This is a genomic window from Streptomyces sp. L500, assembly GCF_054551825.1.
The window spans coordinates 1-57,671 of record NZ_JBTOLC010000022.1; the positions used below are offsets into that span (position 1 = coordinate 1).

Genomic DNA, 57,671 nt, shown 5'->3' on the forward strand with positions numbered 1-57,671 from the left:
TCTTAAGATCTTCCGGCCGCTGGGCCAGAGGGCTGATCGCCCTCACCGTGACCGCCGCATCGACGCTTGCCGCCACAGCTGCCGTGGCCGGCCCCGCCGCCGCCCAGGGCGCCACCCCCGCCGCCGACGCCAGCGCCGTTCAGGCCGGGCAGTCCTGCACGGCATCCGACCTGGGCAAGCGCCACCCGTTCATCAAGTCAACCGAAGTCGCCCCGACAATCACCCACTTCAAGGGCTGGTACGTCACCGCGGGCTCGACCGGCTACCAGAACGTCACCACCAACACCCAGACCACCATCTCGGTCTCCGTCGGCCTCAACGGCCAGATCAAGGGCGATTTCGCCGTCCAAACCCTCGGCACCGTCGGCGCGATGCTGGGCCTGAACGTACAGGTGAACTACTCCTCCACCAGCAGCGAGTCGACCTCGGTCAGCTGGAACTTCAACGACCCCGGCTACTACGGCGTCTACAAGGGCACCAAGAAGGTCACCGGCACCTACGGAAGCCTCAACTGCAACCGCGTCCAACAGGGCGACGGCAGCTGGGCGCTGAAGTGGATCGAAGGGGCCGACACCGGCAGCTACACCACCTACACCACCCTCGAAGAGGGCGCGGTGCGCTGCGAGGACAAGGTGCCCGCCAACAGCATCATGCGCAAGGCGCAGGGTCTGCTGGACTGCGGCTCCGCCACTGCCACCGCGAAGCACCCGGCAGGTCCCGTCCCCTCGGCCAAGGCCGACCAGGCCAAGCGCGACGCCGACAACGCCGCAACAGCCGCCAAGGCCGCCCAGAGCATGAAGGCCACCCGGGCCGCCAGGCCCGCCACGCGCGCCGCCCTGGACTGCCAGCCCGGTGCCTACAAGATCGACGTTCCCGGCAAGGTCCTGAACTGGAGCGCACCGCTCCTGGCCAACGACGGCATCCGCCTGCGCGAATCCAACTGGACCAGCGCCCACCTGGACAACTGGCGGCTGTGCAACGTGACAGAGAACAACGGGGTCATCGAGGCGTCCCTGTGGAACTGGGGCAACGGGGGATGCGCGACCATCCCGGCGGACATCGCCAACCTGGAGCAGGCCTACCTGACCACGGCCAACTGCGGGGAGGACGACCTCCAGCGCTTCTACATCTACCGCGACGTGCCCGGCAGCTCGAAGATCGGTCTGCAGAACAAGTACACCGGCTCCATGCTGGGCCACGACCGGTACGCGGACGGGGAGCTGATCCGCCAGTTCTCCAGCGGCAGGCAGGACGGTACGGGTACGTACACCCTGACCGGCGTCTGACAGCCCCTTCCCTGTGAGCGCGGCCCCGCACGTGAATCCCCGGCCTGCCGGTTCCGTGCGGGGCCTTCCGTGTCTCTACCCCGAGACCAGCCTTGGGGGACCGGTGCCCGTGGCCGAACGTCCCCGGTTGCATGCCGGCGACACCCTTCCAGGGCGGTTCGCGCTTCAACCCGAGTGCAGAAAAGTCGGGGACCGTCCGGCCTTGCCGCGCGGCGCCCCGGCTACTTGAGCTTGAGCTTGGTGAGGGCCGTGGTCCAGTCCGTGGCGATGGCCTGCTGGGCGTCGCGGAGCTGTACCTGGCCGGAGCAGATCGCGGTGTGGAGCTTCGACTCGACCTGGTCCTTGGGGTTGTTCGGACCGCCGCCGGGCGTGTGCCCGGGGGAGGGCGGCTCGACCCAGAGGTTGCGGGGGTCGTTGGGGTCGCCGCCGAGCTCGAGGCTGATGAGGTGGTCGTACTCGGAGTCGTGCAGGGAGTCCTTGTCGCCGTAGGAGGCCGCGTTCGCGATCTTCTCCGGGCCGGTGACCGAGACCGGCGGGCGTATGCCCTTGGTGTACCCGGACGGGTTGCAGATCGTCTGCGTGAGGTTCGACTGCGTGACGGCCGGGCTCAGAGCGCCCGGCGTGCACGCCGGGTCCGGCAGAGGCTCCTGGGCCTGGGTGTAGCGGAAGTGGCACGTGCCCGGGGCGGGCTGCTTCTGCACGGTGTACCGCGCTTGCGGTCCGGGGCCCGTCGGTATGTTCCCGTCGCTTGCCGCCGCAGTGTGGCCGGCGGGCTGCAGATTCGTTTCTGCGGATACGGCGGCGCTGGGCGACGGGCTGCTGGAGCAGCCGGCCAAGGCGAGTACGGCGAATGTGGCTGCCGGAATGTGACGACGAAGCATGGGTCCCCCCGTGAAGTGACTGATGCTGACGAAGCTATCTGTCCCACCTCGCCGAACTCGTGTCCGTGCGTGGAACTTGCACTGGGTTTGGCTCGAACTTTTATCCGGCTTGGTGCGTGCCGAGCACCGAAGGGGGCCGTTGCGCTCGGCACGCACCAAGAGAGGAAGCCGTCAGCAGCGGGCCAGGTCAACGCCGCATGGGAACGCTGCATCCACCTCGGGCTCCCCGCCGACGGTTGGGGGAGCGGAGTTGACAGTGTTGGCTGATCCTCAGTAGTCGAACGTCTCGAAGGTGACGACTGCGGTGTCCTGGCTTTCCCAGCGGACGTCAACCCTCACCTCGTCGGCCTGAAGACTGCCCGGCGGCCTGAGGATGCCGAGGGCGAGCCCCTCCTTCCGTTCCACCACGCTGTCGGATCCCACCCCGCCCGGCCTGTTCCGCTCTCCGGGGAGCGAAGCGAGCCAGGGGCGGGCATCGGCGCGCGCCATGCGGAAGGTGCCCGACTGCGTGTGGCCCGCAAGGCCGCCGATGAACTCGGTGCACCGTTGATCGCTCGCCTGGTCGGGGAGCACCCAGCCCATGGCGTACATGGCTTCCGAGTGGAGTGCTCGACGGGATCACACCGCCGTTGACGGCCCCCCGCGCGCTGGACTTCGGCGACGTCGCCGAAATCCTCAGTCGTGTCACCGGACGGACCGTCACCCGAGTCGTCATGGACGACGACGAGTGGACATCCACAGCGGTCGCCGGCGGGATGCCGCGGTCGGCCGCGGAGTTCGCGCTGACGATGTTCGCCGCGTCGCGCAACGGTGAGTTCAACGTCACCGACCCGACGCTGGAAGCCACTATTGGCCACCCTGCGAAGACCGTCCAGGAGGTCTTGGAGGCCGCCGTACGCTCCCGGTGACTGGCCGTCGGCATCTGCGGATGGCCGATCCGAGGACGTCGCTTTCGCGTCGCGAGGGACGCGGCGTCGCCGGGGCGCGCCGACGGAGTCCCGCGCCACCCACGGACACCGTGCTGCCGCTTGTCGTCGGCTTCTGCCTCGTGCGCCGGACGTGCCTCGGGCCGGAGCGAAAGGATGCTGCCGTCGGTACGCGGTGGCTTTGCGGGAGGGGTGGGCGGACATGGGCGGACGGTTCTCGTGGGGGCGGAGGCTCGGGTGTTTGGTTGCGGCGGCGCTGGCCGTGCTGGTGCACATGGCGCCCGACGCGTCGGCGCACACTTCGCACGCTGCCCATGCCGAGGCCGCTGCCGTGAGTTGCGCGGGGAGCAACACCATCTCGTTCTCGCCCGGTCTGTCGCTGCCGGCGCGGCGGACCCGGATCGGCGGCGACGGCGCGTACACGTGTCTTTCCACGGACCCGGCGCTGAGTTCCGGGGTGTCCTCGATCAGCGGTGGCGGGTGGAACGGCTACTTCTTCTCCGACGCGACCACCGCCGAGCGGATCACCTGGAACACCGGGGAGCAGACGACGGTCGTGTATCACCTGGGGAACGTGCAGCAGGTGGTCGGACAGGCGGTCGTCCTTGTTGTGGGCCGGGTGGTGAAGGGGAAGTTCAAGGGACACACGGTGGCCTCGCCAGGGCTTCAGCTCACACTCGATCCGCTGAAGTGCCTGTCGAAGCGCGGGGTGGAGCGGATCACCGGGCCGTCGACGTTGGTGATCGTCTGACCGGGCGGCGGTCGTTCTATCGCTTCACATTCGCGTCGGATGTCGTGTCAGGCGTCTTGCCATGTCTCGCGGCCGTAGCGGGTGACCAGGTCCAGCACGTACGCGGCGTCAGCACGTGTGCTGGCGGGATTGATGGTGCACATGCGAAGCACGGTGGCTCCGCGCACCGTGGTGGTGAGGAGGACGGCTTCGCCGTCGGCGCACACCCTCCGGCTGATGTGTGCCTGCGCCGCGTCGGCGTCCCAGGTCGCGGACGCGTTCCGGGGCCGGTAGCGGAAGGTGAGGATGGCGAGGCTCGGCGGCGTGACCAGCTCCAGTTCGGGGTGGGCCTCGACGAGCCCGGCGGCGTACTCGGCGAGTTCCGCGCCCTGCTCGATGGCCCGGCGGAAGGCTCCGGCGCCGAACGTCTTCAGGGAGAGCCAGAGCTTCAGGGCGCGCAGACCCCGGCTCTGCTGAGGGCCGTAATCGGAGAGGTTGATCTCCTCGCCTGGCGGGGCGGCCGGATGGGCCGGCCGGAGATACCCCTGGTCCAGGGCGTGGCGCGCCAGGCCGAAGGTCTCCGGGAGCAGTTCGGGACGCCGTAGCAGGACACAGCCGATCTCGTAGGGCTGGAACAGCCATTTGTGCGGGTCGACGGTGAGGGAGTCGGCCCGGCCGAGGGCGTTCCGCAGATGGTGACCGCGTGGGGTGCCGGCGACGGCTGCGCCGTGGGCACCGTCGACATGCAGCCACAGGCCCTCCTCCCGGCACACATCGGCTACGCGGTCGAGCGGGTCGACGGTCCCGGTGCCGGTCGTGCCGAGCGTGGCGACGACGGCGAAGGGGCGCAGCCCCGCGCGACGGTCACGGCCGACGCGCTCCGCCAGGGCGTCGGCGTCCAGGCGCAGGTCGTCGTCCGGAGGCAGGACGGTGAGCTGTTCGCGGGTGAGGCCCAGTAGGTGCGCCGCCTGTGCGACGGAAGGGTGGGCCTGGGAGGAACAGTACAGCCGGGCGTGCGGCTGCGGCCGGCCGTCGAGCCGGTGGTCACGGGCGACGGCCAGACAGGTCAGGTTGGCCGTTGAGCCGCCGCTGACGAACAGGCCGCCGTGGCCGTCCGGGAGGCCCAGGAACGCCTTGAGCCAGCGCAGGGTGGTCAGTTCGATCCGGGTGGGGCCCGCTCCGACGAGCCAGGCGCCGGGGACCGAGAGGTACGCGGAGGCCAGCGCGTCGGCGAGCACGGCCGGGAAGTTGCCGGTGGAGGGCACGAAGGCGAAGCAACGCGGGTGGTCCAGCCGGGTCGCCTCGGCGAGTGCCCGCTCGGTGACGTGGTCGAGGAGGCCGGGCAGGTCGCGCGTGCCGTGCTCGGGGAGGGGCTCGTCGAGGGCGGCCCGGAGAGCGCCGGGGGAGGGGGCATGGCAGGGTGGGCGGGAGCCGGGGGTCGTCAACCGGCCGATGACGAGGTCGATGGCGTGGCGTCCGGCCTCGCGCATCCGCCGCTCGTCCAGCCGCAGGGGCGGCAGGTCGTCCAGGTCGTCCCCGGTGCGCCGACCGTCGTTCTGCCGGGCGTTCTGGTCGTCCTTCTGGGCGTTCCGGTGGTCCTTCCGGGCGCGCCGGCCCTCCTGCTCGGCGTTCCGGCCCTCCTGCTCGGTGTGCCCGTCCTCCTCCTCGGCGTTCCGGGCGTCCTTCTCGGCGTGCCCGTCCTCCTCCGCGTCCGGGGCGAGGGCCGCGATCCAGGCCGAGGCGTCGGGCCGTAGCGGCGGGCGGGGCAGCAGTTCCGCGACCGGCCCCGGGAACTGGACGAGCGCCAGCTCCTGGCCCGCGGTGACCGGCCCGGAGCGGGCGACCGCCCACCACAGGGCCTCGTCGTCGGCCAGCCGGGACACCACAGGCGGCCCGCCGAGCGGTCCCGTCACCTTGCCACCGTCCCTGCGGTAGCGCCCCGTCAGGGGCGGGCGGCGCACCACGGCGGCTGTACGGGCGTGCACCACGAGCTGACTGTGGCGCAGGCCGGCCGGCAACCGTCCGGCTGCCGGAGGGGGCAGGACGGGGAGGAGGAAGGACAGGACGTGCAGGCCCAGGGACGGCAGCAGGCCCGTCGCGCCCTCGGCGGCCTGGACCAGCGACACCACCGTCTGGAAGCGCGGATTGACCTCGACGGCCCGCAGCCGGCCGCCGTCCTCCACCAGGTCCAGGCCGAAGGCGCCGCGGAAACCGCGTCCCCGCAGGACTTCGCCCACGCGGTACGCGGCCGCCCGGGCCTGCCCGTACAGCCCCTCGGGCAGGTCGTCCGGGCCGACGAGCTGGTTGCCGCAGTGCGCGCCCCAGGAGGCGGCCAGTTCGGGCAGCCCGACGAGCTGGTGGGAGACGGCCGAGACGACGGTCCGGTCCGGCCCGGCGCACGCGGTGACGGTCAGAGAGATCCCGGGGCAGAAGCGGCTGAGTTTGACGGGTTCGTCCGGCCAGGCTTCCAGGCGGGCCCGCAGGGCCGACGGTCCGTCGACGAGGACGGTCCCGCGGCCGAGGAGGTTGTTCTCCGCCCGCTGGACGACGGCAAGCGGCCACCGGCCGTTCCAGTACGCCTCCGCCGGCTCGCGGCCCGTCGCGGGGATCACCACGAAGGGCGGGACGGGGACGTCGGCCTCGGCGAACAGTCGCGTGGCGCTGATCTTGTCGGCGGCCCACGCCGTGACGCCGGCGTCCGGGGCCAGCAGCCGGTAGCCGTGGGTACGGGCCCAGGTACGGGCGTTGTCCCCGTGCTCGGGAGCGAAGGACACGCAGACGCGGCGTGGATCGGGCGGCGGGCACGGCTGTCGGCCGGGCGGGGGATCCGGCAACGGCTGCCACGCCGAGACCGGCTCGTGCCGGAGCCAGGGGGGCGCCGGCTGGAAGGACGCGCTCACGGCGGGGCAGTGGTCGAGCCACACGACCTCGTCGACCAGGCCGGTCAGCAGCCGCAGACCGGTCCCGGCGTCCACGCCCTCGATGTCCCCTACGCCCTCGATGTCCCCGGCGGTCCGGTGCCCGCCGGCCCGCGACGCGCCGCTCGTCCACTCACTCGCATCACTCGTATGTCGCACGGCTGCTCCTTCGCCGGGTGGTGTGCTGACGCAGGAGCGAGGCGCCGTCCGGCACGCAGCGCTCACAGATCTCGGCGTGCGCCTTCCGGTTCCGCCGCTGTGCCGACCGCAGCAGAGCCGCCTCGTGGTGGATCACGGCGAGGGAAGGCGTCAGCGGCGACAGGTTCCCCAGCGCGGCCGTCAGGGCGCGCGCCCGCTCGGTCATGACCCGGTGCTCCTGATTGAGCGTTCCGGAGAAGCCCGGTGGGGCGAACGGCGGCTCCATCGTGGGCCGTACGTCGTTCGCGTAGACGGAGGCGGGGAAGTCCGAGGCGTAGGCCATGGCGGCGGTGGCCGCGTCGTACAGCGTCCGCAACCGCTCCAGGCCGTGGCGGACGGAAGCCCACCGTGCCGCGCCCACGGCGGCCAGGGTGTCGTCGAGGGTGCTGTTCATGGTGGTCAGCAGGAGGTGGAAGAGCTGATGGCCGAGTTTCCAGCGGCGCAGTGCGTCGTGGGCCGGGCCGTCGGCGGGCTCGCCGTCGCTCGGTGCCGGGTGCCCGGTATTCGGCCCCTCCGGCGTGGATCCCGGTTCGGATCCCGGCGCGGACGTCAGCCACGCGGCCAGTGTGGTGTGGGAGGCGTGCAGCAGGCCGGTCAGGGCCGCCGCACGTTGGGAGTCGTCCAGACCGGTGTGCGGAAGGTCGGCGAGGACGGCTGCCTGGAGCCGTAGCACGCCGCGCGTCCAGGACGTCAGGTCCGGCGCGTGGCGCGCGATGTGGAAGTAGCGGTCGTAATCGGCGGTCGTGGCCGCCGGCTCCCGGGCGGGGACGCGCGAGTCGGTGGTCAGCGGCAAGGGCAGCGGGAGCGGCGGCATATCGCTGTTCATCGGCCGCGCCTCCGAGGAGCGGGCCAGGACGCCTTGGCCAGCTGCTCCACCCGCTGGTGGAGGCGTTCCAGATGCAGCTCGCTCTCCGGTTTCATCAGCACGCTGCGCAGCACGTGGGTGTCGTCGGCGTCCGCGACGGCGTCGGCGTGGCGGGCGGTGAACGCGTCGGCGGTGACACGGGCGACGCTGAGGAAGACGGGGTCCTCCTTGGCGTTCATGCCCCGGTGCATCACCTCCTCGCTCGCCAGGCCGACACGGGACAGGCGGGGTGGTGAACTCCCCGGAGAGGCCGGGTAGTACGTCACGATGTCGAGTTCGGGAGGCTGGTACGGCTCCAGGTACGGAGAGGCGCCGATCAGCTCGGACCAGCGGACGGCGGCCCGCCGCCCGGCGGCGAGCACCGCCCCGAGTCCGTCGGGGGTGAGGGGCAGCAGCTTCAACGTCAGCCACAGAGCGGCGGCGGCCGCGCCGGAGCGGGAGCATTCGAGGCTGATCTCCCCCAGGTGGGGCCGGCGGGACGTGAAGTAGGTGTAGGGCGAGTCGTGCCGGAAGAACCGGGCGACGTCCGGGTCCCCGAACAGCACCGCTCCACAACCGTACGGCTGCAGCCCGTGCTTGTGCGGATCGATCGCCACCGAATCGCACTGCGCGATCGCCCGCAGAGCGGCGGCGGTCTCCGGCGCGAGGGGTGCCCGCTGCCCGTCGGCCCTCCCGTCGGCTCTTCCTCCGGTTTCTCCGCCGGTTTCTCCGTCGGCCAGCAGCCGGAAGAAGCCGCCGTAGGCGGCGTCGGCATGGACGCGCACCCCGTAGCGGCGCGCCAGCGGGACGACGCGGTGCAGTGGATCGACGGCACCCAGAGCCGTCGTGCCCGTGGTGACGACGACCGTCCCCACGACCCCGGTGGACAGCAGCCGGTCCAGCTCGCCCAGGTCCATGCGCCCGCGGGCGTCCACCGGCACCGTGTGGACGGGGACGCCCAGCAGGTGGCACATCCGGGCGTGGGTGTAGTGCGCCTCGGCGCTGACGGCGACCGCCGTGCCGGGACGGCTCTCACGGGCGACGAACAGGGCTTCGAGGTTCGCCTGGGTGCCGCTGCTGGTCAGGTGCCCCAGATGGGCCGTGAACCCGGCCATCTCCGCGAGCCGCTCCACCACCTCCTCCTCCATGGCGGAGGTCGCCGGACCGCCGTCCAGCGCGTGGTTGTTGGAGTTGACCAGCATGGCGGCCGCATAGCCGGCGACCGCCACCGGGTGCGGCGGCTTGAGCATCTGCCCCGCGTAGCAGGGGTGGAAGAAGGGGTAGCTGCCGCGCAGCCGGGCGGTCAGCTCCTCGAACGCCACCGCGCAGGCCGCATCGTCGACCGCCATCGAGGTGTGCGTCGCGAACTCGCCGTACGTGCTCGCCCATTCCCGGAAAGCGTCGACTCCCCGCCCGAGCCAGTACCCCAGCTCCATGCCCACCCCCGGCACCGGCCCCCACTGACCCGATCACCGTAGCGGCGGAAAATCACCCCATCACGACAATCGGTGGTTATCACCTGAAAGGAGTGTGCGGGGCCGGGCCGGTGAAACGCGGTCAGAACCAGTGGAGGCAGTGCGGGGAGCGGTCGGAGCGGAAGAGAGCGTCGGCGAGGGTGGCCGCGTCCGGGTGGTGGGCGTGGATGTGCCCGGCGCGTACGAGCGTACTCGGGGCGGTGCCGCCGAGGTAGACGGAGCCCAGGTCCCGCACGTCCAGGGACAGGTCGGGCTCCCGGTCCGTCGGGACGCAGTCGGCCTTGCCGTCCCGGACGGTCAGCAGGTAGCGGCCGTGTTCTCCGGAGGAGGGGCCGCCGAGGAACGGGTCGTCGACGTCGAGGACGAGCTCGCCGTCCGTGAACCAGCCGCGCGCGGTCAGCGCGCGCGGGACGTCCAGCAGCCGCACCCAGAGCCAGTCGGTGTCGTCGCCGACCTGCCCGGCGCGGAAGTCGGCGAGCTGCCAGCGCAGCGGGTGCTCGGGCGGGAAGTGCTGGAACTCGACCTGGGTGACCAGGTCGTGGCCGAGGACGAACCGGGCGAGGTCCGTGATGACGGCGTCGTCGGTGGCGATGGTCTCGTCGACCTTCAGGATGCCGGACTCGACCCGATAGCTGGCGTAACCGTCCGGGACGCCCTCGGCGTCCCGGTGGACGGCGATGTAGCGCGGCGCCGGCGAGATCGGCGGCCGCCCCGCGCGCGAGGCCCACCAGCGGTGCGGCCGGGACAGCGCGCCGGGCTGGGCGCGGCGGTACCGGTCGTAGACCTCTTCCAGGATCTCGCCGCACTCGGCACGCCGCAGCACCTCGACCGAGCCGGTGCCCGAGCCGGCGGTCCCGCACGCCCGGGGGAGGGCGAAGGCGGCCCGCGAGCGTGACACCGTCAGCTGCCGCGTGTACGTCGCCGGTCCGTAGCCGAACCTGCCGTAGATCGGGAACTCGGAGGCCAGTAGCACGGAGAGGAACTCCCCGCGCGCCCGGAGCCCGGCGAGCTGATGCCGCATCATCGCGCTGAGGACGCCCCGGCGTCGGTGCGAGGGCAGGACGCCGACGAAGCTCACCCCGGCGGCCGGGGCGAGGACCTCGCCGGGCAGGGTGAGCTCGAAGGAGTACGCGCCGGCGGTGCCGACGGGCCGCCCGTCCGCCGTCAGGGCGAGCAGGCAGCGGTCCGTTTCGAGCGCCGACCACCAGAGCCCGCCGTCCTCGGCCGGGGTTTCCGGGAAGTTCCCGAACGCGGCGTGCAGGGTGTCGACGAAGACGTCGAGATCCTTGTCGGTCGCGGGACGGATCTCCATCGGTGCCGCTGCCTCCCCGTGATACCGGCACCACGACACGTGGTGCCCCGCTCACAGTGCAGCGTCGGACTGTCGCCCGGTCAATCGGATTACGGCCGGGCCCGCGACCGACCTCGACCGAGGTCCTCGGAAGTGGCTGGTTATGATCGGCACCCACTCCGCAATGACCGGCCGTGTTTGACGAGGACTGATGACCCCCACAGGATCCGAGGACCCGGGCGAGCCGGTACCGAGAAGCCGACGACGACGGCCCGTGCGCCTGCGCACCCTGCTCGTCTGGCTCGCGGTGGTGCCCACCGTGGCGATGGGCGTCCAGGTCGTCATCAGCTCCGACCGGTCGGTGCAGGAGTCCCGGCACCTGCGCAAGGACGTGGTGGCCGGCCGGCAGACCGGCGTGCCCCTGTACCGGCTCATGACCACTCTGCAGGCCGAGCGCGCGGTCACCGCCGCCTGGTGGTCGGGCATGCCCGTCACCGGGACCGAGCTGCGCGGCCGCCGGGACGACACCGACCGGGCCGTGGCCGGGTTCCTGAAGTCCTCGGACCCCGACCAGCTCCACACCGACCGGGCGAAGGACCGTCTCCGCGACGTCACGCGGCGACTGGCCGACCTGGGCGCCCAGCGCGAACGCGCCGACGCGCGCCACGGCAGCCCGGACGACGCCGTCGACTTCTACACCGACGTGATCAGCGGAACGATTCGCTGCTACGGGGATTTCAGCCACGTCGACGACGGCGGGCTCACCCAGGAGACGACGTCGCTCGTGGCCCTGTTCTCGGCGGCGGAGGTGGTGGCCCGCGAGGACGCCATCCTCGCGCTGGCGGGCCCCTCCGGAAAGCTGACGTCCGCCAGGTTCGGCGAATTCGTCGAAGCCGTCGGTGCGAGCGACTACTTGTACGACACGATCGCCCAGGATCTGCCCCTCGACGACCAGGACGCCCTCCAGCGGATCCTCACCTCGAACGCCTGGCAGATCAAGTCCCGCATCGAGAAGGCGGTCGTCTCCGACCACCGGGACGTCTCCTCCGGCGTCGTCCTGCCGCCGGACGTCGGCGACTGGCGGGCGGCCTACAGCACCTTCTCCGCCCAGCTGAACACCCTCGACGAGAGCGAGCTGCACGAGCTGCTGGCCCACGCCGACGACCGGGCGGCACAGCTGGAGGACCAGGTCGTCCTGCTGGTGGCCGCCGGCGGTGTCGCGCTCCTGCTGGTCGTCGCCGTCGTGGTCCTCACCACGCGTTCGGTCCTGCGCCGCCTGCGCTCGCTCCACGACCGCACGGTGGCGGTCGCCGAGAAGACCCTGCCGGACGTCGTGGACCGCCTCCAGCGCGGGGAGGACGTCGGCACCGACGCGCTGCCGCGCCCGAGGGGCGAACAGGACGAGGTCGGGCGGATCAGCGACGCCTTCGCCCGCGTCGTCGCCGTGTCCGTCGAGGGCCACCGGAAGCTCGCCGACGAGCGGCACGGCTTCAGCGTGTTCGCCTCCGGCATCGCCGCGCGGACCGGGAACCTGGTCAGCCGGCAGCTCGCCCTCACCGAGCACATCCAGGACGCCTTCGGCCAGGACGAGGCGCTCCTCGCCGACCTCATGAGGTCCGATCAGCTCACGGTGGGCATGCGGCGGCAGATCGAGAACCTGCTCATCCTGGCGGGCGGCGAGATCCCCGACCCCCACATGGAGCCCATGCGCGTAGCCGACCTGCTGCGGGAGGCGGCCGCCGAGGTCGAGGACTTCCGGCGCATCGACCGGCACGCCATGGACGAGACCAGTGTCGAGGCCGAGGTGATCAGCCAGCTCAGCCACCTCCTGGCGGAGCTGCTGGACAACGCCACGCGCTTCTCCCCGCCGACGTCCAGGGTCACCATCCGGTCCGAACTGGTCGGCGACGGCCTCTGCGTCGAGATCGAGGACCGCGGCCCGCGCGTGACCGCCGAGAGGTACGAGGAGATGAACGGCCGGCTGCACTCGGCGCCGCCGTACTCCGTACTGGCCCGCAACGCCCACCGGCTCGGCCTCTTCGTGGTCGGCCACCTCGCCGACCAGCTCGGGGCGACGGTCACGCTGCGCCGGTCGGCGTTCGGCGGAACGTCCGCCGTGGTGATCGTCCCGGGTGAGCACCTCGTGCCGACCCGGGAGGGCACCCCGGTGCCCGGGCCGGTCGAGGTGCCCGAGCCGGTCGGGGATCCCGCGCCGCGACCCGCCGACGAGCGGCGGCCGAGGCTCGTCGCGCCGCGCGGGACCGATGACCCGGATCCGGCGGACGGGCCCGCGCCCGGCACCCCGGGACTGCCGCGCCGCGTACGCAAGGAGCAGGTGCGGCAGTCGGGGAACACCGCGCCGGAGGCCCCGGCCCGCTCCGGCGCCGAGGGCGCAACCGGCGCCGGCCGGCCCGCCCTCCCCGAACGCGTCCCGCAGACCCACCTGGCCCGGCGGCTCCGCGAGCCGCGTACGGCCGAACCGGTGGGCCAGGACGCCGCCACGCCCGAAGAGGTGGCCGACGCCTGGGCGGACTACGAAGACGGCACCAGGCAAGTGGAACACGAGCTCCGACAGGAAAAGCCATGACGACGACACAGAACGATGCGATCTACAGCATCCTGGACAACAACCTGAGCAGGATCGCGGGGATACAGGGAGCCGTGCTCCTCTCCAACGACGGTCTCAAGCTCAGCGCCTACATGCTGGAGCGGGACCAGGCCGAACGGGTCGCCGCGGCGGCCTCCGGCATCGCCTCCACCATGAAGGCCATCTCGCGGGAGATCGACGGCGGGGGAGTGATCCGCCAGCTCGTCGAGATGGACGACCGGTACCTGTGCATCGTCGGCTGCGGATCGGGCAGCACGCTGATCGTCGTGGCCTCCCGCAAGGCGCGGCTCGGGGAACTGGGCGGCGAGACGGTCCGCGCCGCGCAGGCGCTCGGCGAGTGGCTGGGCACCCCCGAGCGCGCACAGACGCCCACGGCCTGATGGCGGCCGACCCCCGGCCCGGACGGCGCCGCCGGACGCGGCTGTACGCCCTCACCGACGGGCGTACGGCCGCGTCCCGGCACGGCCTGACGATGGACACCGTGATCACGGCGGCCGCCGACGCCGGCGACGGTCACGGCAGCCTGCCCACGGAGTGGCAGGAGATCCTCACCATGTGCCCGTCGCCGAACGGGCGGGCGGTCGCCGAGATCGCCGCCCGGATGGGGATGCGGCTGACCCCCATGGTGGTCCTGCTCGGCGAGTTGCTGGAGCGCGGCCTGATCCGCCACCGGCCGCCGCTGGACGCCTCCGAGACCTCCAACGTTCACCTGCTCATGAAAATCAGGGACAACCTTGCCCGGCTTTGACACCGACGACGACACCACCGCCGCACCGGAAGCCTCCCCCGTCAAGATCCTCGTGGCCGGGGGCTTCGGGGTCGGCAAGACGACCCTGGTCGAAGCGATATCCGAGATCGATCCGCTGCGCACCGAGGAGCGGCTGACGTCCGCGGGCGTCGGCGTCGACGACCTCGACGGCATCGAGAACAAGACGGCGACCACGGTCGCCATGGACTTCGGCCGGATCACCCTCACCGACGCCGGAGTGGCCCTGTACCTCTTCGGCACACCGGGCCAGGAACGCTTCTGGTTCATGTGGGACGACCTGCTGCGCGGGGCGCTCGGGGCGATCGTCCTCGTCGACACCCGGAGGCTGGACCGCGGCTTCCCCGCCATCGACTTCTTCGAGAACCGCGGGCTGCCGTTCGTCGTCGGCGCGAACTGCTTCGACGGCGAACAGCCGTACACCGCCGAGGAGATCAAGTCGGCCCTCCACCTGACGGATCCCGACACCCCCGTCCTCCTGCTCGACGCCCGCTCCCGGGAAGACGTCCGGGGCTGCCTGCTCTCGCTGCTGGAACGGCTCATCACCCAGGCGCGCGTCCCCGCGCCCGTCTGATCGCGTACCTCCGACGCCGACGGCGAGGTGTCATCGTGGCCCTGTTGACCCCTCGTCGGACCGCCCCCTAGCCTTGCTCGGGTGTGTCGAAACCGAATTCGGCCAACACTCGTGCCCGGCGCAGCAGTTCGACTGCGTTCGAGACCCCGGCACTGAACGCGCGCGACGTTCCACTCCCGGTGACTGTCCCAGGCCGTGGCCCGCGGCGGCCCCTCGCGACAGCGCCGCCCCCACCGCCGAAGGAGAATCGGCATGGACGCTGAGCCCATCGCTCTAGTAGGGATCGGTTGCACGCTGCCCGGGAACGTCCACGGGCTGGAGGACATCCACACCGTTCTGCGCGAAGGACGGGACTGCATCGAGGAGATCCCGCCCAGCCGGTGGGACGTCGACGAACTCTACGACTCCGACCCCCTGACCCCGGGGAAGACCTATGTCCGCCACGGCGGGTTCGTCGACGACCCCGACCGTTTCGACGCGGCGTTCTTCGGGATCTCGGACGCCGAGGCGGTCCGGATGGACCCGCAGCAGCGGCTCCTCCTGCAGACCGTGTGGCACGCCCTGGAGCACGCCGGGCAGAACCCCGAGGACATCCGGGGAAGCGACACCGGCGTCTTCGTCGCGATGATGAACAGCAACAACTACGGAGTGCTCAAGCACGACATCGGCGGCCTCGCCGGGGTCACGGCCTATGACTCGATGGCCGACGAGATCAGCATCAGCGCCGGCCGCATCGCCCACTTCCTCGATCTGAAGGGGCCGTGCCTCACGGTCGACACCGCCTGCTCCGGGTCGCTGACCGCCCTGCACCTGGCCCGGCAGTCCATCCTCACCGGCGAGTGCGACTCCGCCGTCGTCGCCGGCATCAATCTGATCCTCACGCCCGAAGTGCACATCTCCTTCTGCAAGCTGGGCCTGTTCTCCCGCAGCGGCGAGTGCCGGGCGTTCGACGCGAAGGCGGACGGCTACGTCCGCAGCGAGGGCTGTGTGGCCGCGCTGGTGCGCCGCCAGTCGCTCGCCGAGGAGCGCGGCGACCCCATCCTGGCCAGTGTCGTCGGCACGGCGATCAACCATGACGGACGCACCCCCGCGCTGACCGCGCCCAACGGCCGGACCCAGGAGCAGGTGATCCGCACGGTGCTCTCCCGCACCGGCGTCGACCCCGCCCAGGTCGACTACGTCGAGGCGCACGGCACCGGGACGCCCGTCGGCGACCCCATCGAGATGAACGCCATCGCCGGCGCCTACGGCCACGCCCACACCCCGGACCGACCGCTCTACGTCGGGTCGGTGAAGACCAACTTCGGGCACACCGAGGCCGCCGCGGGGCTCCTCGGCGTCGTCAAGGCCGCCCTCTCCCTCCACCACGAGACCATCTACCCCAGCATCCACCTCGACCGGCTCAACCCCAAGATCGCCCTGAACGGCGCCGCGGTGGAGGTCCCCGGGGAGCCCGTGCCCTGGCCCCGGGGGAGCACCCCGCGCCTGGCCGCCGTCAACTCCTTCGGCTACAGCGGCACCAACGCCCACGCGATCCTGCGCGAGGCGCCGCGCCCCACGTCGCGTACCGAGGAGGCCGGGCCGCGCCCCGCCGAGCTGCTGGTCCTGTCGGCCAAGTCCCCCGAGAGCCTGGACGGTCTCGCGGAGCGCTGGGCCGAGCACCTCTCCCGCAGCGACCAGAACGCCCTGCCGGCGGCCGTGTTCACCGCCGCCGCCGGGCGCGCCACGCTCCGCCACCGCCTCGCGGTCACCGGGCGGGGCCCCGTCGGCATCGCCAACGACCTGCGGCTGTGGCGCACCCGCCGCACGCCCCCGTCGGTCACCAGCGGCCATCCGGCCAAGCCCGCCAGGACGGCCTTCGTCTTCACCGGCCAGGGCGTGCAGTACCCCGGCATGGCCAAGGAACTGTACGCGCACGAACCGGAGTTCGCCGCCGCGATCGACCGCTGCGCCGAAGTGCTCGACGAGGAACTTCCCGTGCCGCTGCGGCGGCTCCTCTTCGAGGACCGGGCCCCGGAGGCCCTCGACGACACCCGCCTGGCCCAGCCGGCGCTCTTCGCCGTCGAGTACGCGCTCGCCACGCTGCTGCGCTCCTGGGGAATCGTCCCGGACGCGGTCGTCGGGCACAGCATCGGCGAGATCGTCGCCGCGTGCGTCGCCGGCATGCTCCCGCTGGAGGACGCGGCCCGGTTCAGCGCGCTGCGCGGACGCCTCATGGGCGAACTGCCGCGCGACGGCCTGATGCTGGCCGTCGCCGCCGACCCGGAGACCGTCCTGGGCTGGCTGTCGGGGCGGGAGGACGACGTCTCCGTCGCCGCGGTCAACGGCCCGCGCGCCGTGGTCGTCTCCGGCGGCGCGGAGGCCGTGGACGAGGTGGCGCGGCTCGCCGGGGCCCAGGGCGTCCGGACGACCCGGCTGCGCACGTCGCACGCCTTCCACTCGCCGCTGATGGACCCGGTCCTGCCCGAGCTGGGGAAGGCCGCCACCGCCCTCCGCACGGCCGCCCCCACCGTGCCGGTGATCTCCAATGTGACGGGAGAGGCGCTGACCGGGGCCGAGGGACCCGAGTACTGGAGCCAGCAGGTCCGGCGCCCGGTCCGGTTCCACGACGCCATGCGCGCGGTGGCCGCGCTCGGCTGCACCGCGGTCGTCGAGATCGGCCCGCACCCCGCCCTGGCGGCGTACGTCCCGGAGGCGTTCGGCACCACCGACGTGACGGTGATCCCGACCCTGCGGCGGGACGGGCGGGACGTGCGCAACGTTCTCGCCGCCGCGGGCTCCCTGTTCACGGCGGGTGCCGCCGTCGACCTGCCCGCGCTGTACCGCGGCCCGGGCCACCGGCGTACCTCCTCCGCCCCGCAGTACCCCTTCCGCAAGGACCGGTACTGGGTGACGCCCGCGCCGGACGCCGGCCGCGACGAGCCGAGGGCACCGGAACGGAGCCGACGGACACCGGCCCCGGCCGAGCCACGGCCCGCCACCCGGACCGTCCACCGGCACGAGGTACGACCGGGCACGCCATGGGTGGACCACCGCATCCTCGGCTCGACCGTCTTCCCCGCCACCGGCTACCTGGAACTGGCCGTCGACGCCTACGCCGCCGACGGCCACGGCTCCGCGCCCGTCGAGCTGACCGGCGTCGACTTCGTCCGGCCGCTCCTCCTGGCCCCGGCCCGGCCCACCGGCGTCCAGGTGGAACTGGAGGACGACGGGCCCGCCACCGGCGGCCGATTCCGGTTCACCGTCGCCGGAAGCGACGGCGACGGCCCGCCCCGGTACTGCCGGGGGAACATCGGCCCGGCTCCCGGGCAGGCCCGGCCGGGAACGCCCCCGGAGGAGCTGCGCGCGGCCATGCCCACGACCCTCGCGCCCGGCCGGCTCTACGGGCTGCTGCGGGAGGACGGCATGGAGTACGGCGCGAGCTTCTCCACCGTCCGCGAGGTGTGGCTCGACGAGGCGGGCGGTCAGGCACTCGGCCGGATCACCGCCACGCCCGACGTCACGTCCCGCGTCGGCCACGGGCACAGCTTCGCCACCATGCTCGACGGCTGCCTCCACCTGACCGCCGCCGCGGCCCGCGAGGGCGCGCCCAGGGGCACCTACATCCCGGTCGGCATCGGCCGGATGGTGCTGCGCGGGCCCCTGCCCGAGCAGATCTGGGGCCACGTCCGCCTGCGCCCCAACGACACCGGGACGGCCTTCACGGCCCACCTGAGCGTCCTCGACGACACCGGCGCCGTCCTCGCGGACCTGGAGGACGTGGAGTTCCGGCGGATCGCCTCGCTCACCGACACCTCGGCGGTCCCGGCCCCGTCGGCCGACCGCTCCCGGGAGGACGGCGACTCGCGGCAGGAACTGCGCGAGCGCGTGGAGGCCCTGCCCGCCGAGGAGCGCCGGCAGGCGGTCATCGGCTGGCTCACCGACGAGATCACCGACACTCTCGGGCGGATGTCGGTCGAGCTGGAGATCGACATCGACAGTCTCGACCCCTCCCTGGCCCTGCTGGAGGTCGGCCTGGACTCGTTGAGCATCACCGAACTCCAGCGGCGGATCCAGGAGAAGCTCGACTTCCGCTTCAAGGCGATGGAGGCACTGGAGTACCAGAGCATCGAGGAACTGGCGGACTACCTGCTCCACCAGGTGATCCTCGCGGACCCCACGGGCTCCTGACGCAGATCCCACCCAGAGGGGAAGTGCAAGCGATCGTGTTATCCCCCGACTACGTCAACAACTACATCGACACCCACTTGGGCGAACGACAGGTCAACAAGATCCAGCACAGCTTCCCGTCGCCGCGGTTCTGGAACGAGACGGACGTGCCGCTCGACGAGATCGGCGAGGACCGCCGCCGGCTGCGCGAAACGGCCGGCACGGCACCGGTGTTCCTGTACATCGGCGTCCCGTACTGCATCAAGACCGACCCCGGGAAGTGCGGGTACTGCCTGTTCCCCGTCGAGGAGTTCCAGGGCAACGCCGCCCTCGAGAACTACTACGGCTACGTGGAACGCGAAGCCGAGATGTACCGGGAACAGATGGAGGGCAGCCTCCTCGTCGGCGCGTACTTCGGCGGGGGCACCTCGAACCTCTACAAGGCCCCCGTCTACCACCGCATCATGGACACCGTGCGCCGCCTCTTCCCCGAGATCTCGAAGGAGGCGGACCTCACCCTGGAGGGCATCCCCCAGCTCTTCACCCGGGAGAAGATGCAGGCCATCCGCGACTCCGGGATGAACCGCATCAGCATGGGCGTCCAGCAGATCAACGAACGCCTCAACAGCTTCAGCGGACGCAAGCAGACCACCAAGCACGTCATCCAGAGCCTGGAGTGGGCCCGCGAGCTCGGCCTGTCCGCCAACGTCGACCTCATCTTCGGCTGGCCCCAGCAGACCGTCGACACCCTGCTGGAGGACCTGGAGACCCTGGTCTCCTGGGACGTGTACGACATCACCCACTACGAGCTGAACGTCGGCGGCCCGACCGACTTCGCGCTCAACCGCTACCACGAGCTGCCCAGCACCCTGGCCAACCTGGAGCTGTACCGCGCGGGGCGGGACTTCCTCCTCGACCACGGCTACGAGCAGCTCTCGACGTACAACTTCCGCCGCCCCGGCGACCCCACCGCCCGGGACTTCCGCGAGGGATACACCACCCGCTTCGACCACGTGGACTCCCTCGGCCTCGGCTACGCCGCGATCACCTTCTTCGGCAACCCCATGCTCGAACCCGGCCGCTCCTGGTCGTTCATCAACCAGCGCAGCCTCGCCCAGTACAAGGCGGCGGTCGACAACGGCCGGTTCCCCGTCGAACGGGGCTTCCGGCACAGCCCCGAGGACTGGCTGCTCATGGTGCTCTTCCGCAGCCTCATCAGCACCGAGATCGACCGGGTCCAGTACCGCGCCGCCTTCGGCCTCGACATCCACGAGAAGTTCGCCACCATCTGGGACGCCCTGGCCCAGCGGGGCTACGCCGAGATCACCCCCGAACGCATCAAGCTCGTCGGCGACGGCGCGTTCTACGCCCCCATGATCTCCGCCCTGGTCGCCGAGGAACGCTACCGGGAGCTGCGCGAGGAGGCCGCGCGGCGCAAGAAGGAGTCCCGTCCGAACCTGCCGCTGGTCCGGAGCGACCAGTGACGGACGACCTTCCCCTGGCGGACAAGGGCCTCGTCGTCACCGGCGGTTCGCGCGGCATCGGGGCCGCGGTGGTGAGGCTGGCGCTGGCGCAGGGCGCCGACGTCGTCTTCGGCTACCACAGCGACGAGAAACGGGCCCAGGCCCTGGCCGACGAGCTGAGCGCCGCCCACCCGGGGCGGCGCTGCGTCCCGCTCCGGGCCGACGTCTCCGACACCGCGGAGGCCCGGCGCTTCGCCACCGAGGCCCTGGACCGCCTGGAACGCTTCGACGTCCTCGTCAACAACGCCGGAGTCACCCGCGACACGCTGTTCGCCCGCATGGCCCCGGAACAGTGGCACGAGGTCATCGGCACCAACCTCGACAGCATGTACACCGTCACCAGGCCGCTGCTCATGCCGCTCGTGAAGCAGCGCGGCGGCGCCATCGTCAACATCGCCTCGACCTCCGGGCTCCACGGCATCCCCGGCCAGACGGCCTACTCGGCCGCCAAGGCCGGGGTCATCGGCTTCACCAAGGCGCTGGCGAAGGAGATCGGCGCCCGCGGCGTGACCGTCAACGCGGTCGCCCCCGGGCTCATCGAGACCGACATGACCGCCGAGATGCCCGAGGGCAAGGCCGAGTTCCTCAAGTCGCTGATCCCCGGCCACGCCTTCGGCACCCCAAAGGACGTGGCCCACCTGGTGTGCTTCCTCGCGTCCGACCGGGCGCGCTACATCACCGGACAGGCCATCGAGATCTCCGGGGGGCTGGTGGTGTAGACATACAGGACCGAAGGGCGCGGCCCCTCAACCGGCCGCGCCCCGCTCGGCGGCCACCCGCAGCAGGCCCTCCTGGGCGAGGGTGGCCACCAGGGTCCCGTCACGGGTGAACACACTGCCCAGGACCAGCCCCCGCCCGCCGGAGGCCACAGGCGTCCGGTGGGCGCACAACAGCCAGTCGTCCGCGCGGAAAGGGCGATGGATCCACACCGTGTAGTCGACGCTCCGGGCACTGGCGTGGAACCACGAGACGCCGTGCCGCACCACGACCGTCTCCAGCATGGTGACGTCGCAGACGTACACCAGCAGGCAGGCGTGGAGCAGCCGTTCGCGGCCGGCGCCCGCCACGTCCGGCAGCTCGCCCCTGGCCCGCACCCACACCAGCGTGCCGGGGGAGGCCAGCGCCGGGTCCTTCTCCGCGTCGAAGCTCAACGGCCCGACGAAGCGCAGGTCGTACGGCATCCCGAGGGGCTGCATCACCTCGCCGAACGCCGTCGTCAGCCGCTCCTCGTAGGTCGGCAGCTCCTCCGGGCCGGGGACGGACGGCATCGCGTCCTGGTGGTCGAGGCCCGGCTCGGGGCGGTGGAAGGAGGCGGTCATGGCGAACACCTCCCGGCCGCGCTGGGCCGCCGTGACCCGGCGGAGCGCGAACGCGGTGCTGTCCTTCACCCGCTCCACCCGGTGGCCGAAGGGCACGGCCGGCACGGCGGGCCGGACGAAGGAACAGTGCACGGAGTGCACGGGCAGCCCCTCGGCGACCGTGCGCCCGGCGGCGGCCAGCGCCTGCGCGGCCAGATGCCCCCCGTACACCGGGGAGGACAGCTCCAGGGGAGGCCGCCCGAGGAAGAGCTCCCCGTCGCCCGGACCGGCCGCCGGGTCGAGAGCGAACAGCTCCCGCAGTGCGTGTCGCTGATCCATGGGCCCCACTTCGCCTCGGGTCACCGCGTAAGGGCCAAGTATCACCACCACCGCCCGGGCCATCAACCGGAACGCCCGGGAAACAAGGCGGAGTTGCAGTGGTGACAGGGATCTGCTCCATGCGGTACTCCGGAACCCCACCGGCCAGGGAGGCCCCTCATGTCCGACCGCCTCAGCGCCTCGCTGTACCGGCGGCGCGTCGCCGTGCTGTGGGTGAGCGCCGTCGCCCTCGTCCTGGCCGGCCTCGGCGGACTGGGCGTCGAGAACCGGCTGGTCCACGGCGGGTTCTCCGACCCCGGCGCGCGGTCCTCCCACGCCGCGCGCCTGGTGGCCGAGCACTTCCCCGCCGCCGGCGACGACCTGGTGCTGCTCCTGCGCGGCACCGACCCCGTCGACACACCCGCGACGACCACGCTCGGCACGGAAGTGACCCGCCGCGCCGGACGGTCCCCGGGCGTACGAGCCGCCACCTCCTACTGGACGGCGGGCCGGCCCCCTTCGATGCGCTCCCGGGACGGCTCCCTCGGGCTCGTCACCCTCTCCCTGAGCGGGAACGAGGACGACCGGGCGCGGACCGCCGAGCGGCTGGTCCCGGACATCCGGCGGCACGCCGAGGGCCTGACGGTGATGGCGGCCGGACCCGCGCAGGTGCAGTCGGAGGTCGGCGAGCAGACCGCGCACGATCTCCTGCTGGCCGAGGCGGTCGCCATGCCGATCACCCTCGTCCTCCTCCTGCTGGTCTTCGGCAGCGCGGTGGCCGCCACCCTGCCCCTCGTCATCGCGCTGCTGTCGGTCCTGGCGACCCGGGCCGTCCTCAACGCCCTGGCGGGCACCGTGTCCATCTCCGTGTACTCGATGAACTCCACCACCGCGCTGGGCCTCGGACTCGCCATCGACTACAGCCTGTTCATCCTCGCCCGCTTCCGGGAGGAGCTGCGCACCGGCGCCACGGTGCGCGAGGCCCTGGTCCCCACCGTGCGCAGGGCCGGGCGGACCGTCGCGTTCTCCGCGCTCACGGTGGCCCTGTCCCTCGTCGCCCTGCTGGTCTTCCCCCAGTTCTTCCTGAGGTCCTTCGCGTACGGCGGGATCGTGGTGGTCCTCACCGCGGCGGCGGGAGCGGTCTTCGTCCTGCCCGCGCTCCTGGCCGTCCTCGGCCACCGGGTCGACCGCTACGACGTCTTCGCCCGACTCCGCTCGCCCGAGCGGCGCGCGGCCGCCCCGGAGAACGGGCGCTGGTACCGCTTCGCCACCGCCGTGATGCGCCGCCCGGCCCTCTACGGCGGGGGAGTGGTCGTCCTGCTGCTGATCCTCGCGTCCCCGTTCACCCGGGTCTCCTCCGGCCTCTTCGACGACCGCTCACTGCCCGCCGACTCCCAGGTGCACCGCGCCACCCAGACGCTGCGCGACCGGTTCGACGCCGGCGCGCTGGGCACCGTCCCGGTCGTCGTCCGGGGCGCGGGGCGGGACCTGGACGCCTACGCCCGCACGCTGTCCTCGGTCCACGACGTCCGGCAGGTGACCGGGGCCACCGGCTCCTACGCCGCCGGACGCAAGGTCCAGGACCCCGGGCCGGCCGCTTTGGTGGACGGCGACACCGCGCTGCTCTCCGTGGTCTCCGCCGTGGAACAGGACTCGTCCTCCGGTACCGCGCTCGTCCGCGCGCTGCGGAAGGCGGACCCGCCGGACGGGGCGGCGGTGTGGGTCGGCGGACGGGCCGCCGAGGTCGAGGACAGCACCGCCGCCATCGCCCGTGCCACCCCGGCGGCGATCGGCATCGTGGTGGGCTCCTCCCTGGTGCTGCTGTTCCTGTTCACCGGAAGCGTGCTGATGCCGGTGAAGGCGCTGGTGCTCAACACCCTCAGCCTCAGCGCCACGTTCGGGGCGATGGTCTTCGTCTTCCAGGAAGGCCACCTGGCGTCCCTGGTGGGCAGCCCGCTGCACACCGGCACACTCGACGCGACCATCCCGATCCTGACCTTCTGCGTGGCCTTCGGGCTCTCCATGGACTACGAGGTGTTCCTCCTCTCCCGGATCCGCGAACGCTATCTGCGCACCGGTGACAACACCGAGTCGGTGGCCTTCGGCCTCCAGCACACCGGCCGGATCATCACGGCCGCCGCCGTGCTGGTCGCCGTGGTCCTGTTCGTCTTCGCCATCTCCGGCGTGACGCTGCTGAAGCTGCTGGGCGTCGGCCTCGCGCTGGCGGTGGTCCTGGACGCGACCCTGGTCCGCGCCGTGCTGGTCCCCTCGTTCATGCGCCTGGCGGGCCGGGCCAACTGGTGGGCACCCGGGCCGCTGCGCCGTCTCCACGACCGGGTCGGGCTGCGCGAGTGACGGGGGCCCGTACCCGCCTCCGCCGGGGGTCTCCACCACGAGCACGTCGCCCGGCCGCACGTCGACCGAGTCGCAGCCGGCCATCGGCGTGGTGCTCCCGTCGGCCCGCTCCACGCGGTTCGAGCCGAGGGCGCCCGGCCGGCCGCCCGCCATGCCGTAGGGCGGGATCCGGCGGTGGCCGGAGAGGGTGCTCACCGTCATGGGCTCGCGGAAGCGGATCCGGCGGACGACTCCGTCGCCGCCGCGCCGGCGGCCGTCGCCCCCGCTGCCGGTGCGGACGGCGAACTCCTCCAGCAGGACGGGCAGGCGCCACTCGAGCACCTCCGGGTCGGTGAGGCGCGAGTTCGTCATATGGGTCTGGACCGCCGACGTACCGTCGAAGTCCGGGCCGGCGCCCGAGCCGGACGCGACGGTCTCGTAGTACTGGTGACGGTCGTTGCCGAAGGTGACGTTGTTCATGGTGCCGCTCCCCTCCGCCTGGGCGCCCAGGGCGGCGTAGAGGGCGCCGACGAGGGCCTGGGAGGTCTCGACGTTGCCGGCGACGATGGCGGCCGGGTGGGCGGGGGCGAGCATCGAACCCGGTGGGACGACGATGCGCAAGGGACGCAGACAGCCGTCGTTGAGGGGGATGTCCTGGGCGATGAGGGTGCGGAAGACGTACAGCACCGCCGCGTTCACCACGGCGGTGGGCGCGTTGAAGTTGGACTCCAGCTGTGGGGAGGTGCCCGTGAAGTCGATCGTGGCCGACCGCTGCCGGCGGTCGACCGTGACGCGTACGGCGATGACCGCGCCGGAGTCCGTCTCGTAACGGCAGTGACCGTCGGAGAGACCGGTGACGGCCTGCCGGACGGCCTCCTCGGCGTTGTCCTGGACGTGGCGCATGTACGCCCGCACCACGTCCAGGCCGAAGTGGTCGATCATCTTGCCGACCTCCTCGACGCCCTTGCGGTTGGCGGCGATCTGGGCGCGCAGGTCGGCCAGGTTGGTCGCCGGATCGCGGGAGGGGAACGGTGCCGACGCGAGGAGTTCCAGGGTCTCGTCCTCCCGGAACCGTCCGTTCTCGACGAGGAGCCAGTTGTCGAAGAGGACGCCTTCCTCGTGGATCTCGTGGCTGTTCGCCGGCATGGACCCCGGGGTGAGCCCGCCGATCTCCGCGTGGTGGCCACGGGAGGCGACGAAGAAGAGGAGCGCCGGGTCCTGCCCGTCCGGCCGTTCGTCGAAGACCGGGGTGATCACGGTGACGTCGGGAAGGTGGGTGCCACCGTGGTACGGGTCGTTGACGGCGTAGGACTCGCCGGGCCGCATGGTCCCGGACCGGCGGTGGACGACCTCCCTGACGGCGGTGCCCATGGAGCCGAGGTGCACGGGGATGTGCGGGGCGTTGGCGACGAGACCGCCTCGGGGGTCGAACAGCGCGCAGGAGAAGTCGAGCCGCTCCTTGATGTTGACCGATTGCGCGGTCGAGGCCAGCCGCGCCCCCATCTGCTCGGCGACGGACACGAAGAGGCTGTTGAAGATCTCGAGCATGACCGGGTCCGCCCTGGTCGCCACGTCGGCGTCCGGGGGCGCGGCGACCCGCTGGACGAGCAGGTGCCCGGCCTCCGTCACCCCGGCCCGCCAGCCCGGTTCCACGACGGTCGTCGCGTCCGTCTCGGTGATGACGGCCGGGCCGGTCACCGTGGTGCCGGGAGCCAGGCGTTCACGTTCCCGGTGCGGTACGTCGCGCCACGCGCCGTCCGTGTGGAGCCGGACGGTGCCGGAGCCGCCGCCTCGCGCGGAGGGCGTGCCGAGGGGGGTGAGGTCGGGCTGCGGGGTGAGGCCGGTGGCCTCGACGGAGAGCGCCTCGACGACGACGGGGCGGTCCAGCAGGAACGAGTACAGCGACCGGTGGCTCGACTCGAACTCCGCCAGCATGGTGCCCTGTTCGTCCATGTCCACGGTGACGGCGGTGTCCGTGCCGTCGTAGCGCAGCCGCGCGCGCCGGGTCACGCGGATCCGGTCCGCCGGGACGTCCTCGTCGTGGAGGACGGAACGGGTGGCGGCCTCCAGCTCGTCGGCCACGGTGCGGATCTGCTCCATGCTCGCCGCTTCGAGGGGGAGCTCCACCGACCGCTCCCGCAGGGTGGTGGTGTCGGCCAGGCCGATGCCCAGCGCGGAGAGCACCCCGGCCATGGGCGGTACGAGGACCGTGCGGATGCCCAGCGAGTCGGCTACCGCGCAGGCGTGCTGCCCGCCGGCGCCGCCGAACGTGGTCAGCGCGTACGCGGTGACGTCACGGCCCTGCTGGACGGAGATGCGCTTGACGGCGGCCGCCATACCGGCCACCGCCACCCGCAGGAAGCCCTCGGCGACCTGCTCCGGGGTGCGCCGGTCACCGGTGCTGTCGTGGATCTCCTCGGCGAGCTCGGTGAAGCGGCGGCGTACGACGTCCTGGTCCAGCGGCTGGTCGCCGTTCGGTCCGAACACGTGGGGGAAGTGGGCGGGTTGGACGCGGCCGAGCATCACATTGGCGTCCGTGACGGTCAGGGGACCCCCGGCGCGGTAGCAGGCGGGGCCGGGGTGTGCCCCGGCCGAGCCGGGGCCGACCCGGTAACGACCGCCGTCGAAGCGCAGCACGGAGCCCCCTCCGGCCGCGACGGTGTGGATGTCCAGCATCGGCGCCTGCAGCCGGACCCCCGCGACCTGGGAGGTGACCACCCGCTCGTAGGCGCCGGCGAAGTGCGACACGTCGGTGGAGGTGCCGCCCATGTCGAAACCGATGACCTTCTCGAAGCCGGCCAGTCGTGACATCCGGGCCATGCCGACGATGCCGCCCGCCGGCCCGGACAGGATGGCGTCCTTGCCGCGGAAATGGCCGGCCTCGGCCAGGCCGCCGTTGGACTGCATGAACATCAGGCGCACGCCGGGCAGCCGGTTCGCCACCCGCTCCACGTAGCGGCGCAGGACGGGGGACAGGTAGGCGTCGACGACGGCCGTGTCGCCGCGCGGCACCAGTTTCATCAAGCGGCTGACCTCGCTCGACAGCGAGACCCGCGGGAAGCCGATCGCCCCGGCCAGCTCCCCGATCGCCTCCTCGTGCCCGGGGTGGAGATGGCTGTGCACGCACACGACCGCGACGGCGCGGATGCCGTCGTCGTAGGCGCGGCGCAGGTCGGCGGCGAGGGCGTCCAGGTCGGGCGGGCACAGGACCTCCCCCTCGGCCGTCACGCGCTCGGACACCTCCACGACGCGCTCGTACAGGGCCTCCGGAAGGACGATCTCGCGGTCGAAGAGGCGGGGGCGGTTCTGGTAGCCGATGCGCAGCGCGTCCCGGAACCCCCGGGTGATCACGAGCACCGTCCGTTCGCCCTCGCGCTCCAGGAGGGCGTTGGTCGCCACCGTCGTACCCATGCGCACCGCTTCGACGGTGCCCACGGGAATCTCCTGGCCGTCCCGCAGGCCGAGCAGCTCGCGGATTCCCTCGACGGCCGCGTCGTCGTAGCGCGCCGGGTTCTCCGAGAGGAGTTTGCGGGTCAGCAGGCGCCCGTCCGGGTCCTGGGCGACGACGTCCGTGAAGGTCCCGCCACGGTCGATCCAGAACTGCCAGCCACGCCGCGATGCCTTCATGACGCCGGGGCCGTCTCCCGGAAGAGGGCCATGTGCAGGGCCACGGAGGCGGCCCGTTGCGCGCACTCGACGTAGCACCGGCTGAGCACCGACACGTCCACGGCGTCGACGACGTCGAGCGACGCGCTTTCCGACAGCAGCACGCGGCACAACCGGACGTGCTGGTCGGTGATGTCCGCCAGTCGGGCGTCCGTGCCCGGTGCGGCGGCGGGAGAGGCGACGGCGTCCCGCGCGCCGTCGATCAGCGCGAGGCAGTCCTCCCCGATGCCGCGCACGGCATCCCCTACCAGGCCGGGGAGCGGTGGCTTGGTCTGGCGTGCCCACGCGATGTCAGCCACCTGGCGGGCCAGCACGCCCATGCGTCCCACGTCCTCCCCGACGTACATGTCGGTGATGACGGTGCGGATGTCGCCGTCCTGGTCGGCACCCGTGGCCAGGCCCGCCGAGACGAGGTCCTCCGCTTCCTGCCACAGTTCCTCGAGCGCCCTGTCCACGGCGGCCATCTTCTTCTCGCCCTTGGCGGTGGGCTGGAACAACACGGTCGTGGCCTCGCTCAGCGCGGTGCGGGCCAGACGGAGCAGCTCGGCCACGCGCTCGAAGACGTCACCCGCGCCACCCTCCGCGCCTTCCGCGCTCACTCCGGCTCCGGGGCGGGCGTGTGCGGGACGGTGATGACGGGACACCGCGCGTGGTGCAGCACGCCCTGGCTGACGGAGCCGAGGACCATACCGGTGAAGCCGCCGTGGCCCCGGGTGCCCACCACCAGCCCCAGGGCATGGGCGGACGCCTTGGTCAGCACCTCGACGGGGTGCCCGGCCAGGAGCTCGTGGCGCACCTCCACCCCGGGGTGCGCCGGGGCCCGGTCGGCCACGGTCTCCGAGAGCAGGCGTCGGCACTCCTCCCGCGCGGCCTGTTCGTCCCGTACGTCGAAGTGCCCAGGCCACCACGCGTACACGGCCCTGAGCACGGCGCCGTGCAGGGCGGCCTCCTCAAGGGCGAAATCGACGGCCGCGGCGGAGTGGGGACTGCCGTCCACCCCGACGACGAAGTACGGCTCGTGCGTGATGTGCTCCGGCTCGGGTACGACCACCACCGGGCAGGACGCGTGGGCCATCAGGGGCAGCGCGACCGAGGCGGAGCCGAAGACCTCCTTCACCCGGCTCAGCCGCTGCGATCCCACCACCACGGCGGTGGCGTCCCGCGCCTGCTCCCGCAGCACCCACACCGGGTCCCCCTCGGCCAGCAGCCCCGACACCTCCACCTTCGGCTGCCGGGCCTCGCCGAACGCCGCCGCCTCCTGGAGCACGTGCTCCCCGGCCGAGTGAAGCGCCTCGTTCCACTCCTCCCAGGACGGCCGGACCTCGCGCCTGCGATAGCCGCGCGTGGGCGTTCCCTCCGCGTGGACCAGGCGCAGCGGCACCCCGCGCCGGGCCGCCTCGTCGGCCGCCCAGGCCAGCGCCGTCCGCATGGCGGGATCGGGGTCGACGCCGACGACGACCGGTCGGCGGTGCGCGGACGCGACCATGGCCACCTCCCAGCCGATCGTGCTTTCCGGGACCATCACCCATACTGGTGCAGTGGCGTGGCCCCTGCATGCCGGGTGGAAGAGGCCAGGTCAGAGGCCGGCCGCCGGGCAAGGGAACCTCTCGTGCGGGAGGAGCGGGCGTGATCACTCGAGTACGGCTGCCGCACCGGCACCTGGCCCCTCCGGCACGGCCCCGCCCGCCGGGGGAGCCGGCGAAGCCGCGCCCCCAGCCGTCGACGCCTCCCCCGTCCCCGTGGCGGCGCTGGATGCTGCCGCTGGTCCTGCTGAACCTCTTCCTGGTGGTCCTGCTGGCCCGGGGGCTCTCCGGCCCGGCCGCCGCGCGGCTCTCGTACAGCGACTTCGTCGGCAAGGTGGACGCCGGCCAGGTGAAGACGGTGGACATCGGGGACAAGGGAACCGTCGAGGGCACCCTCAACAACGGAAAGAAGTTCACCACGCAACTTCCCACGGCCCTGGGCACCGGCGGCCTCGAACAACGACTCCAGGACCGGCACGTGACCATCTCCGCCACGCGCAGCGGCGGCAGCGTCTGGACGTCCGTGCTCGTGGGCCTGCTGCCCTTCATCGTCCTGATGGGCATCCTCCTGTGGAGCATCCGCAGGACGGCGGGATCCCTTTCCGGAGGCATCAGCGCCATCGGCCGCTCACGAGCGAAGATCATCGAGGCCGAGCGGCCGACCACCCGCTTCGACGACGTCGCCGGGTACGACGGCGTGAAACAGGAGATCGGCGAGGTCGTGGACTTCCTGCGCAACCCCGGGCGCTACGCCGCCGCCGGGGCCAAGGGGCCGCGCGGCGTCATCATGGTCGGGCCCCCGGGCAGCGGCAAGACGCTGTTCGCCCGCGCCGTGGCGGGCGAGGCCGACGTGCCGTTCCTGTCGGTGACCGGCTCCGCCTTCGTCGAGATGTTCGTGGGAGTCGGTGCCTCACGCGTCCGCGACCTCTTCGACGAGGCCCGCAAACGAGCGCCGTCGATCATCTTCATCGACGAGATCGACGCCGTGGGCGGCCGCCGCGGCGGCGGCACCCGGCTCGGGGGCAACGACGAACGCGAACAGACCCTCAACCAGCTGCTCGCCGAGATGGACGGCTTCGACCAGAGCAGCGGCATCGTCGTCCTGGCCGCCACCAACCGCCCCGACGCCCTCGACCCCGCCCTGCTGCGTCCCGGCCGCTTCGACCGGCAGGTGACCGTCCCCCTGCCCAACCAGAACGAACGCGCGGCCATCCTCGCGGTGCACGCACGCGGCAAGACGCTCGCCGGGGACGTCGACCTGGACGCCGTCGCCCGCGCCACACCGGGGTTCTCCGGAGCGGACCTCGCCAACCTCGTCAACGAGGCGGCCATCAACGCCGTACGAGCGGACCGCGCCGTCATCACGGCCCACGACGTCGACACCGCGCGGGACCGGGTGCTGCTGGGCCGCCGCGAGACGTCGAACGCCCTCCTCCCCGAGGAGCGGCACTCGGTGGCCGTCCACGAATCCGGGCACGCCCTCGTCGCCGCCCTGTGCGAACACGCCGACCCCGTCGCCAAGGTGACCATCCTGCCCGCCGGGGTGACGCTCGGCGTCACCGAACAGCTCCCCGAGGCCGAGCGGCACCTCTACAGCGAGAGCTACCTCACCGACCTCCTGGCCGTCCGGCTCGGCGGCCGGGCCGCCGAGCTCGTCGTCTTCGGCGAGGGCTCCACGGGCGCGGCGAACGACCTGGCGGGCGCCACCCAGATCGCCACGCGCATGGTCAGGGAGTTCGGCCTCTCCCCGGCCTTCGGCCCGGTCGGCTACGCCTCGGGGACGCCGCAGTTCCTCGGCGAGGCCCCACCGGAGGACCTGCTGCGCAGGCCCTACTCCGAACAGACGCAGCGGATCGTCGACGAGGAGGTGTCCCGGATGGTCCGGCGCTCCGAGGACCGGGCGCTGGCCCTGCTGCGGGACCACCGGGCCGCCCTGGACCGGCTGGCCTCGCTGCTCGTCACCCATGAGACGGTCGACGGGACCGTGGTGCTGGACGTCCTCCGGGAGGAGGGCCCTGCGGCCCATGCCGCGTCCGGTCCGGAAGAGGGACGATGAGGAGAGAGCCGGTATCGGCCGGCCCCGGCCCCGCGGAAGGGAGATCCCGGTGACAGCAGTCCCCACCCTGGACGACGCCGTCGTGTCGGAGCTGGTCGGTGAGGCGGTGACCGCCCCCTCCATGCACAACGCACAACCGTGGCGCTTCACGTACGCGCGGGGCAGCGGCACGCTGCGCCTCTACGCGGACCCGGAACGGGGCATGCCCCACTCCGACCCCGACGGCCGGGCCCTGCACATCGGATGCGGCGCCGCGCTGTTCAACCTGCGCGTCGCCCTCGCCGCGGCCGGCTTCCACGCGGGCGTCACGCTCCTCCCGGACCCCGAGGACCCCGGCCTGCTGGCCCTCGTCCGCACCACGCCGTCCGCGGACGGCTCCGCGGACGGCTCCGCGGACGGCGAGGACGCCGCACTCCGGTCGCTCGGGCCGGCGATCCGGCGACGGCACACCAGCCGGTACCCGTTCGCCGAGAAGCCGGTCCCCGAGACCGTCCGCACCGCCCTGGCCGACGCCGCGCGACAAGAGGGAGCCGTGCTCTCCTTCCCCGAGTCCTGGCAGGCACGCTGGGTGGCGGAACTGGCCGACGAAGCCGAGGCACGCAACCTCACCGACCAGGGCAGCGAGCAGGATCTCGCCCGATGGACGCGCATCGGCGCCGACGAGGCGGACACGGCGACCGACGGCGTACCGGAATACGCCTTCGGGCCGCGCAAACACGGCGGGAGAGCGCCGGTGCGCGACTTCTCGGGCGGACAGCCGGTGGCCGATCGCGGCACGACACCGTTCGAGGAGGACCCCCACCTCGCCGTGCTCGGCACGGACGGCGACCAGCCGGTCCACTGGCTGATCGCGGGACAGGCCATGCAGCGCGTGCTGCTGGTCGCCACCCTCAAGGAGCTGGCCACCTCCTTCTCCACCCAGGCCCTGGAATGGCCCGACCTGCGCTGGCCCCTGCGCGACCCCGTCACCGGCAGCGGTCACATCCAGATGATCCTGCGCATCGGCTACGGCCCGCAGGGCCCGGCCACGCCGCGTCGCCCGGTACGCGACGTCCTCGTCATCGACGACTGACCCCGGCCCGGCCGGCGGGCCCTCGGACGGGGAGTCGCCGGTCAGGACGGCGCTTCCCGGGCGTCGATGGTCCGCCCGGTGACCTGGCCGGGGCGGACGCGGATCCACAGATCGCGCCTCCCACCGGCCCAGGGCCGCGCTCCCGGGCGGGTGGCGAGGGCTTCGACGACGTCCGGGTCGGTGATGTGTTCCGCCGTACCCGTGATGAGGACGCTCCAGCCACGGCTGACGTGCGCGTCGATGTGGTCGGCCTCGAACGCGAGCGGCCCCCCGCCGTCCGCCGCCGCGGGGCCTCCCACCTCGGTCCGGTAGACGACGGTGCGGCCGTCGACCAGGAAGTTCACGGGCAGCACGACAGGGGTGGACCCGACGGTCAGGCCCACCCTGCCGATGCCGTGGGTGCCGAGCCGCTGCCAGCAGTCGTCCTCGGAGAGGCGCGTCAGCAGATGACCGGCACCGGCGGGCCGCTGCCCGGGCGCCGCCTCGCGCGGGCCCTGGGTGAGTTCGTCATAGGGCATCTCCAGGGCGGCGGCGAGGCGCAGAAGGCCGGCGGGGTCGAAATCTCCGCTGAACGTCTCGAGCTGGCTCAGATAGGGGACGGACATACCGGCGCGGCGCGCCACCTCCTCGCGGCTCAGCCCCAGCTGCTCGCGGCGCACCGCACACCGCGTGGCCACCGTGTCCTCGCCCGGGCCGGTGCCGGAGTCACCGGGGGGCGGTCCGCCGTCGTGCATCGTCCCAGCCTCCACGCGGCCGCCTCGGTCGGCCCCAGCCGTCGGCCCCTTGCCCGTCGGCCGCCCTCCCAGGGGAACAGGACGCGACGGCTCGTGCCAGCGCTGCGCCGCCGTCCGGGCACGGCCCGCGCGCACGGTCTCACCGGTGCGGCACCACCGCGACGGGGCAGGCGGCCCGGTGCAGGGCGGTGTGGCTGACCCGCCCGAGCTGCAGGCCGTGCCGGCCCTGTCGCCTGGTGGCGCCGAGTACGAGCAGGTCGGCGTCGGCGGCCGGGCCGAGCAGCATCCGGTGCGCGGGGCCTTCCAGCACGGTGCGGGTGACGGACACCCCCGGGTGCTCGGCCACGGCCTCCTCCAGTACCTCGGCCAGGATGGCGGTGGCCTGTTCCTCGTAGGCCCGGGCGGTGGCATCGAGCACGGTCAAGGGGTCCGCCGACGGCGGGGGAGCCCGCCAGGTCCGTACGGCCTCAAGCCCGCAGCCGCGTGCCTCGGCCTCGCGCAGGGCGAACCGTACGGCGGCGGCGCCCTCGTCCGCCTCGCCCACGCCGACGACGATCCGATCGCTCATGCCCTTGACGTTGTGCTCCTCGCCGCGAACGACGACGACCGGGCAGTGGGCACGGCCCGCCACCGCGAGGCTCACGGAGCCCAGCAGGAACGCCTTGACAGCGCCCCGCCCGGACGAACCGGTCACCAGAACCGCCGCGTCGAGCGACTCCCGCACCAGTGCCGCCACGGCCTCGTCCGGCAGGGCCACGGCGTCCACCGGCAGTTCGGGGGAGAGCCGCCGGGCCCGCTCCTCGGAGGAGGCGATGATGTGCTGCTCCGCCATCTCCTCCGCCTGTCGCTCACCGGTGAACGAGGGCACCGTCCCTTCGTAGCGCTCCCACAGCGACGCGTGGACCACGCGCAAGGGGAGCCGGAGGCGGGCCGCTTCCGCCACGGCCCAGTCCAGGGCGACGAGACCGCCGTCCGACCCGTCGACGCCCACGACCACAGGACGCTCCATCGTGCTCACCGCCTCCGGGAGTCGCGTCGGCGCGCGGCGGACAGCGCTTCCCGCTCGAAGTAGTCCGCGCACGGCGTGATCAGGTCCAGGCCGCTCAACGCCTGCATGAAGAGGAACTGGCCTTGGGGATTGACCTCCAGCCAGACGGGCGTTCCGCCGCTGTCCAGCTTCATGTCGACCACGCCCATTCTCAGCCCGAGGCGCCCGAGCACCTCCACCAGACCGGCGGACGTGGCGTCATCGACGTTCGCGGGCCGGAAGCTTCCGGGAAGGTCGCCTCTCCAGTCCAGATCGTGACTGTGGATCGTCACCGCGTGGACCTCGTTTCCGAGGACCAGTGCACGGAGATGGTCCTGCCCCGGAACGCATTCCTGGTAGACGGCCGGGGCCAGGCGCATCGACGCCTCCGCCCCGAGATGGGCATCGGTCACTTTGCGCGTGAACGTCGGCGCGGCGGTACAGCCCCGAACGCTTTTCACGACCACGTCGCCCTCGGCCGCGCGGCAGAACTCCCTGATGGCTTTCGGGTCCTGGCTCACGAGAGTGCGCGGCACCGGCAGGCCGGCCGCCCGCGCCGCGCGCAGCTGAACGAGTTTGTTCTCGGCCGTCGCGGTCGCGTACGGGTCGCTGATCCATGTGCCCCGAAAGTCATTCCACAGCATTCCGGTGAGCGTCGTACGACAGTCGTTGTTGATGATCTCGACGTCCGCGCGATTCGTGATGTGCGGCGGGATCCTTTGGACGTTGTTGCCGCGTCGCCACCAGATGACATCGAGGTCCCCGACGTCCACCGGCTCCCCGCCCTTGGCCGACACGAGGCTCCGGGTGTCGGACCAGCTCAACCCGCCGCGTTCGCAGAGGCTGTCCGTCTCGATCACATCGCAGGCGATTCTTCCACGCGCCCTCAACACATGCCGCATGAGCAGCGCGTGCAGATCCGCGGAGTCCGTGAGGATCGCCAGACGGCCGGTCTTCACCTTCGGCTCCGCATCCTTCACATGAGGGTGTAGTCCACCTTGGAGTCATCCGCCTCGGGCGGGTTCCCGCTCACGGAGAAGGCGCAGGAGCCGCCGGAGCCCTCCTGGATGTCCTCCTTGAGCTCCGCGTAGCGGATGACAGCCGCTTCCCATTCCCTGAGCTCCGGGGGCACCGTGGTCGCGGCGTCACCCTGCGGCGTGCCAAGAAATACGATCGGCCGTGACTTTCCGGTTTCTCGAGTCATGACGCGATTCCCGTCTTCCGCGCTCGATCGGTCGGAAAAGACGCGCGGCGGCCACGGTTGTCCGATACCGGCATCGCGCATCGATCGCACCAACTCCTTTCATGGGATCATCGCGTGTCGGGCGTGTCAAAGCGATCTCTTCCGGACGGTGACGTGTGCCGGTGGTGGGGGGAAGACTGTGGAATTTTCTGTGCTGGGAGCCGTGGGCGTCCGCGACGGCGAGACCGTCGTGCCGTGTGGGCCGCCGCAGCAGCAGGCGGCCCTCGTGATGCTCGCGCTCCGGCGCGGCCACGCCGTGCCGCTGCACGAGCTGGTGAGCGGGGTGTGGGGCGACACGGCGCCGGACTCGGCGGTGATGATCGTGCGCACCTATGTGTGGCGGCTGCGCAAACTGCTGACGGCGGCCGGCTGCGACGCGCAGGTGCTGGCCAGGGTGGGCGACGGCTACCGGCTCGCGGAGGAGCCGCTGTCGGTGGACGCCTTCCGGGCCGAGCACCTGGCGGCGGAGGCGGCGCGGGCACGCGGGGACGGGAAGTACGACGAGTGCGCCGCCCTGCTGACGGAGGCGGTGTCCCTGTGGCGGGGCGAGCCCCTGGCGGGGGTGCCCGGGCCGTTCGCCGACCGGCAGCGCTCCCGGCTGTCCGAGCTGCGGCTGACCCTGCTGGAGGAGCGCTTCGACCTGGAGCTGCTGCTGGGCCGGCACGCCCAGGCGGTCCCTGAGCTGACCGCGTTCATCCGGGAACAGCCGCTGCGGGAGCGGTCGTACGGATTCCTGATGCGGGCGCTCTACGCCGCCGGGCGGCAGGCCGACGCCCTGGCGGTGTTCGGCAAGGCCCGCGAGGTGCTGGCGCTGGAGCTCGGCCTGGATCCCGGGCCCGAGCTGCGCTCCCTCCACGAGCGGATCCTGGCCTGCGACCCGGAGCTCGCCCCGCCCTCGGGCGGGCCGGCGGCGGAGCGCCCGCAGCGGGAGGACGGCGCCTCGGCGCCCCCCGTCCGCCCCGCCCAGCTCCCGGCCGACATCTCCGACTTCAGTGGCCGCGACGAGGCGGTCGCCGAGCTGTGCCGGGCCCTGACCGACCCGGACCGCACCGCGCTCGCCGTCGCCTCCGTCAGCGGGATGGGCGGCATCGGCAAGAGCACCCTGGCCCTGCGGGTGGCGCACCAGGTCAAGGGGGAGTACCCGGACGGTCAGCTCTACGCCGACCTGCGCGGCTCCGGGACGGACGCGGCCGACCCCGGCACCATTCTGGTGAGCTTCCTGACCGCGCTGGGGGTCTCCCGGCGGAAGGTCCCCGGCTCCCTGGAGGACCGGTCCCGGCTGTTCCGTACCCTTCTCGACGACCGCAGGGTGCTGTTGCTGCTCGACAACGCCCGCGACGCCGCCCAGGTCAGACCGTTGCTGCCGGGAGCGGCCCACTGCGCGGTGGTGGTCACCAGCCGGGCGCGCCTGGTGGGTGTGCCCTCCGGTGCCCACGTCCGGCTGGAGGAGTTCAGCACGGCCGAGGCGCTCTGTCTGGTGCGGCGCATCGTGGGCGAATCCAGGGTCGCCCCGGAGGAGGAGGCCGCGCTGGCGCTGGTCGTCGCCTGCGCGCGCCTGCCCCTGGCGGTGCGGATCGTGGCCACCCGTCTGTCGTCCCGGCCGGGCTGGACGGTGGCGCACCTGGTGGCCCGGCTCGCCGACGAGCGGCGCCGGCTGGCCGAGCTGCGCGCCGACGACCTCGCCGTGGCCGCCGCCTTCGAGCTCGGCTACCGCCAGCTGACCGACCCGCAGGCGAGGGTGTTCCGGTCGCTGGCGTCGGTCGCCTGGCCGCACATCGGGCTGGGCGCGGCCGCCGCCGCACTGGGCCTGGACGAGGCGGACGCGGAGGACCTGCTGGAGCCGCTGGTCGACGCCGCGTTGCTCGAGTCACCGGCACCGGGCCGCTACCGGTACCACGATCTGGTGCGGGACTTCGCCCGGCAGCTGCCCCCGGCCGACGAGGACCTCGCGGACTCCGCCGTGGAGCGCCGGCTGCTCGACCACCTGCTGGAGATGGCGGGGGAGGCGTTCAGGTGGATGGTGCCCGGCGACCCGGTGCACAGCACCATCGCCGCCGGCGCCGTGCGGCGGGACGGCCCGCGCTTCACGGACCTGGCCGAGGCCCGCGAATGGGTGATCACCGAATTCGACTGCGCGCTCCACACCGTCCAGTTGCTCGTCAGACGGTGGGAGGCCGCCGAACCGGAGCGGCTGACGGCCGCCGCCGATCTCCTGGTGGCCCTCAGCTCGTTCGGCCAGGACGTCCCCTACGCGCAGATGGCCGTCGCCGCCGAGGCGCTGGCCGAGGCCGCCGCCCTGGCGGGCAACCACCGCGCGGCCGGCCGCGCCCACTTCATCTGCGGCAACGCGGCGATCCAGGAGACCCGGCTGACGCGGGCCCGTACCCACGCCCAGCTGGCCGCCGGGTTCTGCCGGCGGGCGGGCGACCGGGCCATCCTGCAGCAGGCGTGCAACGACCTCGGGGTGATAGCCCAGTTCGAGCAGCGCTACGACGACGCGGCCGGCTTCTTCGACGAGGCGCTCGTCCTGGCCCGGGAGTGGGGGCAGCGGTCGGGCGAGCTGATCACCACGCTCAACGCGGCGCTGGCCCGCATCCGCGGCCGCCGGGCCGAGGAGGCGCTGCCCGCCTGCGAGGAGGCGCTGGCCGCCCTGCGCGGGATGGCGGACCGGCACGGCGTGGCCCACGCGCTGTGCGTACGCGGCCAGGCCCTCCACGAACTGGGCCGGTACCCGGAGGCGCTGGCCGGCTACCGCGAGTGCCTGGACCTCTGCGCGGCGGAGGGAATCCCGGGCCAGCAGGCGCAGGCGTGGTACCGCTACGCCGAGACCCTGCGCGTCATGGGCGAGGTCGAGGAGGCGCTGGAGGCGGCGGACCGCGCGGTGACCTACTACCGGACGGTGCCCGGCCGCGACCGTGACCGGGGCTACGCGCTGTGGACGCAGGCCCGGGTCTCGCACAGCGCCGGGCACCACGGACGGGCGCTGGAGCAGGCGGGCGAGGCGCTGGAGGTCTTCACCCGCACCACGCTGCCCGAGGCCGCGCAGGTGCGTGCGCTCATCGACGGCATACGGCCCGCGCCGGTGTAGGGCGGGCCGCGGCCGTCGGGGCCTCACGCCTTGGTGTTGTACTCGGTCTGGTCGTGGTCGCCCTGGCGGTGGCCGTTGCCGCCCTCGGTGTAGGTGAAGTGGGTGACGGGGGAGTCGGCGGAGGTCCGTGCGGCGCCGTCGGAGCCCGTGGCCGACGACAGGGGCCCGGCGAGGGCCAGCGAGGCGACCAGGGCGGCCGGGACGAGAAGGGCTGCACGGCGCTGGCGGGACACGTAGGTGCGCGACACGGGAGGGTCCTGTCTCTCGGTGGGGCGGTGGAGCGTTTCGATGTGCCGATTCTGCGTGTCGTCCATCTACGTTCGATATACGAGGGCTTGTCACCGAGAGGGAGGGAGCCGGCCCTTCCCCTCGGGGCCTTCCCAGGGTGCCTCGGGCTCCAGGGAGCCGGCCAGCCGGATCCTCGCCGCTTCGATCATGCCCAGCGCACCCCAGCTACTGGTGCCGGTGTACATGTAGCGCAGGGCCGGGCCGTTCTCGGTGAGGCACTCGACGACCACGACCGCACGCATCGCGTGGTGGTCCGACGGCAGCGGCGGCAGGCCGAGCCCGTACACGTCGTCGTTCACGGGTTTCCCCCCGACCCTGCCGGGGCGGGCGGGCGGGCCGCGCCCAGGCGCGCGGCCAGTGCGGCGATGCCCGGGTCGGAGCCGAGTCCGGGGACGGCGCCTTGGTCGAGTTGCGCGCGGCGGGCGTGTTCCACCACGGCCGCGGCGGTCAGCTCCGGCAGCCGGGAGCGGAACCGGTCGAGCAGCAGTCCGGCGGCCGCGTGGAGGTCGTCGTCGGCCTGCGGGCGGCTCGGCAGCGGCAGGGAGCCGAGCAGCAGGCGTTGCAGCGAGGCGAACAGCTGCTGCGTGCCGACCTCGCGGATCGTGAGCGAGAGGTGGGACGAGAGCCCCTCGCCGCCCACCGCCTCGTGGGCGAAGCCGCGCGGGATGTAGAGGACCTCGCCGGGGCCGAGGGTGTCGGTCAGCAGGGCCGGGCCGCCGTCGGCGACCGCGCCGGGCTTCCAGTCGGCGTCGCCGGGGCCGCCGCGCACGGTCCAGTGCTTGCTGCCGGTGTGCTGGAGCAGCAGGACGTCGGCGTCGTCGCGGTGGAGTTCGAGCCCCTGCGCCCCCGGCGGCGTGACGAAGAAGAACGCCTCGACGCGGCGGCCGAGTTCGCCCTCCAGCGCGCGGGTCAGCGCGCGGGTGGCCGGGTGCCAGTGCTCGACGTTGCGCAGTACGAGGGTGGCGCCCTCGGCGAGCAACTCGCGTACCCGGTCCGGGTCGGCGTACCCGGGGGTGGTGACGCCCGCGACGGTACGTGAGCGGGTGTAGCGGGAGGAGTGCACCGGGTCGTCCGCCCGGGCGATCTCCAGGTGGGGGACGCGCAGCAGCCCGCCCGCCACCGCGTTGTCGATCTCCTCCAGGGTGAGGGGCGCGGTCGGCCCGCTGCCGGGACCGGGCCGGAAGACGGCCGGCGTGGTGCGCCAGCAGCGGTCCAGGAAGGCGTCCGTGTCGCCCACCCAGCGGGTGAGTTCCTCCCGGTGCATGCGGTCTCTTCTCTCTGTCGGGTTCCGTCTGGCTGTCAGGGTCCGGCTGGTCGTCAGGCCAGCAGCAGCGCGCGGTCCCAGCGGGTGGCGGGCGCGGTGTCCGTGGCGAAGGTGTGGAGGGCGAGCGCCGCGCCGGCCGCGCCGGTGAGGAAGCCGCCCGGATGCTCCTCGGGCGGGCGTTCGCCCGGGGCGTCGGCGAAACCGAACGGCCGCTCCTCGTCGACGAGGTCCAGCAGGCGGGCCGCCAGGCGCGGCAGATGCCCGGCGAGTTCCGCGTCGCCGCTGTCGCGGGCGACGCGCCAGGTGGTCTGCAGCAGCCCGGCCACCCCGTGGCAGAGCCCGGCCTCGGCCGACGGCTCCGCCTCCGCCGACGCGGCCCGGGTCAGCGCGGCCCGCAGCGCCTCCACGCCGGCCTCCTGCCAGCGAGGGACGCCCAGGGCGAGGCCCGCGAGCTGGAGGGCACGGGCGACGCCCGGGGTGCCGTAGCACCAGGACGGCGGCCCCGCCCCGGGCTGGGCGGGGCCCGGGGCCAGCCGGCCCGGCCACCAGGATCCCGCGCCGTCCGTGCGGCGCCGCACGAGGAGCCATTCGGCGAAACCGGTGATCGCGGCCCGCTGGCCGGGCACCCGCACCCCCTGCCGCCAGGCGAGGGCCAGCAGGGCGAGGGGGCCCGGGAGGCCGTGGGCCATGCCCAGGTTGGCGTGCCCCTCCGCCGGGTCCACCGGCCGGTACGAGTCCCCGGCGAGCGCCACCCACCAGCCGGGCAGCAGCCAGCCGTCCACGCGCACCGGCCGGGCCAGCGACGTCAGCGCCCGCACCAGGCGGGTGACGGCGGCCTCGGCCGGGCCGCCGAGCTCCAGCAGGTGGGCGCCGAGCCCGGCCTGCCCGCTGATCACGTCGTACGCGGTGAAGTCGACGCAGCCGAGGCGCTCGGCGAGGCGCCGCTCCTCGCGCCCGGCACGGGCGCCCGCGATCCCGGCGACCTGCCGCGCGAGATGGTCCCGGGCCGCGGGACCCGCCGCCGCCCGGTGGAGGGCGAACGACAGGGCGGCCACGGGCCCGTACAGCCCCTGCGGCCCGGGAGCCGTCGCCCGTGCGGCGAGCGCGGCGCCGTGCCGCAACCACGCCTGGGCGGCGGTCCGGTGCGCCGGATCGGCGCGGGCCAGCTCGGCGTGGAGCAGGGCGATGCCCGGCGCGCCGTCGCTGAGGCTCGCCGCGCGGAAGGCGGACACGTCCCGGGCCGCTTCGGCGGCGGGGTCGGCCAGACGCCGCGCGACGGTCGCCACGACCTCGGCGGCCCGTCGGCGCAGCGCGTCCGTCGGCACGTCCACCGGCACGCCCACCCGCGCTTTCACCGGGCCGCCCGGAGGCGTTCCCGGCGGCTGCGCAGCGCCGCGGCGGCCAGGGCGAAGGAGCGCTCCTCGGCAGGGCGGTCGATGCCGGTGAGCCGGTTGTGGTGCATGTGCAGGAGGGAGCCCAACGGTCCCGTGCCCGCGCCGAGTTCCCGAAGGAGCGTCCCGTACGCGGTCAGGGCGGGGGCGCGGCGCTCCCAGCACGCGAGGAGCGCCGGGCCGCCGGGCAGCGAGCGGAGCCGCTGCCAGCCGCCGAGCGGGTCGATCAGCTCCCGCGCCAGGTCCTTGGCGGCGCGCGAGGGCCCGTCCGCCCCGGCGGGCACCGGACGGTCGAGGAGGTACCGGACGCCCTCCGTGGTGCCCGCGACACGGCAGGCCAGGTCGACGTGGCCGAGCGCGCCCAGCACCGTCCTGTCCAGGGCCAGCTCACGGCTGTCGAGCAGCTCGACCTGCTCCCGGCAGGCGAGGCTGTCGGCGTGGAAGGCCCGTTCGGCGGCGGCCGCCGCGGCGGGTCCTCCATAGCGTTCGAGTTCCGGGTCGTAGGTGTCCAGCACCAGCCTGTCCCCGAGCCCCTCGGCGGCGAGCCCGTCGCACCAGTCCCGCAGCCGGGGCAGCAAGGAGCCGGTGAGAACGGCGGGCTCGCCGTGGAAACGCAGCCTCAGATGGGGGTCCGGGTCGCGGTAACGGAGGTAGAACCAGCGGTCGGCCTCACCGGGCAGTCCTTCCAGCAGCCGGGGCAGCCGCCGGGCGAGGATCTCGTCCTGGCGCTCGGCCGAGCAGTACACCTTGGCGTACAGCCACCGCGAGCCGGGGGCGTGGGCGGCGCGGGCGCGGCGGGGCTCGGGGACGGGCACGGGCCGGAGCGAGGGCGCGGCCGTGCCGCCGGGCGCCGGGGCCGCCCGGAGCATCGGGAACGCGATCTCGTTGACCCGGCCGGACGGGCCGGTGCCGTCGGCCAGCCAGCCGAAGCCGTGGCCGCAGTCCGTCGGCGGTTCCTGGAGGAAGCCGCCCGGGCGGCGCAGCCACTCGTCGCGCAGCAGCGCCCGGTGGAACGGGCGCCGCAGGTCGAGGGCGACGCGGTTGTCCCCGTTGACGCTCTCCACCCGGTCGGGCACCCGCCAGCGGGACCGCCAGGCGTCGAAGAGCCGCTCCCAGTCGGCGGGCGCGGTGGCCCGCTCCGAGAGCGCCGGGTCCGTCGGACGCCAACGGGCCAGGGTGAGCACCGTGCGCCCGCGCCGGACCCTGGGCAGGTACGGCAGGTCCTCCGCGGCCCCCCAGCGCCAGCGCGGCCAGGCCGGGAGGCCGTGCTGGGTCACCTCGTGGAGGAACCGGGCGGCGTTCGGCGCGTGCCACACCGTCGCGAGCATGCTGGGGACGACCGGGACGACCTCCTTGCCGAGCCGGGGCGCGACCACGGTGAGCCGGTGGACGTCGGCGACGACGGCCAGGTCGGACACCCCGAGCTCCGTCCCGTCGGTACGGTCGGCGAACGCGCCGAGCGTGATGGTGTGCGTCAGGCGGCGCGGCACCAGCGCCACGTTGGTGGTCGCGCCGAGCGGCGGCGGGAAGATCAACTGCGCGGGGACGGCGCCGGGCGCGGTCCCGGGCACCCGCCGCACCAGCTCGGTGACCCGGTCGTCGTCGGCGCCCAGCACGAACCCGAAGCGCCCCGCGTGCGCTCCCGCCGTACGCGCCCCACCGGTGACCACCAGCCGGAAGTCACCGCCGGCCAGCGCCTCGGGCGTGTCGGCGAGCAGGTGCGCCAGGATCTCGAACGACGGCGGAAGCGCCGGGGCCGGCGCGTCCCCGCCCCCGGTGGTCAGCCGCTCGACGAGCGCGTCGTCCAGGACGACCTCCCGCTCGCCGTTGACGGACGCCTCCTGGGCGAGCTCGGTCAGCAACCGGTCCTGGTCCCGCTCCCGCTGCTCCCGGGCGTCCGCCCGACTCCCCTGCGCGGTCCGCGAGGTGGCGGGGAGCCGGTACCCGGCGGGACCGCCGAGGCCGATGTCCGGATCGAGGAGTTCCGTCAGCGGTACGGCGCGCCCGGCACCGTACCGTTCGAGGAAATCGACGTGGTACTGGCGCAGATGGGCCGGGCCCGGCCGGGCCGCGGCCAGGCGCCACAGGGTCTCTGCCGCCCGCTCCGCCTCGGCGCGCACGGCGGGCGGCAGCCGGACGTCCACGTCGAGGCCCAGGTCGACCTGGAGGAGGTGGTCCGAGGGGTGGAGGGCGGCCATCCGGTGGCCGGCGGCGTCGCGGGCCCCACGGCCGCGGCCGAGCGGCGTCGCCGCGTAGTCGGCCAGCTCCTTGTGAACGGCCGACAGCTCGGCGGCGACGAGGGCCACCGGGCCGGGGAGCGGTCCGGCCGCGTGATCCCGGACGGCCAGCAGGTCCAGTACGTGGCCGAGCGGATCCGCGCCGTCCAGCGGCGGACGGAGCTCCGTCAACAGCACTTCCGATCCGACGAGGTCGAGGAGGTGCCGCTCCACGGTGGCGGCCGGCGCCCCGGGGTAGGCGGCGAGGAGGTCGGCGACCAGATCACCGAACGGCACGGGCAGAGCGGCACGCCGCATGACGTGGCGCACCACCGCGCCGGCCCGTACGGACACCTCCTGGGTGACCGGCCGGGGGCCCGCCCCGGGGGCCGGGACGTAGGGGACGACCAGCCGGTCACCCCGCACGAAGCACAGGTCGTTGAGGACGACGCGCAGCGGCCGCAGCACGGCGGGCTCGCGCTCCAGCCGCGCCACGACCTCGGTCAGCCAGCCCATGTCGGGCCGCACCGCCTTGCGGTGACGCCCGCCCCAGCGGACGCCGGCCGTCGCCGGCTCGTCGGCGAAGCCGATGGCGGCGACCCCCGCCATGGTGCCGAAGGGCGTGGCCCGGCCGGACATCCGCAGCCGGTAGCGCGCCAGCGCCCGCACCGCGCGCCGCAGTTGCTTGACGCGGACCGGTTCCCCGGCGAGCACGGCGTCGAGAGTCCGGCTCAGGGAAGGGCTCGCCAGCGAGACCGCCTCCCTGAGCCGGTCGTCGGCCGCGGCGGTGCACAGATGATCCCGCAGTGCCGCCTCGTCGTCGCCGGGCCACTCGTCGTCGCCGGGACCGTCGGGCGCCGGCGGCCGGATCGCGGCGCGGAACAGCAGGGTCTCCGCGCACCGGAACGCCGACGGACCAAGGGCGTCACCGCCCGGGCGGGCTGCGTGTGCCGACACGGGTGCCTCCAGAGAAGTGCGGGAACGAGTGAGGCGGCCCGCCCAAGGACCGGGCCGCCTCACTGATGCGTTCTGAGCGGGTCGTGGACCGGGCGTCAGATGGTGGGGCAGTGGAACGGCCAGGAGCCGGTCGCGGCCTGGACCGCGGCGGCCTGCTCGTCCTCGCCCTGAGCGGCGACCTCGATGACGTCCAGCTCGAACAGCTCGTCGAAGTTGTTCATGTCGACTCCATTCACTTCGTGTGCGACGCGCCCCGTTTCCGGCGGCGGCCCCGGGCTTCTCCCGGCGGCTGACGCCAACGTACGGAGCGCCTTTCTACGGCTTATCTACGTGGGATCCGCGCCGCGTCGACGCGGGTCCCCTCCGGATCCCCCCGTCCCCACCCGGTCTCCGATGGCGGTCGCGCCGGAGCGGTCGCAGCATGGAAACGAGCCGGTTCGCTTGCTCCGCAAGCGCCTCGCGAGGCGACGGCCCGTCCCGGAGTCCGTGGGAGTCGCCATGCCCATGCTGCTGATCAAGGGGAATTTTCATCTTTCCGGTCACACCAGACCCGACGGGGACACCGTCCCGTTCATCCCGGACTACGTGGGCGAATGGAAGCTCGTCCAGGGATGCCACAAACCGGAGCCGGCGGCGGACGGCCACGTCGACGTGCGACTCGAGGGCATCGACGCGCTGGAGACCCACTACTCCGGCAACTACGGGACGGAGGAACGCCAGCCGAGGAAGTTCGCCGACGCCGCCACGGACGCGATGCTGACGTGGCTCGGTTTCACCGACATCCGGCGCACCCTGGACCTCCAGACCGGTCGCGAGACCATCTCCGCCACTCCCGACAAGGTCCCCGGCTACATCCTCACCCGCGGCAGCGACGTCTTCGGCCGCTGCGTGGCACTGGTCGTCCCCGGCCCCCCGGTGGGAGCCAGCGGCTACGAGATCGACGTCAAGGCCACGCTCCTGGAGAAGACGGCCAACCAGCACCTGCTCGCCGAGGGACTGGCCTACCCCACCTTCTACTCGGGCTTCCCCGCCGAGCTGCGCCGCGCGATGACCGCCGCCGCCCTGACGGCGAAGGCCGACCCCGGCAAGGGCATCTGGAACATCACGTCCGACACGCTCGGCGATGTGACCCTCACCGGAGCGAAGGTCACCGGGATGGCCTCGATCACCGACAACGGCGCGGTGATCCTTCCCAAGTTGTTCCGCAGGCTGAAGGAGTACCTGTCGCTCGGCAACACCTCGCTGGCCTGCTTCCCCGCGTATCTGGGCGGCGCCGCGGACAAGTTCCGCCTCCTGTCGGGCGACCACGAGTCCAAGCTCATCACCGGCCTCCACAACGTCGTCGAGATCACCAACGGCGAGACCGTGAAGATGACCCACCCCTCGGAAGAGCTCCTCTTCGACGAGAAGTGACCGGCCGCGTGGTCCTTGGGGGCGGCGCTCGCCCCCAAGCGGGCGCCTGCCCGTGAACGGCCCGCACTCCGGTCACTCCCGCACGCCCGTGTCGCGGGCGTCCGGGCAGGGGATGCCACGGACCATGACCGTTGAGAGATCACGCCGGCGTTCACGCACCCGTGCCCTGGCGGCGGCGACCGCCGCCCTCGCTCTGGCGGCGACGCCCATGACGTCCGCCTCGGCGCACGACCACGACCAGCGGTCGGTCCTCCTGCAGTGCCAGGGCACCGAGTCCGTCTCCTACAGCCCCGGAGTCACCCTCCGGCCACGGCACTTCGACGTCACCACCGACGGACGGTTCGTCTCGTGCGTCGACGTGGGAGGGAAGGTGCGGAGCGGCTCGTACCGGGAGACGTTCGGGCTGTTCGCCGGCTGCGACGACCTCCTGGAGGGCTTCACGGCGCGGCGGACCTTCCGCTGGAGCACCGGCGACACGAGCGTCGCCGACATCAGCGGCAGCAGTACGGAGGTGGCGGGCCAGGTCGTCACCACGATCACCGGCAAGGTCGTCGAGGGCCGGTTCAAGGGCCGGACCGCTGTCGAGATCATCACCCTCCCGCAACCGGGCGTGCTGCAGTGCCTCACCACCGGCTTCACGGGCGCGACGGGAGTGACGACGCTCACGATCACATGAGGCCCCGGCCGCCCGGCCGAAAGATCCTGGCCACCACCGAGGAGACAGGCTCACCTCCGAGAACGTCCCGCAACTCCCGTACGCCGTCCCGGCGCTGCGCCGGTGTGAGCGAGAGATGACGCTCGACGCGTTCGTTGAAGGAACGCCGGTACGCGGCGTACAGGCCCTCGTCGGCCCGTACCCGGCCCGCGATCCGCACCAGGGCCGCGGTGCCGGCGAAGTCCTCCTCCGGTACGTCGTCGTACGGCACGACGTCCGAGAACCGGTTGGCGGTCCGTCCGAAGAGCGTGCCGCCGAGACGGCGCACGGTGAAGACGTGGGCGTAGTGCTGCTCGTGCAGTGCCAGCGGCAGCCGGTCCAGGGCCAGCGCCTCGTGGAGCGCGGTCAGCCCCGGTGCCATCAGGTACGCGGGGGTGTTCACCACCTGCCGCAGCAGCTCGCGCTGGGGCAGGCAACGGAACGTGGTCTCCCGGCCGGCGAACGAGACGGTTCGCCCCCGCCGCCCGGCGAAGGGGCCACCGCAGACCAGCACGCGCCGGAACCGCGGCCAGTCGCGCGGCAGGTCCTCCAGTCGACGCCCCAGCAGCGACAGGTAGTCGTTGTTCGACTCGAAATCCAGCAGGAAGTTCCTGAAACCACCGACATTGACCAGCAGGTCGTACTCCGGCGGCGCCGCACCCGGCGCCGGCAGGCCGGTGTGATCGATGATCGCGCCGGTCAGGTGCACGGCGGGCCCCGACCCGAGCGCGGCGAACTCGGCGAGGCGCGCGTCGATCCCCGGAAAGTTCTGCACCACGCTGTCGGTGGCGAGCAGATGCGCGGCCACGATCCGCTCGTGCGGGGAGAGCCCACGGAGGTGGGCGTCAGCCGCCGCGTAGCCGGAGCGCGGCAGCCCCTCGCACAGGTCACGGATCCGGGCCAGTGGCCGCCCGAGCCGCCAGAAGCCGAACAGGCTGTCCACCATGACCACCGGCCGTCGCGCCACCACGGCCCGCAGGGCCAGGTCCGCGTCCATCGCCGACACCACGTGATCGCCGGACTCCACGAGGGCGTCGACGGACCCGGACACCGGCCGGATGTCGTCGAAGACGTCCGGGTTGGCCCGCGCGAAGGACGCCGCCACACCGTCACCCACGAACACCCGCTCGTGGCCGGCGAGCAGCCGTGAGACCGCGGCGAGTTCGGCGACCGGGCCGAACCCGCAGTTCTGCGCCCCCATCACGATACGCACGTCGGCGCCCCCGGACCGCCGGCCCCGCCCCGCTTCGTGCCGCCGCCCGCCGGCCGGGCGGCGAAGACCTCGACGAGGCGCTCCGCGAACGCCCCGGGCCGCCCGGCGTATCCGGCGTGGCCGCCCGGGAACAGCACGGGCCGGTGCCCCAGCCGGTGCGCCAGAACCACCGCGGGGCGGTGGATGACATACGTCCGCGAATCGAGGCCGCCCGCCATCGTGACCCGGTCCGCCACCGCCGCGAGCGCGGCGGGATCGGGCACGAACCGGGTGGCGGGGCGCATGACATGGGCCAGGAAGAACGCGGTGTTGTCGCGCTCCTGGGGCAGCGCCGGCGCGGGACGGCCGCCGAACAGCGCGCTGAGCCTGTGCAGGGCCGGCGCCACCCCCTCGCGGTGGAACGTCCGCAGGACGTCGTCGACGAGCGCGAGGTGCTCCCCGGCGTCCGGCAGCAGGCCCAGGGCGGGCGGCTCGTGCGCCACCACCGCCCGCACCCGGCCCGGATGACGTGACGCGAGCTCCAGCCCCACGAGCGCGCCCAGGCAACTGCCGAACACATGGACCGGCTCGCCCGCCGGGAACAGCCGCGCCAGCAGACGGGACGCGTCGTCCGCGTGCACCTCGACCCGCTGCTCCACCGGCGGCCCGTCGAGCACGCTGCGGGAGATGCCGCGCGGGTCGTAGCAGACGACGCGGAAGCGCGCGGCCAGCACGGCGGCCAAGCCCTCGAACACGGCCGCGTCGCTGTTGCCACCGGTGATGAGCAACAGGGGCGGCCCCGCACCCCGTACCTCGTAGTACAGCCGGGCGCCCGGCACCGCGAGCGTCCCCGTCGTGAGTGTGTCCATCGCACTCCAGGTGAGTACCGACAGCCATAGGCATGCCCGGACGCACCGCTCCCATGCCCCGGAGGCCCGTACCCCGGCCCGCCCCGTGCGCGATGCCGGCGAAGGCCGCACGCTGGAGACAGAGAGCCGCACGCTGGAGACAAAAAGCAGGGGAGACGGAGAGCAGGCCAGGACAGACCGGAGGAGGTCCCGGATGGTCGCAAGCCGGCAGGCCGTGCTCGCGGAGGTCACCGACCGGCCCCTCGGCGAACACGCCGTGCGCTGGGCGGCCGACGAGGCGGCCCTCCGGAGCCTCCCTCTGCGGCTGCTGCACGTCCAGGCGGGGGCGGCGATCACCCTGCCGGACGCGGAACCCGAGAGCCGGGCCCACACCTGGGCGACGTACCTCCACGCGCGAGGGGAGACGCTGCTGCGCGAAGCACGCGACCAGGCGCTGCGCCACCACCCCGAGCTGGAGATCGACACCGTGCCGGCCGCCGGGCGACCCGCACGGGTCCTGCGGGAAGCCGCCCGGTCCGCGAGTCTCGTCGTCCTGCCCACACCACGCCACGCCGTGGCGGACTCGCTCTTCACCCCCCGGGACGAGGCCGACGCCCTGAGCGGACATCCGGCCTGCCCGGTCGTGCTCGTGCGGGAGCCGCTCCCCGGTGTGCCGGACGACGCGCCCGTGGCGGTCGGGGCGGACGGCTCGCCCTCGGCGGGGGTCGCCGTCGACCTGGCCTTCGAGGAGGCGTTCCTGCGCGGGCTGGGCCTGGTCGCGATCCTGGTCCGCACGCCCCGGGACGCGGGGAGAGCCGACGCCCTGGCGGAGGTCCGGGCGGACCTTTCGGAGTCCCTGGCGGAGTACCGGGAGCGGTACCCGGGTGTCGAGGTCCGGCAGGACGTCCTCGTCGGCGACCCCGCGGCGATGCTCGCCTCGGCGTCCCGCCACGCGCGCTGCCTCGTGGTCGGCACGCGCAGAAGAAGCGGACTGAAGGAAGCGCTGCTCGCCTCGACCAGCCGTACCCTGATCCACGGCACCGACTGCCCGTTGATCATCGCCCCGGCCCCGGCGGCGCCCTGACGCCTCGTGAGGTCGCGGGTCCCGGGCGGCCCGACGGGCGCTCGCCACCGCCTCGCGTCCCCCCGACTGCGGCCGCGCGCCCCGCCGGACGCCCTTACCGCCGGCGGATCTTCCATGCCACGGTGATGAGAGTCGACCAGTCGTGCGCGTGGTGGGGAGACGCCTCCGTGGTGCATACCGTCATCGGTGTCAGTCCCTTCGGCGAACCCGACGCGCGCATCGCGGCCGCCGTCTGCGCGGCAGGCGGCCTCGGAGTGCTCGATCTCGGACGCGGTGACCGCCGGGCACGGGAGGCACTGGGCCAGATGCGCCGATGGGCGCACGGCGCCTTCGGGGTGCGAATCCCGGACGGGTGCGCGCTGCGGCCGGAGGAGGTGCTCGGCCCGGACGCCGAGGCGGGACCGCGCACGGTCCTCCTGGCCCCCGGCGTGCGATGGCCCGTGGACCGGGCGCGGAAGGTGACCGTGCTCGCCGAGGCGCGCTCGCTGGCCGAGGCACGCGCCGCCGTACGGGTCGGCGCGGCCGGCGTCATCGGCCGGGGGAGCGAATGCGGCGGCCCCACCGGCGAGCTGTCGACCTATGTGCTCCTCCAACAGCTCCTGGCAGCCGAGGACTTGGGCGTACCGGTGTGGGCGTGCGGCGGGATCGGGCCCCGCACGGCCGCCGCCGCCGCGATCGCCGGAGCCGCCGGAGTCGTGCTCGACGTCCAACTGGCGCTGTTGGCCGAGGCGGCCACCCCCTCCTGGCTCGCCCGCCTGCTGCGCTCGTCGGACGGCACCGGCACCACCGTCCTCGACGGGCGACGCGTGCTGGATCCCGGCCACCCCGCCCTTCGGTCCGCGCCGCGCGGGCGCGCCGTGCCGTTCGGCCAGGACGCGTTCCTCGCGGAGAGATTCGCCCGCGACCACCGCACCGCGGCGGTCGCCGTACGCGCCCTGCGCACCGCCGTGGACGAGGCGCTCCGGGACCCCGGCGCACCACGGCTGCTGCGCCCCGGCTCGGCCATGAGCCGGGCGCTGGGCACCGCCCTCCCGGTCGTCCAGGGGCCGATGACGCGCGTCAGCGACCAGGCGCGGTTCGCGGCCGCCGTGGCGGACGAGGGCGGGCTCCCGGTCGTCGCGCTCGCCCTGGCGGGCCCCGGCGGCACACGATCGCTCCTCAAGGAGACGGGCGCCGCGCTCGACGGCCGGCCGTGGGGCGTCGGCATCCTGGGCTTCGCGCCCGAGCCGGTGCGCGCCGCGCAACTGGAGGCCGTGGGGGAGCTGCGCCCCTCCCACGCCGTCCTCGCCGGCGGCCACCCGGCACAGGCGGCCGCGCTGGAGGCGCTCGGCATCCGGACGTTCCTCCAGGCCCCGTCCCCCGGGCTGCTCGGGCAGTTCCTGGCCGCCGGCGCGCGGCGGTTCGTCTTCGAAGGCGCCGAGTGCGGCGGCCACATCGGGCCACGCAACGCCTTCCCGCTGTGGGAGGCCCAGCTCGGCGTCCTCACCGACTTCCTGGCCGCGCGGAAGGACGACGGGCCGGCGGGCGTCGAGGTGCTGTTCGCGGGCGGGGTGCACGACGCCCGGTCGGCGGCCATGGTGGCCGCCCTGTCCTCGGGTCTCACCGAGCGCGGGGTGGCGGTCGGCCTGCTCATGGGCACCGCGTACCTCTTCAGCCGCGAGGCGGTGGAGTGCGGCGCGGTACGGCCGCTCTTCCAGCGCACGGTCGCCGCGGCGGAGCGCACGGTCCTGCTCGACGCCGCCCCCGGGCACGTCATCCGCTGCGCCCCGAGCCCGTACACCGACGCCTACGCCGCCCACAAGGAGGAGCTGCGCCGGGAGGGGATCTCCGGGCGGGAGGCGTGGGACCGGCTGGAACGGCTCAACATCGGGCGGCTGCGCGTCGCCAGCAAGGGCGTCGAGCGGGTGGGCGAGGCGCTGCGGGAGGTGGACGAGCGGCGGCAGTCGGAGGAGGGCCTCTTCATGGCCGGGGAAGTGGCGGTGCTGCGGCAGGCCGTCACCACCGTGGCCGAGCTCCACCGGGACGTGACGGACGGCGCGGCGGCCTTCTACGAGCGGAGGTCCGCGTCCCCGGCCGGGGACCACACATCGGATTCCCGCGCGGGGGACAGGCCGCCCGTGCCGGAGCCGCTGGACGTCGCGATCGTCGGGATGGCCTGCATGTTCCCCGGCGCGCCCGACCTGCCGGCGTTCTGGGCCAATGTCCTGGGCGGCGCCGACGCCGTCACCGAGGTGCCCGCCTCGCGCTGGGACCCGGCGCTGCACCACGGCGAGGGCGCCCGGGCCGGGGACGTCTCGGCGTCCAAGTGGGGCGGCTTCCTGCCCGGCATCGCCTTCGACCCCCTCCGCTACGGCATCCCGCCCTCCTCGCTCGCCTCCGTCGAGCCCGTGCAGCTGCTGGCCCTGGAAGCGGCCCGCCGGGCCCTGGCGGACGCCGGGTACGAGCACCGGGCGTTCCCGCGCGACCGTACGTGCGTCGTCTTCGGCGCGGAGGCGGGCAGCGATCTGTCCCACGCGATCACCCTGCGGACCGTCCTGCCGTCCTATCTGGGCGGGCGGCTCCCGAAGGAGCTGGAGGAGCGGCTGCCACGGCTGACCGAGGACTCGTTCCCGGGCATGCTGGCCAACGTCGTCTCGGGCCGGATCGCCAACCGGCTCGGGCTCGGCGGGGCCAACTTCACCGTCGACGCGGCCTGCGCCTCCTCGCTGGCCGCGCTCGACGCCGCGTGCAAGGAACTGGTGACGGGAGCCGCGGACGTCGCCCTGTGCGGGGGAGCGGACCTGCACAACGGGATCAACGACTACCTGCTCTTCTCGTCGGTGCGCGCGCTGTCCCCCACCGGCCGCTGCCGTACGTTCGACGCCGACGCGGACGGCATCGCGCTGGGCGAGGGCGTCGCGTGCCTCGTACTGAAGCGCCTGGCGGACGCGCGCCGCGCCGGGGACCGGGTCTACGCGGTGGTCAAGGGCGTCGGCTCGTCCAGCGACGGCCGGTCGCTCGGGCTGACCGCGCCACGGCCGGAGGGGCAGCGCACGGCCCTGGAGCGGGCCTACGCGCAGGCCCGGATCTCCCCGGCCCGCGTCGGCCTGCTGGAGGCGCACGGCACCGGCACGGCGGTCGGCGACCGCACGGAACTGGGCGTGCTGTCGGAGGTGTTCGCGGCGGCCGGCGCGGAGCCGGGCGGGTGCGTGGCCGGTTCGGTGAAATCGCAGATCGGCCACACGAAGTGCGCCGCCGGCCTGGCCGGGCTGATCAAGACGGCGCTGGCGCTCCACACCGGGGTGCGGCCGCCGACGCTCCACCTGCGGCGGCCCGATCCGGCGTGGCGGGCGGACAGCAGCCCGTTCGTCTTCCACGACCGGGCGCTGCCCTGGGCGGCGGAGCCGGCCGCCGAGCGCGTGGCCGGCGTCAGCGCCTTCGGCTTCGGCGGCACCAACTACCACGTGGTGCTGGAGGGCGGGGACGACGTGCCGCCACGGCGGCATGTCGGCGGCTGGCCGGCGGAGCTGTTCCTCTTCCGCGGCGACGCGGCGATCGAGGACCTGCTGCGGCTGGCGGAGACGAACGAGTCCCACGCGATCCGCGACGCCGGCGACGCGGAGGCGGTGTGGCGGCCGTGGCGGCTGCGCGATCTGGCGCTGACGGCGGCACGCCGGGCGGCGGACACGGCGGCCGGGCCGGTCACCGCGGCGGTGGTCGCGTCGTCCCCGGCCGAACTGCCCGGGCTGCTGAGGGCCGCGCTGGCCGGGCGGTCAGGGCCGGGCGTGCTCCTGCCCGGGCCCGAGCGGGTCGCGGGGGAGACGGCGTTCCTGTTCCCGGGGCAGGGCAGCCAGCGGCCCGGCATGCTGGCCGAGCTGTTCGTCGCGTTCCCGGAGACGCGCCGGCATCTGCGCGGCGCTCCGGTGTCCCGGATGTTCCCGCCGGCCGCGTTCGGGCCGGACGAGCGCGAGGCGCGGCGGCGCCGGCTCGCCGATACGCGCAACGCGCAGCCGGCCCTCGGCGCGGCCTGTCTGGCCGTCCACGACGTGCTGGCCGAGCTCGGGATCCGCCCGGCGATGGCGGCGGGGCATTCGTACGGGGAGCTCGTGGCGCTGTGCGCGGCCGGTGTGTTCCCCGCCGACGCCCTGCCGGAGCTGAGCGCGCTGCGGGCCGGGGCGATGGCAGCGGCGGCGGGTGACGAGCCGGGCGCCATGGCGGCCGTGCCGGCGGGAGCGGCGGAGGTCGAGGCTGTGCTGGAGGCCGCCGGACTGGCCGGCCGGGTGGTGATCGCCGCCCGTAACTCCCCGGCCCAGACGGTCGTCTCGGGCCCGGAGGAGGCGGTGCGGCTCGGGGTGGCGGCGCTGGAGGACGCGGGCTTCGGGGCCCGCCGGCTCGATGTGGCGTGCGCCTTCCACAGCCCGGTGATGGAGGGGGCGGCGGGCGCGTTCGGCGCGGTGCTCGCCGAACGCCCCTTTCGGGCCCCGGAGTTCCCGGTGTGGTCCAACGAGACGGCGGCCCCGTACCCGGCGGACGCGGCCGGTGCGCGGGCCCGGCTGACCGGGCAGATCACGGCGCCGGTGCGGTTCGCCGAGCAGATCGAGGCGATGTACGAGGCCGGTGCCCGCGTCTTCGTCGAGGCGGGCCCGGGCACGGCCCTCACCGGGCTCGTCCGCGCCACGCTCGGCGACCGCCCGCACCTGGCCGTGCCCTTCGAGCCGCACGCCGACGCGGGGCTGCGCGGGCACCTGGAGTCGCTGGCCCGGCTGGCCGTGTCGGGCGGCGTACCGGTCGACGCGGCGGCCCTGTTCGCGGGGCGGGACGCGGTCGTGGCCGATCCGGAGCGGCTGCCGGAGCGGCCGGGGTGGATCGTGGACGGCCATCTGGTCCGGACGGCGGAGGGCGCGTTCCCGCCGGGAGCGCTGAGGCCGGCGCGGTCCGGAGGTCCCGGGCCGGAGCTCGCGGCTGTGGGGCGGGCCGTGAGCTCCGGCCCGGCGGCCGGGTCCGGCGAGGCGCTGCTGAGGGAGTTCCTGCGCGGCAGCCGCGAGGCGGTGGCGGCGCAGCGGGACGTGCTGCTCGCGTACTTGGGCGATCGGCGGCGAGACGACGGCGCGGTTCCCGTGACCGTCCCCGAGCGGGTGCCGGCCGTGGCCGACGTCCCCGCCGCGTCCGGGGGTCGGCCCGCGGCCGACCGGCCCGACGTGCTGGGCACCGTACTGTCGGTGATCAGTGAACGGACCGGCTATCCACGGGAGATGATCGAGCCCCACCTCGATCTGGAGGCCGACCTCAGTGTGGACTCCATCAAGCGGACGGAGATCGCGGGCGAGCTCGTGCAGCGGCTGGCACGGGCGGGGCTGGAACTGCCGTCGGCCGCCGACACCGACGTGGAGGCGCTGGCCCGGGCCCGCACCGCGGTGGAGATCGCCGAATGGCTGACGGCGCGGGCGGGGGAGCGGCCCGCGTCCGCCCTCTCTGCCGTCCCCGCGGAGGCGGTTGGTACCGGTACGACGGGTACCGCTCCCGGGCGGTACGTCCTGCGCTCCGTGCCCCTTGACGACGCGCCTGCGGCGGACGGCTCCACGGTGCTGCGGGACAGCCGTTTCCTCGTCCTCGACAACGAGAACGGCCCTCTTGCGGAGGCCCTCGCCGGGCGGCTGCGGGAGCTGGAGGCGCGCGTCACGTTGTCCGGCGGCGACACGGCCGAGGACTCCGGCCGGCCGGACGGGGTGATCCACCTCGTCGGCCCCGGCGAGGAGGCGGCGGGCTCCGTGCTGCCGGACACCTTCCCCCGCTACCAGGAACTGCTGCGGCGCGGACCGCGCTGGCTGCTCTGCGTACGCCAGGCGGACCCCGGCGACCGGGGGGACGCCGGGCTGGGCGGCTTCTTCCGCACCGTGGCGCGCGAATACCCGGGGACGACCGCCCGCGTCGTGTCCGTCCCCCGGGAATGGTCCGCCGCGCAGGTCGTCGACGCGATCCTCGGAGAACTGCTCGCACCGGACCGCGCACCCGTCATCGAACGCGCCGAACGCGGTCGCCGCCTGGCCGTCGCCGAGCCCCGCGAGGCCACGCCGGCCCGGTCGGCGGTACCGGGCCCGGTGGCGGCGCCGGGCGCGGTGGCTGCGTCGGGCCCGGTGGCCACGCTTGACGGGCCGGTGGCCGCCCGGCGAGGGACTGACCGGTCGGCCGTCGCCCGGCAGGCCGTCGGTCGGCTTGGGCTCGGGCCCGAGGCCGTCGTGTTGTTCGCGGGTGGCGCGCGGGGGATCGGTTCGCGGTTCGCCGTCGCGCTCACCGCCGCCTCCGGCTGCCGGGTGGAACTGCTCGGCCGCACCGGCGACATCGACGCCGCGGAGCCACCGGGCACGGCGGGCGTCAGCGGCCGGGCCGCGCTGCGAGCGGCGCTGGCCGCGCACGGCCGCCTCGGTCCGGCCGGGATCGAACGCGAGGTGGGCCTGATCACGGCCCGGCGCGGGACCGTCGCGACCCTCGACCGGATCCGCGCCGCCGGCGGACAGGCCGGTTACCGCACCGTCGACCTGCGGGACGCGGAGGCCGTCGAGCAGGCGGTCAAGGAGACCCACGCCCGCCACGGGCGGATCGACGGCGTGGTGTACGCCGCCGGGATCGTCGAGGACAAACTCATCGCCGACAAGGACCCGGCTTCCTTCCGCCGGGTGTACGAGACCAAGACGGAAGGGGCCCGCGCGCTGCTCACCGCGCTCCGCCGGATCCCCGAACCACCCCGGTTCGTCGTGCTGTTCGGATCCGTCGCGGCCGTCTCCGGCAACCGCGGCCAGGCCGACTACGCCGCCGCCAACGACGCGCTCGCCGTCCTGGGCCGGCGGTGGCGGCGGGCCACGGGCGCCCGCGCGCTCACGGTGCACTGGGGGCCGTGGGCCCCCGACGCCGAACACGGCGGGATGGTGGGCCCCGAGCTCGCCCGAGAGTACGCGCGGCGCGGCATCGGCCTGATCGCCCCGGAGGAGGGCGTCGCGGCACTGCTCGGCGAACTCGCGTGGGGCGACGACGACACGGACGAGGTCGTCCACGCCGCCCCGGGGTGGCAGCCGTGACAGTGGGACAGACACCCGTGGCCATCGTCGGCATGGCGGTGACCCTGCCCGGCGCGGACGGCCTCGAACAGTACTGGCACAACCTCGTCACCGGCGTCGACGCCGTCTCCCAGGTCCCCGAGGGCCGCTGGGACCAGGAGGCATACGGGCCCGACGCCATCTACTGCCGGCGCGGCGGGTTCGTCGACGACCGGCTGGCCGGCTTCGACCCGGCCGCGTTCGGCATCATGCCCGGCGCCGTCCCGGCCACCGAACCCGATCAGCTCATCGCCCTCCACACGGCCGCCGCCGCGCTCGCGGACGCGGGCGGCCTGGCCACGAGCGACCGGACCCGCGCCGGGGTGGTACTGGGCCGCGGCGGCTATCTGACGGCCGGGCTCGCCCGCCTCGACCAGCGGGTGCGCACCGCCGGGCAACTGGTCCGCACGCTGCGGGAGCTGCTGCCCGAGCTCGGCGAGCAGCGCCTGGCGCGGGTCCGCGCCGCCTTCGAGGAGGCGCTCGGACCGGACGACCCCGGCTCGGTGATCGGGCTCGTGCCCCACTTCGCCGCCTCGCGCGTCGCCAACCGCCTGGACCTGCGCGGCCCCGCGTACACGGTCGACGCGGCCTGCGCCTCGTCGCTCCTGGCGGTGCGGCAGGCGATCACGGAACTGGCCGCCGGGCGCTGTGACGTGATGCTGGCGGGCGGCGTGCACCACTGCCACGACGTGACGCTGTGGTCCGTCTTCGCCCGGCTCGGAGCGC

The 57,671-nt window shown here is 73.7% G+C and carries 40 protein-coding genes and 1 pseudogene (1 of these 41 running past the window's edge); 19 read left to right on the forward strand and 22 right to left on the reverse strand.

The genetic code is table 11. From position 1 onward, the window contains the following. The first annotated feature begins 47 nt into the window (after positions 1–47). Entirely contained in the window at positions 48–1,286 is a 1,239-nt protein-coding gene (locus ACX9I7_RS20445; RefSeq protein ID WP_459388115.1) for a hypothetical protein, read from the forward strand. 221 nt (positions 1,287–1,507) lie between these two features. Here ACX9I7_RS20445 and ACX9I7_RS20450 read toward each other — a convergent pair whose 3' ends face one another. Together ACX9I7_RS20450 and ACX9I7_RS20455 are read right to left on the reverse strand one after the other, a co-directional pair. Beyond that, a complete protein-coding gene (locus ACX9I7_RS20450; RefSeq protein WP_387570623.1) occupies positions 1,508–1,987 on the reverse strand; it encodes a hypothetical protein in 480 nt (159 codons plus the stop codon). Positions 1,988–2,437: 450 nt separating this feature from the next. After that, on the reverse strand, positions 2,438–2,758 hold the full coding sequence (locus tag ACX9I7_RS20455) for a hypothetical protein (protein WP_459388116.1): 321 nt from the start codon (positions 2,756–2,758) through the stop codon (positions 2,438–2,440). Between the two features lie 38 nt (positions 2,759–2,796). Here ACX9I7_RS20455 and ACX9I7_RS20460 point away from each other — a divergent pair, with 38 nt between their 5' ends. Beyond that, positions 2,797–3,075, forward strand: a complete 279-nt coding sequence (locus ACX9I7_RS20460) for a Rossmann-fold NAD(P)-binding domain-containing protein (RefSeq protein ID WP_387570628.1) — start codon at positions 2,797–2,799, stop codon at positions 3,073–3,075. A gap of 259 nt (positions 3,076–3,334) precedes the next feature. Beyond that, a complete protein-coding gene (locus ACX9I7_RS20465) occupies positions 3,335–3,844 on the forward strand; it encodes a hypothetical protein (protein WP_459388117.1) in 510 nt (169 codons plus the stop codon). 47 nt (positions 3,845–3,891) lie between these two features. Here ACX9I7_RS20465 and ACX9I7_RS20470 read toward each other — a convergent pair whose 3' ends face one another. The 4 genes from ACX9I7_RS20470 to ACX9I7_RS20485 all read right to left on the reverse strand — a co-directional run bounded on the left by ACX9I7_RS20470 (position 3,892) and on the right by ACX9I7_RS20485 (position 10,570). Then, complete coding sequence (locus ACX9I7_RS20470; protein WP_459388118.1) at positions 3,892–6,900, reverse strand: aminotransferase class V-fold PLP-dependent enzyme; 3,009 nt, start codon at positions 6,898–6,900, stop codon at positions 3,892–3,894. Then, positions 6,884–7,765: a hypothetical protein gene (locus ACX9I7_RS20475; protein ID WP_459388119.1), complete on the reverse strand. Its 882-nt coding sequence runs from the start codon at positions 7,763–7,765 to the stop codon at positions 6,884–6,886. The genes ACX9I7_RS20470 and ACX9I7_RS20475 overlap by 17 nt, the downstream gene beginning before the upstream one ends. Beyond that, positions 7,762–9,219, reverse strand: a complete 1,458-nt coding sequence (locus ACX9I7_RS20480) for a pyridoxal phosphate-dependent decarboxylase family protein (RefSeq protein WP_459388120.1) — start codon at positions 9,217–9,219, stop codon at positions 7,762–7,764. The genes ACX9I7_RS20475 and ACX9I7_RS20480 overlap by 4 nt, the downstream gene beginning before the upstream one ends. A 121-nt stretch (positions 9,220–9,340) precedes the next feature. Then, positions 9,341–10,570 (reverse strand): GNAT family N-acetyltransferase, encoded by a 1,230-nt coding sequence (locus tag ACX9I7_RS20485; protein ID WP_459388121.1) that lies wholly within the window; start codon positions 10,568–10,570, stop codon positions 9,341–9,343. A gap of 190 nt (positions 10,571–10,760) precedes the next feature. On the opposite strand from ACX9I7_RS20485, the gene ACX9I7_RS20490 reads away from it, so the two are divergent. The 7 genes from ACX9I7_RS20490 (at position 10,761) to ACX9I7_RS20520 (ending at position 20,888) form a co-directional block, all read left to right on the forward strand. Then, on the forward strand, positions 10,761–13,136 hold the full coding sequence (locus ACX9I7_RS20490; RefSeq protein ID WP_459388122.1) for a sensor histidine kinase: 2,376 nt from the start codon (positions 10,761–10,763) through the stop codon (positions 13,134–13,136). Beyond that, positions 13,133–13,537: a roadblock/LC7 domain-containing protein gene (locus ACX9I7_RS20495; RefSeq protein WP_126918417.1), complete on the forward strand. Its 405-nt coding sequence runs from the start codon at positions 13,133–13,135 to the stop codon at positions 13,535–13,537. The genes ACX9I7_RS20490 and ACX9I7_RS20495 overlap by 4 nt, the downstream gene beginning before the upstream one ends. Continuing rightward, entirely contained in the window at positions 13,537–13,905 is a 369-nt protein-coding gene (locus ACX9I7_RS20500; RefSeq protein WP_358219311.1) for a DUF742 domain-containing protein, read from the forward strand. Before ACX9I7_RS20495 ends, ACX9I7_RS20500 begins: the two co-directional genes overlap by 1 nt. After that, on the forward strand, positions 13,892–14,497 hold the full coding sequence (locus tag ACX9I7_RS20505; protein WP_387570651.1) for a GTP-binding protein: 606 nt from the start codon (positions 13,892–13,894) through the stop codon (positions 14,495–14,497). The genes ACX9I7_RS20500 and ACX9I7_RS20505 overlap by 14 nt, the downstream gene beginning before the upstream one ends. Before the next feature lie 252 nt (positions 14,498–14,749). Then, on the forward strand, positions 14,750–18,667 hold the full coding sequence (locus ACX9I7_RS20510) for a type I polyketide synthase (RefSeq protein ID WP_459388123.1): 3,918 nt from the start codon (positions 14,750–14,752) through the stop codon (positions 18,665–18,667). 35 nt (positions 18,668–18,702) lie between these two features. After that, positions 18,703–20,130, forward strand: a complete 1,428-nt coding sequence (locus ACX9I7_RS20515) for a coproporphyrinogen-III oxidase family protein (protein WP_459388124.1) — start codon at positions 18,703–18,705, stop codon at positions 20,128–20,130. Further along, positions 20,127–20,888, forward strand: coding sequence for an SDR family oxidoreductase (locus ACX9I7_RS20520; protein ID WP_459388125.1), 762 nt, complete (start codon positions 20,127–20,129; stop codon positions 20,886–20,888). Before ACX9I7_RS20515 ends, ACX9I7_RS20520 begins: the two co-directional genes overlap by 4 nt. 27 nt (positions 20,889–20,915) lie before the next feature. Here ACX9I7_RS20520 and ACX9I7_RS20525 read toward each other — a convergent pair whose 3' ends face one another. Further along, the gene (locus ACX9I7_RS20525) at positions 20,916–21,806 is read right to left on the reverse strand and encodes an acyl-CoA thioesterase (protein WP_459388126.1); all 891 of its coding nucleotides are present in this window, start codon (positions 21,804–21,806) and stop codon (positions 20,916–20,918) included. 159 nt (positions 21,807–21,965) lie between these two features. On the opposite strand from ACX9I7_RS20525, the gene ACX9I7_RS20530 reads away from it, so the two are divergent. After that, positions 21,966–24,140, forward strand: coding sequence for an MMPL family transporter (locus ACX9I7_RS20530; RefSeq protein WP_459388127.1), 2,175 nt, complete (start codon positions 21,966–21,968; stop codon positions 24,138–24,140). On the opposite strand, the pseudogene ACX9I7_RS20535 reads toward ACX9I7_RS20530, so the two are convergent. The 3 genes and pseudogenes from ACX9I7_RS20535 to ACX9I7_RS20545 all read right to left on the reverse strand — a co-directional run. Further along, a pseudogene (locus ACX9I7_RS20535) lies at positions 24,120–27,746 on the reverse strand (hydantoinase B/oxoprolinase family protein); the annotation flags it as partial. The gene ACX9I7_RS20530 and the pseudogene ACX9I7_RS20535 overlap by 21 nt on opposite strands. Beyond that, positions 27,743–28,384, reverse strand: coding sequence for a phosphate signaling complex PhoU family protein (locus tag ACX9I7_RS20540; RefSeq protein WP_459388128.1), 642 nt, complete (start codon positions 28,382–28,384; stop codon positions 27,743–27,745). The pseudogene ACX9I7_RS20535 and the gene ACX9I7_RS20540, both read right to left, overlap by 4 nt. Next, positions 28,381–29,307: a universal stress protein gene (locus ACX9I7_RS20545; protein WP_459388129.1), complete on the reverse strand. Its 927-nt coding sequence runs from the start codon at positions 29,305–29,307 to the stop codon at positions 28,381–28,383. The genes ACX9I7_RS20540 and ACX9I7_RS20545 overlap by 4 nt, the downstream gene beginning before the upstream one ends. A gap of 104 nt (positions 29,308–29,411) precedes the next feature. Here ACX9I7_RS20545 and ftsH point away from each other — a divergent pair, with 104 nt between their 5' ends. Both ftsH and ACX9I7_RS20555 read left to right on the forward strand, forming a co-directional pair. Beyond that, complete coding sequence (ftsH, locus tag ACX9I7_RS20550) at positions 29,412–31,364, forward strand: ATP-dependent zinc metalloprotease FtsH (RefSeq protein WP_387570669.1); 1,953 nt, start codon at positions 29,412–29,414, stop codon at positions 31,362–31,364. A 49-nt stretch (positions 31,365–31,413) separates the two neighbouring features. Continuing rightward, positions 31,414–32,436, forward strand: a complete 1,023-nt coding sequence (locus ACX9I7_RS20555; protein ID WP_459388130.1) for an Acg family FMN-binding oxidoreductase — start codon at positions 31,414–31,416, stop codon at positions 32,434–32,436. A 41-nt stretch (positions 32,437–32,477) separates the two neighbouring features. Here ACX9I7_RS20555 and ACX9I7_RS20560 read toward each other — a convergent pair whose 3' ends face one another. The 4 genes from ACX9I7_RS20560 to ACX9I7_RS20575 all read right to left on the reverse strand — a co-directional run bounded on the left by ACX9I7_RS20560 (position 32,478) and on the right by ACX9I7_RS20575 (position 35,482). Continuing rightward, positions 32,478–33,170, reverse strand: a complete 693-nt coding sequence (locus tag ACX9I7_RS20560; protein WP_459388131.1) for a pyridoxamine 5'-phosphate oxidase family protein — start codon at positions 33,168–33,170, stop codon at positions 32,478–32,480. 139 nt (positions 33,171–33,309) lie between these two features. After that, a complete protein-coding gene (locus ACX9I7_RS20565; RefSeq protein ID WP_459388132.1) occupies positions 33,310–34,179 on the reverse strand; it encodes a universal stress protein in 870 nt (289 codons plus the stop codon). 5 nt (positions 34,180–34,184) lie between these two features. Beyond that, positions 34,185–35,177 carry an ATP-grasp domain-containing protein gene (locus ACX9I7_RS20570; RefSeq protein WP_459388133.1) on the reverse strand — a complete coding sequence of 331 codons (993 nt, stop codon included), beginning with the start codon at positions 35,175–35,177 and terminating at the stop codon, positions 34,185–34,187. Then, entirely contained in the window at positions 35,174–35,482 is a 309-nt protein-coding gene (locus ACX9I7_RS20575) for a hypothetical protein (protein WP_387570682.1), read from the reverse strand. Before ACX9I7_RS20575 ends, ACX9I7_RS20570 begins: the two co-directional genes overlap by 4 nt. Positions 35,483–35,591: 109 nt before the next feature. On the opposite strand from ACX9I7_RS20575, the gene ACX9I7_RS20580 reads away from it, so the two are divergent. Further along, a complete protein-coding gene (locus ACX9I7_RS20580; protein WP_459388134.1) occupies positions 35,592–38,528 on the forward strand; it encodes an AfsR/SARP family transcriptional regulator in 2,937 nt (978 codons plus the stop codon). A gap of 23 nt (positions 38,529–38,551) precedes the next feature. On the opposite strand, the gene ACX9I7_RS20585 is transcribed toward ACX9I7_RS20580, so the two are convergent. The 6 genes from ACX9I7_RS20585 to ACX9I7_RS20610 all read right to left on the reverse strand — a co-directional run bounded on the left by ACX9I7_RS20585 (position 38,552) and on the right by ACX9I7_RS20610 (position 44,865). Next, on the reverse strand, positions 38,552–38,776 hold the full coding sequence (locus ACX9I7_RS20585) for a hypothetical protein (protein ID WP_387570688.1): 225 nt from the start codon (positions 38,774–38,776) through the stop codon (positions 38,552–38,554). A 90-nt stretch (positions 38,777–38,866) separates the two neighbouring features. After that, complete coding sequence (locus ACX9I7_RS20590) at positions 38,867–39,115, reverse strand: hypothetical protein (RefSeq protein WP_387570691.1); 249 nt, start codon at positions 39,113–39,115, stop codon at positions 38,867–38,869. Beyond that, positions 39,112–40,080: a JmjC domain-containing protein gene (locus ACX9I7_RS20595; protein WP_387570694.1), complete on the reverse strand. Its 969-nt coding sequence runs from the start codon at positions 40,078–40,080 to the stop codon at positions 39,112–39,114. The genes ACX9I7_RS20590 and ACX9I7_RS20595 overlap by 4 nt, the downstream gene beginning before the upstream one ends. A gap of 53 nt (positions 40,081–40,133) precedes the next feature. Beyond that, a complete protein-coding gene (locus ACX9I7_RS20600; protein WP_459388135.1) occupies positions 40,134–41,411 on the reverse strand; it encodes a lanthionine synthetase C family protein in 1,278 nt (425 codons plus the stop codon). A gap of 20 nt (positions 41,412–41,431) precedes the next feature. Then, a complete protein-coding gene (locus ACX9I7_RS20605) occupies positions 41,432–44,644 on the reverse strand; it encodes a lantibiotic dehydratase (RefSeq protein WP_459388136.1) in 3,213 nt (1,070 codons plus the stop codon). Between the two features lie 95 nt (positions 44,645–44,739). After that, a complete protein-coding gene (locus ACX9I7_RS20610; RefSeq protein WP_358629715.1) occupies positions 44,740–44,865 on the reverse strand; it encodes a hypothetical protein in 126 nt (41 codons plus the stop codon). Between the two features lie 277 nt (positions 44,866–45,142). Here ACX9I7_RS20610 and ACX9I7_RS20615 point away from each other — a divergent pair, with 277 nt between their 5' ends. Next, a complete protein-coding gene (locus ACX9I7_RS20615) occupies positions 45,143–46,057 on the forward strand; it encodes a nuclease (RefSeq protein ID WP_387570703.1) in 915 nt (304 codons plus the stop codon). Positions 46,058–46,181: 124 nt separating this feature from the next. Further along, on the forward strand, positions 46,182–46,733 hold the full coding sequence (locus ACX9I7_RS20620) for a hypothetical protein (protein WP_387570705.1): 552 nt from the start codon (positions 46,182–46,184) through the stop codon (positions 46,731–46,733). On the opposite strand, the gene ACX9I7_RS20625 is transcribed toward ACX9I7_RS20620, so the two are convergent. Then, positions 46,726–47,964, reverse strand: coding sequence for a hypothetical protein (locus ACX9I7_RS20625; RefSeq protein WP_459388137.1), 1,239 nt, complete (start codon positions 47,962–47,964; stop codon positions 46,726–46,728). The two genes, ACX9I7_RS20620 and ACX9I7_RS20625, sit on opposite strands and share 8 nt — an antisense overlap. Then, on the reverse strand, positions 47,952–48,812 hold the full coding sequence (locus ACX9I7_RS20630; protein ID WP_459388138.1) for an alpha/beta fold hydrolase: 861 nt from the start codon (positions 48,810–48,812) through the stop codon (positions 47,952–47,954). Before ACX9I7_RS20630 ends, ACX9I7_RS20625 begins: the two co-directional genes overlap by 13 nt. Before the next feature lie 193 nt (positions 48,813–49,005). Between ACX9I7_RS20630 and ACX9I7_RS20635 the strand changes: the two genes are divergently transcribed. The 3 genes from ACX9I7_RS20635 to ACX9I7_RS20645 all read left to right on the forward strand — a co-directional run. Then, the gene (locus ACX9I7_RS20635) at positions 49,006–49,875 is read left to right on the forward strand and encodes a universal stress protein (protein ID WP_387570711.1); all 870 of its coding nucleotides are present in this window, start codon (positions 49,006–49,008) and stop codon (positions 49,873–49,875) included. Between the two features lie 125 nt (positions 49,876–50,000). Then, positions 50,001–56,927, forward strand: a complete 6,927-nt coding sequence (locus ACX9I7_RS20640; protein ID WP_459388139.1) for an SDR family NAD(P)-dependent oxidoreductase — start codon at positions 50,001–50,003, stop codon at positions 56,925–56,927. After that, positions 56,924–57,671, forward strand: the start of a protein-coding gene (locus ACX9I7_RS20645; RefSeq protein WP_459388140.1) for a beta-ketoacyl synthase N-terminal-like domain-containing protein. It continues 3,998 nt past the right edge of the window; the window shows 748 of its 4,746 coding nt (coding positions 1–748); it begins with the start codon at positions 56,924–56,926; its stop codon lies beyond the right edge, outside the window. The genes ACX9I7_RS20640 and ACX9I7_RS20645 overlap by 4 nt, the downstream gene beginning before the upstream one ends.

Excerpts from the sequence above, each read along its gene's own strand:
- ACX9I7_RS20455 (WP_459388116.1), bottom strand. The coding sequence starts at position 2,758 with ATGTACGCCATGGGCTGGGTGCTCCCCGACCAGGCGAGCGATCAACGG.
- ACX9I7_RS20475 (WP_459388119.1), bottom strand. The coding sequence starts at position 7,765 with ATGAACAGCGATATGCCGCCGCTCCCGCTGCCCTTGCCGCTGACCACC.
- ACX9I7_RS20480 (WP_459388120.1), bottom strand. The coding sequence starts at position 9,219 with ATGGAGCTGGGGTACTGGCTCGGGCGGGGAGTCGACGCTTTCCGGGAA.
- ACX9I7_RS20485 (WP_459388121.1), bottom strand. The coding sequence starts at position 10,570 with ATGGAGATCCGTCCCGCGACCGACAAGGATCTCGACGTCTTCGTCGAC.
- ACX9I7_RS20490 (WP_459388122.1), top strand. The coding sequence starts at position 10,761 with ATGACCCCCACAGGATCCGAGGACCCGGGCGAGCCGGTACCGAGAAGC.
- ACX9I7_RS20495 (WP_126918417.1), top strand. The coding sequence starts at position 13,133 with ATGACGACGACACAGAACGATGCGATCTACAGCATCCTGGACAACAAC.
- ACX9I7_RS20500 (WP_358219311.1), top strand. The coding sequence starts at position 13,537 with ATGGCGGCCGACCCCCGGCCCGGACGGCGCCGCCGGACGCGGCTGTAC.
- ACX9I7_RS20510 (WP_459388123.1), top strand. The coding sequence starts at position 14,750 with ATGGACGCTGAGCCCATCGCTCTAGTAGGGATCGGTTGCACGCTGCCC.
- ACX9I7_RS20525 (WP_459388126.1), bottom strand. The coding sequence starts at position 21,806 with ATGGATCAGCGACACGCACTGCGGGAGCTGTTCGCTCTCGACCCGGCG.
- ACX9I7_RS20530 (WP_459388127.1), top strand. The coding sequence starts at position 21,966 with ATGTCCGACCGCCTCAGCGCCTCGCTGTACCGGCGGCGCGTCGCCGTG.
- ACX9I7_RS20545 (WP_459388129.1), bottom strand. The coding sequence starts at position 29,307 with ATGGTCCCGGAAAGCACGATCGGCTGGGAGGTGGCCATGGTCGCGTCC.
- ACX9I7_RS20560 (WP_459388131.1), bottom strand. The coding sequence starts at position 33,170 with ATGCACGACGGCGGACCGCCCCCCGGTGACTCCGGCACCGGCCCGGGC.
- ACX9I7_RS20565 (WP_459388132.1), bottom strand. The coding sequence starts at position 34,179 with ATGGAGCGTCCTGTGGTCGTGGGCGTCGACGGGTCGGACGGCGGTCTC.
- ACX9I7_RS20575 (WP_387570682.1), bottom strand. The coding sequence starts at position 35,482 with ATGCGCGATGCCGGTATCGGACAACCGTGGCCGCCGCGCGTCTTTTCC.
- ACX9I7_RS20595 (WP_387570694.1), bottom strand. The coding sequence starts at position 40,080 with ATGCACCGGGAGGAACTCACCCGCTGGGTGGGCGACACGGACGCCTTC.
- ACX9I7_RS20610 (WP_358629715.1), bottom strand. The coding sequence starts at position 44,865 with ATGAACAACTTCGACGAGCTGTTCGAGCTGGACGTCATCGAGGTCGCC.
- ACX9I7_RS20615 (WP_387570703.1), top strand. The coding sequence starts at position 45,143 with ATGCCCATGCTGCTGATCAAGGGGAATTTTCATCTTTCCGGTCACACC.
- ACX9I7_RS20620 (WP_387570705.1), top strand. The coding sequence starts at position 46,182 with ATGACCGTTGAGAGATCACGCCGGCGTTCACGCACCCGTGCCCTGGCG.
- ACX9I7_RS20630 (WP_459388138.1), bottom strand. The coding sequence starts at position 48,812 with ATGGACACACTCACGACGGGGACGCTCGCGGTGCCGGGCGCCCGGCTG.
- ACX9I7_RS20635 (WP_387570711.1), top strand. The coding sequence starts at position 49,006 with ATGGTCGCAAGCCGGCAGGCCGTGCTCGCGGAGGTCACCGACCGGCCC.
- ACX9I7_RS20640 (WP_459388139.1), top strand. The coding sequence starts at position 50,001 with ATGAGAGTCGACCAGTCGTGCGCGTGGTGGGGAGACGCCTCCGTGGTG.